Source organism: Streptomyces sp. AM6-12, from assembly GCF_044327085.1.
Classification (GTDB): Bacteria; Actinomycetota; Actinomycetes; order Streptomycetales; family Streptomycetaceae; genus Streptomyces.
This window is the reverse complement of the sequence record NZ_JBIQWN010000003.1, coordinates 172,086-229,756: the sequence shown is the minus strand read 5'-3', so window position 1 is coordinate 229,756 and position 57,671 is coordinate 172,086. Positions and strand designations below refer to the sequence as shown.

46 protein-coding genes and 8 pseudogenes (2 of these 54 cut by a window edge) are annotated in these 57,671 nt (G+C 70.7%); 37 read left to right on the top strand and 17 right to left on the bottom strand.

Translation table 11 applies throughout. The features are described 5' to 3' along the window. The 4 genes and pseudogenes from ACE4Q9_RS34295 to ACE4Q9_RS34280 all read left to right on the top strand — a co-directional run. Window positions 1-68: the 3' portion of a hypothetical protein gene (locus ACE4Q9_RS34295; RefSeq protein WP_397988567.1), read on the top strand. 274 nt of this gene lie to the left of the window's left edge; only the last 68 of its 342 coding nucleotides appear in the window; the start codon falls outside the window, past its left edge; it ends in the stop codon at window positions 66-68. Between the two features lie 10 nt (window positions 69-78). Further along, window positions 79-213 (top strand): annotated as a pseudogene (locus ACE4Q9_RS34290) (transposase); the annotation flags it as partial. 1,058 nt (window positions 214-1,271) lie between these two features. Then, window positions 1,272-2,078 carry an ABC transporter ATP-binding protein gene (locus ACE4Q9_RS34285; RefSeq protein WP_397988565.1) on the top strand — a complete coding sequence of 269 codons (807 nt, stop codon included), beginning with the start codon at window positions 1,272-1,274 and terminating at the stop codon, window positions 2,076-2,078. 750 nt (window positions 2,079-2,828) lie between these two features. Next, window positions 2,829-3,029, top strand: coding sequence for a hypothetical protein (locus tag ACE4Q9_RS34280; RefSeq protein WP_397988564.1), 201 nt, complete (start codon window positions 2,829-2,831; stop codon window positions 3,027-3,029). Window positions 3,030-3,491: 462 nt separating this feature from the next. Here ACE4Q9_RS34280 and ACE4Q9_RS34275 read toward each other — a convergent pair whose 3' ends face one another. Further along, a complete protein-coding gene (locus tag ACE4Q9_RS34275) occupies window positions 3,492-3,641 on the bottom strand; it encodes a hypothetical protein (RefSeq protein ID WP_397988896.1) in 150 nt (49 codons plus the stop codon). On the opposite strand from ACE4Q9_RS34275, the pseudogene ACE4Q9_RS34270 reads away from it, so the two are divergent. Continuing rightward, window positions 3,573-4,601 (top strand): annotated as a pseudogene (locus tag ACE4Q9_RS34270) (IS701 family transposase); the annotation flags it as partial. The gene ACE4Q9_RS34275 and the pseudogene ACE4Q9_RS34270 sit on opposite strands and share 69 nt — an antisense overlap. Window positions 4,602-4,945: 344 nt before the next feature. Beyond that, window positions 4,946-6,112: a protein-L-isoaspartate(D-aspartate) O-methyltransferase gene (locus tag ACE4Q9_RS34265; RefSeq protein ID WP_397988563.1), complete on the top strand. Its 1,167-nt coding sequence runs from the start codon at window positions 4,946-4,948 to the stop codon at window positions 6,110-6,112. Window positions 6,113-6,704: 592 nt separating this feature from the next. Here the strand turns inward: ACE4Q9_RS34265 and ACE4Q9_RS34260 are convergent. Next, a complete protein-coding gene (locus ACE4Q9_RS34260) occupies window positions 6,705-7,508 on the bottom strand; it encodes an SDR family NAD(P)-dependent oxidoreductase (RefSeq protein ID WP_397988561.1) in 804 nt (267 codons plus the stop codon). A 392-nt stretch (window positions 7,509-7,900) separates the two neighbouring features. Here ACE4Q9_RS34260 and ACE4Q9_RS34255 point away from each other — a divergent pair, with 392 nt between their 5' ends. From ACE4Q9_RS34255 to ACE4Q9_RS34245, 3 genes are all read left to right on the top strand, one after another. Beyond that, window positions 7,901-8,467: a hypothetical protein gene (locus ACE4Q9_RS34255; protein ID WP_397988559.1), complete on the top strand. Its 567-nt coding sequence runs from the start codon at window positions 7,901-7,903 to the stop codon at window positions 8,465-8,467. Window positions 8,468-8,821: 354 nt separating this feature from the next. Then, window positions 8,822-9,673 carry a MarR family transcriptional regulator gene (locus ACE4Q9_RS34250; protein ID WP_397988557.1) on the top strand — a complete coding sequence of 284 codons (852 nt, stop codon included), beginning with the start codon at window positions 8,822-8,824 and terminating at the stop codon, window positions 9,671-9,673. A 226-nt stretch (window positions 9,674-9,899) separates the two neighbouring features. Next, window positions 9,900-10,574, top strand: a complete 675-nt coding sequence (locus ACE4Q9_RS34245; protein ID WP_397988556.1) for a hypothetical protein — start codon at window positions 9,900-9,902, stop codon at window positions 10,572-10,574. 62 nt (window positions 10,575-10,636) lie between these two features. Here the strand turns inward: ACE4Q9_RS34245 and ACE4Q9_RS34240 are convergent, their stop codons facing one another. From ACE4Q9_RS34240 to ACE4Q9_RS34225, 4 genes are all read right to left on the bottom strand, one after another. Beyond that, complete coding sequence (locus ACE4Q9_RS34240) at window positions 10,637-10,780, bottom strand: helix-turn-helix domain-containing protein (RefSeq protein WP_397988554.1); 144 nt, start codon at window positions 10,778-10,780, stop codon at window positions 10,637-10,639. A gap of 387 nt (window positions 10,781-11,167) precedes the next feature. Next, window positions 11,168-12,781 carry a glycoside hydrolase family 27 protein gene (locus ACE4Q9_RS34235; protein WP_397988874.1) on the bottom strand — a complete coding sequence of 538 codons (1,614 nt, stop codon included), beginning with the start codon at window positions 12,779-12,781 and terminating at the stop codon, window positions 11,168-11,170. A gap of 329 nt (window positions 12,782-13,110) precedes the next feature. Beyond that, on the bottom strand, window positions 13,111-13,554 hold the full coding sequence (locus ACE4Q9_RS34230) for a hypothetical protein (RefSeq protein WP_397988552.1): 444 nt from the start codon (window positions 13,552-13,554) through the stop codon (window positions 13,111-13,113). Between the two features lie 447 nt (window positions 13,555-14,001). Continuing rightward, window positions 14,002-15,204 carry a helix-turn-helix domain-containing protein gene (locus tag ACE4Q9_RS34225; protein ID WP_397988550.1) on the bottom strand — a complete coding sequence of 401 codons (1,203 nt, stop codon included), beginning with the start codon at window positions 15,202-15,204 and terminating at the stop codon, window positions 14,002-14,004. An 81-nt stretch (window positions 15,205-15,285) separates the two neighbouring features. Here ACE4Q9_RS34225 and ACE4Q9_RS34220 point away from each other — a divergent pair, with 81 nt between their 5' ends. The 5 genes and pseudogenes from ACE4Q9_RS34220 to ACE4Q9_RS34200 all read left to right on the top strand — a co-directional run bounded on the left by ACE4Q9_RS34220 (window position 15,286) and on the right by ACE4Q9_RS34200 (window position 19,909). Then, entirely contained in the window at window positions 15,286-15,954 is a 669-nt protein-coding gene (locus ACE4Q9_RS34220) for an HAD family hydrolase (protein ID WP_397988549.1), read from the top strand. A gap of 212 nt (window positions 15,955-16,166) precedes the next feature. Further along, window positions 16,167-16,701 (top strand): annotated as a pseudogene (locus ACE4Q9_RS34215) (response regulator transcription factor); the annotation flags it as partial. Window positions 16,702-16,825: 124 nt separating this feature from the next. Continuing rightward, window positions 16,826-17,935 carry a tyrosine-type recombinase/integrase gene (locus tag ACE4Q9_RS34210; protein ID WP_397988547.1) on the top strand — a complete coding sequence of 370 codons (1,110 nt, stop codon included), beginning with the start codon at window positions 16,826-16,828 and terminating at the stop codon, window positions 17,933-17,935. After that, the gene (locus ACE4Q9_RS34205; protein ID WP_397988545.1) at window positions 17,932-18,261 is read left to right on the top strand and encodes a helix-turn-helix domain-containing protein; all 330 of its coding nucleotides are present in this window, start codon (window positions 17,932-17,934) and stop codon (window positions 18,259-18,261) included. Before ACE4Q9_RS34210 ends, ACE4Q9_RS34205 begins: the two co-directional genes overlap by 4 nt. Window positions 18,262-18,277: 16 nt before the next feature. Next, on the top strand, window positions 18,278-19,909 hold the full coding sequence (locus ACE4Q9_RS34200) for a hypothetical protein (protein WP_397988544.1): 1,632 nt from the start codon (window positions 18,278-18,280) through the stop codon (window positions 19,907-19,909). Here ACE4Q9_RS34200 and ACE4Q9_RS34195 read toward each other — a convergent pair. Both ACE4Q9_RS34195 and ACE4Q9_RS34190 read right to left on the bottom strand, forming a co-directional pair. After that, the gene (locus tag ACE4Q9_RS34195) at window positions 19,887-20,786 is read right to left on the bottom strand and encodes an aminoglycoside phosphotransferase family protein (protein ID WP_397988872.1); all 900 of its coding nucleotides are present in this window, start codon (window positions 20,784-20,786) and stop codon (window positions 19,887-19,889) included. The genes ACE4Q9_RS34200 and ACE4Q9_RS34195 overlap by 23 nt on opposite strands. A gap of 284 nt (window positions 20,787-21,070) precedes the next feature. Next, complete coding sequence (locus ACE4Q9_RS34190) at window positions 21,071-22,546, bottom strand: DUF4158 domain-containing protein (protein ID WP_397988542.1); 1,476 nt, start codon at window positions 22,544-22,546, stop codon at window positions 21,071-21,073. Window positions 22,547-22,685: 139 nt separating this feature from the next. On the opposite strand from ACE4Q9_RS34190, the pseudogene ACE4Q9_RS34185 reads away from it, so the two are divergent. The 3 genes and pseudogenes from ACE4Q9_RS34185 to ACE4Q9_RS34175 all read left to right on the top strand — a co-directional run. Beyond that, window positions 22,686-22,835, top strand: a pseudogene (locus ACE4Q9_RS34185) (response regulator transcription factor); the annotation flags it as partial. 195 nt (window positions 22,836-23,030) lie between these two features. Further along, entirely contained in the window at window positions 23,031-24,125 is a 1,095-nt protein-coding gene (locus ACE4Q9_RS34180) for a hypothetical protein (RefSeq protein ID WP_397988540.1), read from the top strand. Window positions 24,126-24,213: 88 nt separating this feature from the next. Further along, on the top strand, window positions 24,214-24,705 hold the full coding sequence (locus ACE4Q9_RS34175) for a hypothetical protein (protein WP_397988539.1): 492 nt from the start codon (window positions 24,214-24,216) through the stop codon (window positions 24,703-24,705). Window positions 24,706-24,719: 14 nt separating this feature from the next. On the opposite strand, the gene ACE4Q9_RS34170 is transcribed toward ACE4Q9_RS34175, so the two are convergent. The 3 genes from ACE4Q9_RS34170 to ACE4Q9_RS34160 form a co-directional block, all read right to left on the bottom strand. Further along, window positions 24,720-25,907, bottom strand: coding sequence for a M23 family metallopeptidase (locus ACE4Q9_RS34170; RefSeq protein ID WP_397988538.1), 1,188 nt, complete (start codon window positions 25,905-25,907; stop codon window positions 24,720-24,722). Window positions 25,908-26,207: 300 nt separating this feature from the next. Further along, complete coding sequence (locus tag ACE4Q9_RS34165; protein ID WP_397988536.1) at window positions 26,208-27,134, bottom strand: IS3 family transposase; 927 nt, start codon at window positions 27,132-27,134, stop codon at window positions 26,208-26,210. Beyond that, complete coding sequence (locus ACE4Q9_RS34160; protein ID WP_397988535.1) at window positions 27,058-27,282, bottom strand: transposase; 225 nt, start codon at window positions 27,280-27,282, stop codon at window positions 27,058-27,060. The genes ACE4Q9_RS34165 and ACE4Q9_RS34160 overlap by 77 nt, the downstream gene beginning before the upstream one ends. A gap of 374 nt (window positions 27,283-27,656) precedes the next feature. On the opposite strand from ACE4Q9_RS34160, the gene ACE4Q9_RS34155 reads away from it, so the two are divergent. Both ACE4Q9_RS34155 and ACE4Q9_RS34150 read left to right on the top strand, forming a co-directional pair. Beyond that, window positions 27,657-28,592: a transposase family protein gene (locus ACE4Q9_RS34155; protein WP_397988326.1), complete on the top strand. Its 936-nt coding sequence runs from the start codon at window positions 27,657-27,659 to the stop codon at window positions 28,590-28,592. Between the two features lie 82 nt (window positions 28,593-28,674). Further along, window positions 28,675-28,830, top strand: a pseudogene (locus ACE4Q9_RS34150) (ISAzo13 family transposase); the annotation flags it as partial. 52 nt (window positions 28,831-28,882) lie between these two features. Here the strand turns inward: ACE4Q9_RS34150 and ACE4Q9_RS34145 are convergent. After that, a pseudogene (locus ACE4Q9_RS34145) lies at window positions 28,883-29,315 on the bottom strand (transposase); the annotation flags it as partial. 824 nt (window positions 29,316-30,139) lie between these two features. On the opposite strand from ACE4Q9_RS34145, the gene ACE4Q9_RS34140 reads away from it, so the two are divergent. The 3 genes from ACE4Q9_RS34140 (at window position 30,140) to ACE4Q9_RS34130 (ending at window position 32,748) form a co-directional block, all read left to right on the top strand. Further along, on the top strand, window positions 30,140-30,781 hold the full coding sequence (locus ACE4Q9_RS34140; RefSeq protein WP_397988533.1) for a hypothetical protein: 642 nt from the start codon (window positions 30,140-30,142) through the stop codon (window positions 30,779-30,781). A gap of 115 nt (window positions 30,782-30,896) precedes the next feature. After that, the gene (locus ACE4Q9_RS34135; RefSeq protein ID WP_397988531.1) at window positions 30,897-31,850 is read left to right on the top strand and encodes a potassium channel family protein; all 954 of its coding nucleotides are present in this window, start codon (window positions 30,897-30,899) and stop codon (window positions 31,848-31,850) included. Between the two features lie 382 nt (window positions 31,851-32,232). Beyond that, window positions 32,233-32,748 carry a DUF4232 domain-containing protein gene (locus ACE4Q9_RS34130; protein ID WP_397988529.1) on the top strand — a complete coding sequence of 172 codons (516 nt, stop codon included), beginning with the start codon at window positions 32,233-32,235 and terminating at the stop codon, window positions 32,746-32,748. 309 nt (window positions 32,749-33,057) lie between these two features. Here ACE4Q9_RS34130 and ACE4Q9_RS34125 read toward each other — a convergent pair whose 3' ends face one another. Next, the gene (locus ACE4Q9_RS34125; protein WP_397988527.1) at window positions 33,058-33,597 is read right to left on the bottom strand and encodes an EF-hand domain-containing protein; all 540 of its coding nucleotides are present in this window, start codon (window positions 33,595-33,597) and stop codon (window positions 33,058-33,060) included. Between the two features lie 888 nt (window positions 33,598-34,485). Between ACE4Q9_RS34125 and ACE4Q9_RS34120 the strand changes: the two genes are divergently transcribed. From ACE4Q9_RS34120 to ACE4Q9_RS34080, 9 genes and pseudogenes are all read left to right on the top strand, one after another. Further along, window positions 34,486-35,424, top strand: coding sequence for a phenylacetate--CoA ligase family protein (locus tag ACE4Q9_RS34120; RefSeq protein ID WP_397988525.1), 939 nt, complete (start codon window positions 34,486-34,488; stop codon window positions 35,422-35,424). 110 nt (window positions 35,425-35,534) lie between these two features. Next, window positions 35,535-36,776, top strand: a complete 1,242-nt coding sequence (locus ACE4Q9_RS34115; RefSeq protein WP_397988523.1) for an MFS transporter — start codon at window positions 35,535-35,537, stop codon at window positions 36,774-36,776. Then, complete coding sequence (locus ACE4Q9_RS34110) at window positions 36,773-37,912, top strand: GNAT family N-acetyltransferase (protein WP_397988521.1); 1,140 nt, start codon at window positions 36,773-36,775, stop codon at window positions 37,910-37,912. The genes ACE4Q9_RS34115 and ACE4Q9_RS34110 overlap by 4 nt, the downstream gene beginning before the upstream one ends. Beyond that, entirely contained in the window at window positions 37,909-39,075 is a 1,167-nt protein-coding gene (locus ACE4Q9_RS34105; protein WP_397988519.1) for an acyl-protein synthase, read from the top strand. Before ACE4Q9_RS34110 ends, ACE4Q9_RS34105 begins: the two co-directional genes overlap by 4 nt. Continuing rightward, a complete protein-coding gene (locus ACE4Q9_RS34100) occupies window positions 39,072-41,588 on the top strand; it encodes an acyl-CoA reductase (protein WP_397988517.1) in 2,517 nt (838 codons plus the stop codon). The genes ACE4Q9_RS34105 and ACE4Q9_RS34100 overlap by 4 nt, the downstream gene beginning before the upstream one ends. A gap of 138 nt (window positions 41,589-41,726) precedes the next feature. Next, window positions 41,727-41,821, top strand: a pseudogene (locus tag ACE4Q9_RS34095). A 349-nt stretch (window positions 41,822-42,170) separates the two neighbouring features. After that, window positions 42,171-42,662 carry a winged helix-turn-helix transcriptional regulator gene (locus ACE4Q9_RS34090; protein ID WP_397988515.1) on the top strand — a complete coding sequence of 164 codons (492 nt, stop codon included), beginning with the start codon at window positions 42,171-42,173 and terminating at the stop codon, window positions 42,660-42,662. Between the two features lie 70 nt (window positions 42,663-42,732). After that, complete coding sequence (locus tag ACE4Q9_RS34085; RefSeq protein WP_397988513.1) at window positions 42,733-43,587, top strand: alpha/beta fold hydrolase; 855 nt, start codon at window positions 42,733-42,735, stop codon at window positions 43,585-43,587. A gap of 53 nt (window positions 43,588-43,640) precedes the next feature. Beyond that, a complete protein-coding gene (locus ACE4Q9_RS34080) occupies window positions 43,641-44,033 on the top strand; it encodes a nuclear transport factor 2 family protein (protein WP_397988511.1) in 393 nt (130 codons plus the stop codon). A 285-nt stretch (window positions 44,034-44,318) separates the two neighbouring features. On the opposite strand, the gene ACE4Q9_RS34075 is transcribed toward ACE4Q9_RS34080, so the two are convergent. Both ACE4Q9_RS34075 and ACE4Q9_RS34070 read right to left on the bottom strand, forming a co-directional pair. Then, window positions 44,319-45,314, bottom strand: a complete 996-nt coding sequence (locus ACE4Q9_RS34075; RefSeq protein ID WP_397988509.1) for an alpha/beta fold hydrolase — start codon at window positions 45,312-45,314, stop codon at window positions 44,319-44,321. Then, window positions 45,311-46,177 (bottom strand): helix-turn-helix domain-containing protein, encoded by an 867-nt coding sequence (locus ACE4Q9_RS34070; protein WP_397988870.1) that lies wholly within the window; start codon window positions 46,175-46,177, stop codon window positions 45,311-45,313. The genes ACE4Q9_RS34075 and ACE4Q9_RS34070 overlap by 4 nt, the downstream gene beginning before the upstream one ends. Window positions 46,178-46,318: 141 nt before the next feature. On the opposite strand from ACE4Q9_RS34070, the pseudogene ACE4Q9_RS34065 reads away from it, so the two are divergent. From ACE4Q9_RS34065 to ACE4Q9_RS34040, 6 genes and pseudogenes are all read left to right on the top strand, one after another. After that, window positions 46,319-46,538: pseudogene (locus ACE4Q9_RS34065) on the top strand (serine/threonine protein kinase); the annotation flags it as partial. A 377-nt stretch (window positions 46,539-46,915) separates the two neighbouring features. After that, the gene (locus ACE4Q9_RS34060; protein WP_397988508.1) at window positions 46,916-47,626 is read left to right on the top strand and encodes a response regulator transcription factor; all 711 of its coding nucleotides are present in this window, start codon (window positions 46,916-46,918) and stop codon (window positions 47,624-47,626) included. Between the two features lie 86 nt (window positions 47,627-47,712). Then, a complete protein-coding gene (locus tag ACE4Q9_RS34055) occupies window positions 47,713-49,107 on the top strand; it encodes an ATP-binding protein (protein ID WP_397988869.1) in 1,395 nt (464 codons plus the stop codon). A 5-nt stretch (window positions 49,108-49,112) separates the two neighbouring features. Further along, window positions 49,113-51,101 carry a glycoside hydrolase gene (locus ACE4Q9_RS34050; protein ID WP_397988506.1) on the top strand — a complete coding sequence of 663 codons (1,989 nt, stop codon included), beginning with the start codon at window positions 49,113-49,115 and terminating at the stop codon, window positions 51,099-51,101. A gap of 592 nt (window positions 51,102-51,693) precedes the next feature. Next, complete coding sequence (gene dnaE / locus ACE4Q9_RS34045; protein WP_397988504.1) at window positions 51,694-55,293, top strand: DNA polymerase III subunit alpha; 3,600 nt, start codon at window positions 51,694-51,696, stop codon at window positions 55,291-55,293. Continuing rightward, window positions 55,290-55,649, top strand: a complete 360-nt coding sequence (locus ACE4Q9_RS34040) for a DUF6300 family protein (RefSeq protein ID WP_397988502.1) — start codon at window positions 55,290-55,292, stop codon at window positions 55,647-55,649. The genes dnaE and ACE4Q9_RS34040 overlap by 4 nt, the downstream gene beginning before the upstream one ends. A 681-nt stretch (window positions 55,650-56,330) precedes the next feature. On the opposite strand, the gene ACE4Q9_RS34035 is transcribed toward ACE4Q9_RS34040, so the two are convergent. Together ACE4Q9_RS34035 and ACE4Q9_RS34030 are read right to left on the bottom strand one after the other, a co-directional pair. Then, window positions 56,331-56,903 (bottom strand): GNAT family N-acetyltransferase, encoded by a 573-nt coding sequence (locus tag ACE4Q9_RS34035; protein WP_397988500.1) that lies wholly within the window; start codon window positions 56,901-56,903, stop codon window positions 56,331-56,333. A gap of 400 nt (window positions 56,904-57,303) precedes the next feature. After that, window positions 57,304-57,671, bottom strand: partial view of an SDR family NAD(P)-dependent oxidoreductase gene (locus ACE4Q9_RS34030; protein ID WP_397988498.1) — the end only. It continues 424 nt past the right edge of the window; 368 of the gene's 792 nt are visible here — the last part of the coding sequence; the start codon falls outside the window, past its right edge; its stop codon occupies window positions 57,304-57,306.

Below are 57,671 nucleotides of genomic sequence, written 5' to 3'. Positions count from 1 at the left end.
TCGCCGCCGGTGTGCGGGAGGCCGCCTGGACGAGCGCACCGGCTACCGGGGCCGTCGCGTCGGGGTGACGCGTCCTTGCGGGGACGGAGGAGACTGGACGACCGGAGGGTGCTCAACGGGATCGGGGGGAAGTTCCGTACCGGGACGGCCTGGCGGGATGTGCCCGAGCGTACGGGCCCACGCTGCACACCCGCTTCCGCCGCTGGGCGGCAGACGGCACGTTCGAGCGGATGCTCAAGGCCGCTCATGCGCAGGCGGACGCAGGGGGAGATGTCGGCTGGCTGGTCTCGGTCGACTCCACCATCGTCCGCGCCCACCGGCACGCCGCCGGGCCCGAAAGGGGGGACTTCACAGTCCTGGCCTCGGACGCTCCCGAGGCTGCCTCGTCATGCCGCGATCCTGACCCTCGACCTTGACCAAGGAGACAGGGGCATCCCCCCGCCGCGGCAGTCGGCTCCGTGAGTAGAGCGGTGGGCGTCAGGGCGGCGGCCCGGTTCTGGGGCTGCCGCCCTGACGCCCGGATGCCTCAGTTCACGTTGCCGGCGGACCAGGCGGCTGCCACAGCGTTGTATTCGTCGCTGTCAGAGCCCAACTCGCCAGGGCCAGGACATCGACGCGCGGCCAGGAGAGCTGTGGGGACAGCTGTTCCCGAGAGAATCGCTGTGGCCGGCCGGGCATCCCCCTCAGCGCTGTTCGAAGGCTACGGGCCGCTTCCCACCGACGCCGTCGAGCGGCTCGGCCTCTACCGGCTCCACCATCCGTCCGAGTTGGCCACGGGGCGCCGACTCGGGTGTCTCACCTCGGGTCCAGACGAGACGCCCACCGGGTTTCGGCAGCCTCGTCCTGCAACCAGCGAAGCGCCGGAGTTGGCGCATGGCCTCTCCCGCCGCGCACACCACGGGTCTCGACCTGCCATTCCTCCGACGTTGCCTGCGCGAAGGTGCCGGCGATGCAGCCGACGGTGTCGAGGTGTCGAGCCCGTCGGAAACGCCGGCCGTGGCAGTCCTGGGCCTCGGGCGTGAAGAGGACCGGCGCGCTGACGATGGGGCGCGTCGGCCACGGCAGGACCGCCGACGAGGGGTCCGGCGGCACGGACCTCTGTCCGCAGGAGGCCGCGGCATGGGTGCGGCAGGCCAACACCTACCCTGGGGACGACGAGCGCGATCTCCGGCGGCCGCGGAGAACCAGTGCCGTGACCGGCCCCGTCAACCACGCTGTCCGCATCCGAAGACACCCGGTGCGCTCGCGCGTCGCGGCACTACTCTGCCGACGTGACCACAACCGAGGAACCCCGCGCCGTCGTCGCGCTGACCGATGTCGCCGTCCACCGCCGTACCACCGGGCAGGAGATCGTCCTCGACGGGATCACCTGGACCGTCCGGCCTGGCGAGCACTGGGCGCTGCTGGGCGCCAACGGGGCCGGCAAGACCACCCTGCTGCGGCTCGTCGGAGCGGCCATGTATCCCACCGCCGGCACCGTCGAGGTCCTCGGTGACCTGCTCGGCCGCGTCGACATGCGCGAACTGCGGGCCCGCGTCGGCCTGGTGTCCGCCGCCCAGAAGGTCCCGCTGGACGCCACCGCCCACACCGTCGTCCTCACGGGGGCGACCGGCACCGTGCAGCCGCTGTGGCGGGAGTACGGCAGCGCGGTCCGCGAGCGTGCCCACGACCTGCTCGGTGAGCTGGGGTGCAAGGAGTTCGTCGACCGCCGTTTCGGCGACTGCTCGGGCGGCCAGCGGGCCCGGATCCTCATCTGCCGCGCGCTGATGGCGGATCCGTCGCTGCTCCTGCTCGACGAACCCTTCAACGCCCTCGACCTGCCCTCCCGCGAGGACCTCGTGGACGCGCTGCAACGGCTCGCGGCCGACCGTGCCGGTCTCGCCACCGTCACGGTCACCCACCATCTGGAGGAGCTCCCGCCCAGCACCACCCATGCCTTCCTGCTCAAGGAGGGGCGTGAGCTGGCGTCCGGTCCCATCGACGGCGTGCTCACCCCGGACAACATGACGCGCTGCTTCGGACGTCCCGTGCATGTGGCCCGCCACGACGGCCGGTGGTACGCACGCTCGGGCCGCTGACACCGTGACCGCACGGGGGCGGTCGGCCCGGCCGGGTGCTTTCCCCGGCCGGCAACCAGGGTGCCGTGCAGGCCCAGGTGACGGAGCGCGGACGCGGGCGGCAGGGCCTTGGGCGGGGTAGTCAGCGGGCAGGACGGGGAGCTGCATCCAGGTGCGGAGCATGGCGGTGCAGGTGAGGACCGCCGCCTCGTCGGAGCCGGATAAGCCGACCGTCTCCATGAGTTGCTCGCCAGGATCGGCTGAGGGTGCCGGTCCGGGTCGGGCGCGGGAGCGAGTGGTGGGCCGGCGGGGGGGCGGCCAGGCGAGGGCGCGTCGCCAGCCGCGCGGTACCAGGGCGTGACGTGGCAGCGGGCCGCGGGTCGGGTCCTTGGCCTGGCTGGCTGAGCGGGACGCGCGGCGGCACCCGCCTCAATCGTTAGCCGTGTTGGCCCGGGGAAGTCCGGCGATCGGCACCCCGGCCCGCTTCGAGGTCCGCAGGATGCCGCAAGTGAAGGAGTCGGCCACCATGCCGAGGCCGAGGCTGTGGCCGGTTCAGGCGATGGGGCCCTGGCCCCGGTGCTGATCCGCTTCAAGACCCGGGTCATGGAGCCCGGAACCTTGCTCCGGTGACGCGGTCGTGCCAGTCGATCGCGACAAACGCGGGCGCGTTGGGCTCCGACCAGCGCGGGCCGGTCTCGGTGGCGAGCCTCGCCCGTGCGGTGACCACCGGCCTTATGGCGCCTGGGCCGTGTACTGGGGCAGCATCACTGCATGGTCAACTACGTTCCCTCGCCTGACGAGGTCGCCGCCGCCCAGACCCCCAACGGCGGCTGGTCGAAGAAGCAGCTCGCCGAATGGGGTGTCCCTTGGCCCCCGCCGACGGGCTGGCGCAAACACCTCGAGGCGAAGTGGCGAGGCGAGGACGTCGGGCCGTTGCCCCGAGAGGAGCCGGATCAGGACGCCCTGTTCTGATCCTGGTCGACCAACTCGTCCTCGCACGGCCGTCGTCAGCCTACCAACCATGCCCGGAGCACACGCCGAGGGCGACGAAGGCCTGCTGGTACCGACTGCGCCCGCTGCGCCTGTTCCTCGACTCCGGCGGCGCCGAACTGCCCGCCGGCACCGAGGCGGCCGCTGCTCGCGGCGAGGCCCTGTAGGCATTGGCCGACTTGCGTGCTGCCCGCCACAGCGTCGACGCGCCGGAGGGTTGGACCCATTGACCCGAACGAGTCCAGCATCGGACGGCTACACGTGCAGCCATTTTGCCTTAAGTGGCCGTTCGCGTGTTGACGGCGAGGTCGTCGCCGACGCGGTACAGCCGAGGAGGAGAGCCGGAGTGCCTCCGTGATGGGGATGGAGGAGTCCGCTGGCATGGTGCCCGTGTGGCCGTACGGCCGGGCGGAGACGCACCGGGCGCCTCCGCCCGGCCCCGGCTCAGCGACGGGTGATCACCGTCAACCGGCTCCCGCCGGTGACCGCGCCACCGGCGAGTCCCTCGATCAGGGAGGCGTCACCGTGGCCGGTGAACGCGAGCAGGACGACGGCGAGGACGGACAGCAGGCCGGTGAACTGAGGGCTCTGCACGAGCGGTTCGTGCATCGTTTCGCCAGGTCGGAGCCACGTGAATCGGCGCTGGCGTATATGCGGGGACTCGTCGCACCGCTGGAGCGGAAGAACGGCTGGACGCTGGCGGAGGAGGCGGGTCATGCGGGACCCGACCGGATCCACCGGCTGTTGAACAGGATCGACTGGGATGCGGACGAGGTCCTGGACGACGTGCGTGAGCACGTCGTGGAACATCTCGGGGACCGGGATGCGGTACTGATCGTCGACGACACCGGTTTCCTGAAGAAGGGGAACCGTTCGGCCGGCGTCCGGCGGCAGTACTCCGGAACCGCGGGACGGACGGAGAACTGCCAGGTCGGGGTCTTCCTCGCCTATGCCGCCGACCGCGGCCGCACCCTCATCGACCGGAGCCTTTATCTGCCGACGTCCCGGACGGACGACCGGGAACGGTGCAGGCGGGCCGGCATCGACGACGAGGTCGCCTTCGAGACGAAGGTGGCGATGGCCCGGGCGATGGTCCGCCGGGCGATCCAGGGGAAGATCCCGTTCGGGTGGGTGACCGCGGACGCCGGTTACGGCTATTCCAAGAGCTGGCGGACCGAGCTGGAACGGGCGGACGTCTTCCACGTCATGGCCACCACCCGCCACGACACCGTCGTCACCCGCTGGGCCATGGACCACCCCGTTCATGACCTGTTCCACGGGCTGCCGCGGCAGAAGTGGAAGCGCCGGTCCTGCGGGAACGGGTCTCATGGGCCCCGCGTGTCCGACTGGGCACGGGTGGAGGTCCGGCCCTGGCACCGGGAAGACCGCAGGCACTGGGTGATCGCCCGCCGCAGCGTCCGCAGGCCCGAGGAGATCTCCTACTACATCGCCTACTGCCCCGCCGACACCACACTTGACCAGCTCATTCGTGTGGTCGGCAGCCGCTGGGCGGTCGAGGAAGTACCCGAGCCGCACGGCGACGGCTGCCCCCTCTGCCCCAAGTACGCCAAGCTGCCCGAGCACGCGGACAGGTGGGCCGAGCACCGGGCCCGCGGCCTGTTCCTTCCCGAAGGCGTCGCGCGGCTGCTGTACGCCCCGCGCTGCCCCGGCAGAGCGCCCATGATCTTCCGTCCCTTCGTCGGGGCGGAGGCCACCTACCCACCTGGGTCGGTGGCGAGGAGTATGAACACAGAAGGAGTACACGATGAGGGAATCGATCACCTGGCGGATGGCCGAAGGCGGCGAAGGCGAAGGCGACGACGGCCTCCCCGGCGAGCCGTGGCCCCTGCCGCCGACCCCTCCGTCCCCCGACGGCGGCCCGCGGTTCATCGGCTGAGATGACACTCACCGGAGTGGAGGAGGGACGGTCCGAGCTGGGCCGCTCCCTTCTCGAACGCAAGCACCTGACGGCCGACTGGCTCCCGGCGTTCGCCGCCGTGCCCCGGTCGGACTTCCTGCCGGACGTCATCTGGCCGTTCGACATGGACACCGGCACCACCGTCGCCGTAGACCGGCGCGCCGATCCGGCCCTCTGGTCGTCCTACGTCAACGCGGACGTGCCGATCGTCACCCAGTGGGACGACGGTACAGGCGAGGGGCCCGGCTGCGTGCCGACGTCGTCGGCGTCCATGCCGAGCGTGGTGTTCCGCATGCTGTCGGCTCTGGAGGTCGAGGCCGGGCACCGGGTCTTGGAGATCGGTACCGGGACCGGGTGGAACGCGGCGCTCCTGGCCCACCGGCTCGGAGCGGATGCCGTGGCGAGCATCGAGATCGACAGGGACGTTGCCAACGCAGCCCGTGAGCGCCTGCTGGCCCATCAGCTGTACGGGCCGGTCCTGACTCGGGACGGCGAGGACGGCGACGACATGGGAGCGCCATACGACCGGATCATCGCCACGGCCGGGGTGCGCCGGATTCCGCCGGCCTGGCTCCGCGATGCCCCCGGCGGGAAGATCCTCGCCCCGTGGGGGACGCACTTCGGCAATGGCGACGCCCTCGTGCGGCTCCAGGTGTCCGAGGATGGGTGCATCGCGGACGGCCGCTTTCTGGGGCCGGTCGAGTTCATGAAGCTGCGTGGGCAGCGGACCCAGTTCGCCGGCCACGACGTCTACGTCCCGAACGGGGTGAACGGCGCCGATCGCAGTACCACGACCGTCACCGAGGAACAGCTTCTGGGAGGCGGCCAGTTCGCCGCCCAGCGATTCGCCGTGGGGCTGAGGGTATGCGACTGCTATCAGCAGGTGGCTGATAAGCGGGACGGCGCCCGGCCGGTGTGGTTCTACGGCCTGAAGGACCGGTCCTGGGCCTGCGTCATGTTCCAGGACGGCCGCGCGGAGGCCACGGTGTGGCAGTCCGGGCCTCGACGGCTGTGGGACGAGGTCGCGTCGGCGCTCGCCTGGTGGCGGGCAGCTGGTGAACCAGGCTACGAACGCTTCGGGCTCACTGTCAGCGTGCACCGTCAGCGTGCCTGGCTGGACCAACCGACGGATTACTGGAGGGTCTGAAAACAGAAGCCCCCCGCTCGTACGCCGAGGCGAACGAGCGCGGGTCTTCTGCATTGGAGCTACCCCCGCGGGCGCGGGGACGACTCTTCGTGACCTGCGGTGTTGTCAGGTGACCAAGTCATTTTGCTTCACCTCGTTCGTGGATCACCAGGGTCTTCACCGCGGGTGTGGACGAGCTGTGCAGCAGCCATGTATTGGGACTCTTCCGCGCGTGGGACGACCGTCGGCCGTCCCGATACCCGAGATCGCGTGAAGCCGCCCCCGGGCGCGCGGACGCCAGGAAACTGTCCCCGGGATCGAGGCGAACGGGGAGCGATCCCGCAAGGCGTGGAGACGACATCGCCGCTTGCTATCGACGGCGCCCGGTCTGTTCCAGCGATTCGCACGTCACGGTGCGATCCACTCCTGTTGCATCTGGCGGGCCAGATCGCGGACGCCCAGACCATCGCGGACATACGCGGCCAAGGCCAGGCAGTGGCGCCGCGACCGCCGGCTGCGCAAGCGGGTGGCCGCGGAGTTGATCGGTCTCTGCCCCGAGTGCGGCCGCGCGGCCGTGTCGGGCACGGCAGGGCCCTCCGGATGGGGTTCACGGTCAGCTCGTGCCGCGTCGGGCCGCCGCGCGGATCGCCGCCTCGGCCTCCGCCAGAGCGTCGGTCAGGGACGGTTCGTCGAGTCCCGGTACGCACACCACCCGGTCGCCGTCCAACGCCGCGAGTGAGGCGTCCACGACTTGGCCCACCGGCATGCCGCCTTCGGCGTGCACGGCCTGGTCACCTTCCGGCACCGGCTCCTGCCCGCGGGATCGATGGAACTCGGTGGCGGTCAGCCCCGGACACAGCACCTGGATCCTCAGCGGTGTGGCGGCCAGCTCGGCCGCGAGGGTGCGGGTGAAGGTGACGACGTAGCCCTTGGTGCCGCCGTACACCGCGCGCTCGGGCAGCGGGTGCGGCGGCAGCGAGCCCGCGAAGGCCAGCTGCGAGGCGACGTTGACCACGGTTCCGTCACCGCGCGCCAGCATGCCCGGGACCACGGCCCGGGTGAGAGCGGTGACGGCCAGGACGTTGATGTGCAGGACCTTCGCCAGCAAGTCCGGTTCGAGCTCGGCGAACGGGCCGTACCCGTTGATACCGGCGTTGTTGAGGAGGAACCCGATGTCGTCGCCCGCCGCCCGGCTCACCACCCGGGCCAGGTCGTCGGGCACCGACAGGTCGGCCACCAGGGTCTCCGCCGTGGTGCCCGTCTCCTCGCGCAACCGCCGGGCGAGGTCGTCCAGCCGCTGGGCCCTGCGGGCCACGAGGACCGTGTCCCATCCCTGGACGGCGAGGCGCTCCGCGTAGGCCGCACCGATGCCGGAGGATGCGCCCGTCACCAGGGCCGTACCGCGTCGTGTGCTCACCTGTGTGCCGCCTTTCAGCCCGCTGACCTGCAGTGTGCGCGTACAAACACCGTTGTACCAGCCAGCCACCGCGTCCCGGACAAGGCTCTTGGCTGCTGCCGGATACGGGCGTGGAAGCGAGGTGGGTACTCGTTGTCCACGCTGCACCTCAGCCTCACCGTTCACCCCGCCCACCTGGGAAAACGGCCTGTGAGTCTCCTAGCCTCACAGCGTGGCATCGCTCGGAGAGCGGGCCTGTCCCGCTGATCCGCGACGGCGGGCGCGGGGCTGCCGCACGAGGCGAGAGGGGGCCCGGTGGCGGGGATCGAGCGGGAGCCTGAGACCGCAGCCTCCCGGCGGGCTCGTCGGCGCACGGAAGGCGGAGGGGGCGTGGCTCCGGCAGGCCCGGGTCGTTGAGTATCCGGCCGCACCGCGGGCCTTGCGGTGGGCGCTGGCCGCAACGCGAACGAGGACCGATACCGAAGAAGCCCGCTCACGACCCGGCGTACGGCTACGACCCGGAGACGAACACGGTCCGGGTCGATCAGCACGATCTGGCGCGGCTGCTGTTGATGTTCCGCTCGCTGATGCGTGAGCAGCGGCCCGGCCGGTGGAAGCACATGCACGACTTCGACCTGTCCTTCGAGCGCCTCGCGGACGCGGTCGACGCGAGCTCGGAGATCCGGTACGGCAAGCGCTGGACGGGGCCTGATGTGCGGATGCGCTGCACCACGACCGAGCCGGCCTACGTCTGGGCGAACGGCGCCCCGTACGACGGAGAGGCGACGTTCACCTGGATGGTGCCGGGCTACGGCTCGCACGCCACCAAGGACGAAACCTTCCGCGTCACGCACAAGGCGCTGTGCGGGTTCAGCTGGGGCAAGGACGACAAGCCGCGCCAGGCGGAGGGCCTGCCGGAGTGCCCGGAGTGTCGGCGCGAGGTACAGCTCGGTGCCTACCGGCCCCGCGGCGCCTGGTGACTATCGGCATGAATCCGCGTTGCCATCGGGTGGATACGGCGGTGGCTACGATGTGAAACGGCCCGGCCCCGGCAGCTGCAATGCCGGGCCGGGCCGTTGTCACAGGGGTGGCTACCCGAGCCAGACGATGTTCAGGACCGTCAGGCTGTGCCGGGGCCGGTCTCCTCAACCGCCCCGTCCTCGGGGGCTGAGGAGCGTTTCGGTGCTGCGCTGGCCCTCGGGCAGGATCTGAACCCGCTCTCGCATGCACAACCATGCAGACGCCGACCCATCTGCACTGCTTCCCTTCGGTCGCCGATGAGTTTCGGTGTGCGTGACGGTCCAAGTCGGCACACCTGACGCAGGGAGAATCCGGTGGACAAGACGCGCCTGCATCCGATGGCTCACATCGCACGTCGCATGTTCGGGCTCCTGGAGCCGATCTGCCTGGTCACGTTCCTCGCGGGCGAGTGCAACGAGGAACTGGCCGCGCTCGGCCACCGCACCTACTGGGACGGCTACTTCGCCAGCCGCGCCGCACCACTGGGACGGGTGCCGGCCCAAGTCGTGCACGCAGCCTTCTACAACTTCGCCGACGGGGAAGTGGCACGGCACATCCCCAGCGCCTGGGAGACGATCTCGCCCGAGGCCTCCGTCGCCGCTCGGGAGCGGGGCAGCGCGGCCTCCCTACGGCGCATCCTCGGCGACGAGCTGGCCGAGTCCCCGGGTCTGGCGCGCGCCGCGGACCTGATCACCAAGGCCGCGACGAGCGCCCCTACCGAAGGCCGGGTGATGTACGCCGGCATGCGCGCCCTTGAGGTACCCAGCGACCCCGTCGCCCGGCTGTGGCACTCCGCGACCATGCTGCGTGAGCACCGCGGCGACGGGCACATCGCCGCTCTCGTCGGCGCGCGTATCGGCGGCACGGAGGCCCACGTGCTCTCCGCTCTGGAACAGGGCATCCACCCCCCGGAGTCGTTCGGACGCATCCAACACCTGCCTAAGGAGCGCCTGGCCGCGGTCCTGGACGGTATGCGCGAACGCGGACTCATCGACATCGACGGCCACTTCACCGATGCGGGCCGCGCGACCAAACGGCGCATCGAAACCGTCACTGACGAACTCGCCACCCCGCCCTACGACGCCCTGTCCCCCGCCGAACTCGACGAACTGATCACCGACCTCGAACCCATCACGGCGGCCCTGGTGGCCTCAGGCTCGCAGTGACAGGCAGGATGCCGAGGCCGCTCGGGTCGGCTACGACCGCGCGACTGCGGCAGCGCGTGGCTGGGAGAGGGCGGCCAGATGCCTGACGCCGAGGTCGACGCCGACGCGGCCGTGCTGCCGCTGGCGGTGGGTGGGCTGCTCGGGCAACTCGGTGGTGCCGCCATCGCATTCGGGCCTGGCGGAGACACCACCCGGCAGGTCCGGCCGACCGCTGTGGCGGTGCCTTGTGACCGCGTACGCCGTGCTGTTCGTGCTGTTCGCCGTGACGACCGGAGCGCAGGTGTACTACCTGGGCGGCCTGTACGTGTGCCTGCTGGCGGCCGGGGCCGTGGGACTCGACGGGTGGTTGCACTCCCGGCCGGGCCGGTTGCGCGGCTTGATGGTCGCAACGGCCGTCTCGTCTGCGCTGCTCGCCGTGATCGTGCTGCCGGCACTGCCGCCCTCCGACGTGGCCTGGACGTACGGCATCAACGCGAATTCGGGGGAATCCCTGGGCTGGCCCCAGCTGGTGGGCACCGTGCGGCAGGTATGGACCGGGCTCCCGCCCGAGCAACGCGCGAACGCGGTGATCTTCACGGCGGACTACGGCGAGGCCGGCGCTATCAACGAACTCGGCCGCGGTACGGCGTTGCCCACCGCAGTAAGCGCCCACAACACCGACTGGTGGTGGGGGCCCGGCAACCCTGACGCCACGACCGTGGTGGCCGTCGCCCCCGGCCCCGACCACGCCCCCGAGTACGCCGCCCATCTGCTCCGGTACTTCCGGCACGTCCGGGTGGCTGCCACCCTCTCCAACCCCTACGGCGTGCACAACGTCGAATGGGGCGGCCACGTCTACGTCTGCACAGGCCCCCGCCACCCCTGGGGCGAGACGTGGCCCGAACTGCGCCACTACGCGTAATGCCCCGTTACGCGCCTCCGTCTCCGGGACACCCTCGTCCAGCAGCCCTGTACCTCGCACCGTCACTGCTGGTGCACGGCCACCTTCACCCCGAGCGCATGGTTGAACGCCCACCGCGCCGCACCCGCATGCCGGGCCAACGCCTCCACCTGGACGGGCGTAGGACCCAGAACGAACTGGAACGCCCGGAGAACGTCCTGCCGCACTCACCCACCCCTCAACTCGCATGCAGAGCAATTGCGTTGCATCGTAGAGGGCACCACTGGCAACGCGCCCGACCTGGGCGCTTACCTGAGCCTGCTGGGCGACCGCCAGGGCGGAGGACAGGTCCAGTACGGCCCCGGTCGAGGTGACGGCGGCGGCGTCTTCGTCGTAGCCGTCGTCCTTCACGGGCCGGCCCTTGGCGTCGAGGCGGAGCTTGCGCGGCGCGGAGATCCGCACCGGCTTCGGCAGCAGCGCCTTGGCTTCCTTGCGGCCCTTCCGGGTGAGCAGCCGCAGCTGGTGTCCCGACTCCAGTCGCGTCTCCACCCGGACCAGGCCCGGTGCCGGACGGCCCCGCCCCAGGGGCGGGAACGGGGCCGTGGGCCGCTGGCTCAGCCCAATCGCCACTGCTGGTTGGCGCCGCCGTTGCAGGTGTACAGCTCCACCTGGGTGCCGTTGACGTTGCCAGAGGGCTGGTCACCGCCGGTGACGTCGAGGCACAGGCCGGACTGGACGCCGGTGACGGCGCCGTCGGAGTTCAGTCGCCACTGCTGGTTGGCACCGCCGTTGCAGGTGTACAGATCGACCTTGGTGCCGGAGGTGGTGGCGCCACCGTAGGCATCCAGGCACTGGGTGCCGCCGTACAGCCGCAGTTCGCCCGCGGCGGTGGGCGTGACCTGCTGGTTGGCGCCGCCGTTGCAGTCCCAGATGTCGATCTTGGTGCCGGGCGTGGTCTGCTTGTCGTAGGCGTCCAGGCAGCGGCCGGAGGACGCGCCGATCAGCGGGTGCGTCGTGCCGGTGGTGGTGGCGCTGCCGGTGGACACGCGGTACATGACGGTGCCGTGGCCGGGAACGGTGGCCGATATCGCGCCCGTGGTGGTGGTCTTCACGTGCGACCACAGGTTGTTCAGGGTGTAGCCGCTGCTGGAGGCGGGCATGCCGACCGCGGATGTGGTGGTGGAGATGGTGGCCGCGCCGGAGTTCTCGTTGAACAGCGCCACCGACACGTCGCCGTTCGCGAGCGGTTTGGCCAGCACGTCCAGGCCGCCGGCGGAAGCGATCTCCACGCCCTGTTTGCCGAGGGAATCCTGGTCGACGGCGATGACGTCGCGGTTGCCGAGGATGGAGGCGGTGGCGGCGGTGGAGCTCGGCAGGTCGTTGCCGGCGATCAGCGGCGCGGCCATCTCCGCCCACAGGCTGAATTCGCTGCGGTCTTCGGTGAAGGACATCCCGCCGTTGCCGACCTCCAGCATGTCCGGGTCGTTCCACCCGCCGGGGCCTGCGTACTCGGCGAGCTGGACGTTGGTGTGGAAGTTCGACAGCATGGAACTGTAGCTGTCGCTGATGTCGCCGGTGGTGCGCCACATGTTGCCGACACCCGCGCCCCACTTCCACACGCTGTCCACGCCCCACTCGCACAGGCTGAACAGGATGGACCGACCGCTACGGGCCAGCGCGTCGCGCATGGTGGTGTCTCGCTGCTGCGCGGGACTGCCGTCGCTGTTGCAGTTGTCGTACTTGAGCAGGTCCACGCCCCAGGAGGCGAAGCTGTTCGCGTCGGTCTGCTCGTGGCCGAGGCTGCCGGGGAAGCCCTGGCAGGTCTTGGTGCCGGCGCTCTCGTAGATGCCCAGCTTCAGGCCCTTGCCGTGTATGTAGGCGGCAGTGCCGGCGATGCCGTCGGGGAACTTGGACGGATCGGGCACCAGGTGGCCGCCGGAGTCCCGGCTGCCGGCCATCCAGCAGTCGTCGATGTCGACATACTTGTAGCCGGCCGCAGCCAGACCCGAGGACACCATGTGGTCCGCGACGGACTTCACCTTCTGCTCGGTGACGTCACAGCCGAACTTGTTCCAGCTGTTCCAGCCCATCGGCGGGGTCAGAGCCAGCCCGTTGGACAGTGCCGCCGCCTGCGGCGCGGTGCCGAGGGCCCAAGCGGCCGACGCGGTGAGCAGGGCCAGGACGGTGCCGGACGCGGCGAGGGCGGATCTGCGGGCGACGCCGTGCATGCCGCCCTTCCCGGCCGGGTGCGCGCGGGATTCGCGAGCGGGACGAAAGTGCATGTGCCCTTCCTTCCAGTCGGAGTGTCCGCCTGAGGGGCATCCGGCCGCAGGCGAACCCACGTGGCGTTGCGTCACATCCCCGCCGGCAACAGCGGCAGGCCGAACAAGTATGTGAGGTGACGGTGGAAACTGTTCGTTTCTGTGCGGATGCCTGCACACCGTGGCAGGCCGCGCCACCCCCGTCAAGAGGGGCGACGTGGCATCCGGGGAACCAGCCTCTGCAAGCTCGACGAAGGAAGGGCAGCAGCATCAGCACGGAGTACGCGCAGTTTCGGTCAGGCAGTGTGGCCGTAGCCGAGGTGGGTGCCGGAGTAGCCCTCGCAGAAGGCAGGCATTGCCGGTTCGTCGGCGTCCACGGGGCGGTGGCAAGCCGAGCAGAACAGCGGCTCCTTGCCTGCGGGCGCGATGGTGAGTTCGTGCCGGACGCGTCGGCCGCGGCCGACGTAGCAGATGCGCTGCCGCCGACAGGGCGTGCAGTCCAGCACGTGCTGCTGCCAGGCGTACCAGGTGATCAGCCAGCTGATCCGGGCCAGGTAGCAGTCGGAGCAGCCGTGGTAGCCGGGATACTCCAGGCCGACAGCGTCCGGTCCTGCGGGGCCCGCGCACCATACGCAAGCCGCGCCAGCACACTGTTCCTCGGATAACCCCAGGGGCACTTGGTGGTAGGCGATGAGCCGGTGCAGGCGCTGTGACTCCTCGGGAACCAGGACGGCGGTCATCGACGGAGCTCCAGGGCTAGGGCGCGGAGGGCACGTTGTACGTCGCAGAGAGTCGGGTCGTCCGTGCACTGCTCGCAGCACTTCCAGTGCGACTTGTACGCGGCCAGGGCCCGCTTTAGCGTGCAGGTCCGGCAACCGCGGGGGAACCAGCGGCCGACGACACCGAGGATTGCTTCGTAGCGTTGCCCGAGGTCTACCGCGGTAGCGCCGTCAAGATGCCAATCGCACCAGACGCAGTGGGCGCCGCGTACCTGCGGGGCCGTCAGCTGTGACGGTGCCGGGAGCTCCCAGGAAGTGAGCAGCATGGCGGCGCTCGGGGGGCTGCTCACGGTGTCACTCGACATGGGAAAGGCCTCCACGACCAGCGCGTCTGTCTGACACGACTGACCGTAGGCAGAGCACGCCTATCCCACCCGAGCTGACAGTTCGGGTGCCCCAGACGCTCGGTCAGACGAGACCGATCCGGTGGGCCAGTTGTTCGGCCTGCCGGGCATGCATAGCCCGCGCGCGACGGATCACCGTCAGCGCCAGCTGCCGCGCAAGCGGCGTCCGCGCGAGATCTTCCGGTGCGACCGCCTCCAGCCCCAGCAGCGACAGCAGGACCGCAGCATCGTCGCGACGTTGACTGTGGCAGGCGGCAACCTCCAGCCCGAACGTGAACTCCCGCTCCAGTGACGGCAACGGGCTCGTGTCGATCGCGTCCGCTGTATGCAGAGCCTCCCCAGTGTCACCGGCCTCCATATCGATCGACAGCGCATGCAGGGCCACGTTCGTCGGCCCGAACACCGTCCATCCGACGTTGCTGTTGTCCGGCACCCTGCGGGCCACTGGCGCGGCGTGCTCCTTCAGCCGTTGCCGGGCCTCCCACCACCGCCGGCGGCGCGCCGCGCCCACGACCGCGACGAGCTGGAGCGCGCCGCCCATCGCCGCCCGCTTCACGTCCGGGATCTGGGCTGCGGCTACCTGCTCGGCCGCGCGCAACGCCAGCTCCTCCGCCTCGGCCGGCTGGCCCGCAGCGAGGAGCACATGGCCAAGGTTCCACTGCGCGGCAGCGATCCGCAGCGGGTCGTCAGCGTCCTCGGCAGCGCGCAGCGCGCGGTCAGCAGCGAGGGTGGCAAGGTCAACGCGGCCGGTACGCCGCAGGTACGAGCGGAGCAGGCAGTACAGGTCGGCGGCGGCCCGGAGCACGGCGCGTCGCTCAGCCACGTCCGTGCCGGCTCGGGCCGCGCGCGCGGCGTGCTCTACGTCGGCAACGAGATCGGGCAGTGTCTCGGCAGCCTCAGTGAATCGTGCGCCGCTGGTCTGCCAGCTTGTCCATGCTGCTTCGACCCGGTCCCTGAGTACGGCTGTCGCGATCGGTGCAGCGCTTCGGGCGGGTCCGTAGCCGAGGAGGGCGCGGCCCACTGCGGCCTCAGCTGTGCCCGCTGCCTCCTCCTCGACGGGTGGCCGCTCCGACAACAGCGCGGCGGCCGGCACCCCAAGCTCCTGCGCGAGGGCGTACAGGATCGGCAGGGAGGGCACCTTGAGGCCGCGTTCGATCTGCGACAGGTAGTCCGGGCTGATGCCCACCAGTCCGGCGACGGCGTCCTGCCGTCGGCCGCCGCGGTAGTGCCTGATCCTGTCCCCAATGGGAAGGTCTGATGCAACCATGCGCCGCTCCTCGACCCTCCTGTCTGAGCGTAGGGTGCCCGCTGTGTGGGGACCCAGGATTCGGACGGAGAGGAGCATCTGGTGCCGGAACTGGTGCTGTGGGACATCGACCATACGCTGATGGCGACGGGTGGTCTGGGTCGGGAGCTGTGGGGCGCGGCGTTCGATCAGGTGACAGGCGTGGTCATGCGGGAGCAGGCCGATGTTACGGGCTCCACGGAGCGGGTGATTCTGCGTGAGACAGCGCGCCTGCACGGCGTCGAATGCGACGCGAGCCTGTTCCCCCGGTTCGCTGAGGCGCTCGGGGCGCTGCACGTCCGCCGTGCGGCCGAGTTGCGGGACCGCGGGCATGCTCTCCCCGGCGCCGCCGTGGCACTCGCCGCTATCGCGAACCGCGGTGTGCGTCAGTCCGTTGTCACCGGAAACGTGCGCGTGGCAGCCGAGGTGAAGCTCGCCGTGTTCGGCCTGGACCCCTACCTGGACCTGGACGAGGGGGCGTACGGGGAGGATGGCGAGGAGCGCCCCGAGCTGCTGCGGACTACACTCGCGCGGACGCGAGTGGCGCCGGAGAGGGCAGTGTTCCTCGGCGATACGCCAGCTGATGTTGCTGCCGGCCACGAGGCCGGTGTGTACACGGTGGCAGTCGCGACCGGCAAAACACCTGTTGGAGCGCTGCGAGATGCTGGTGCAGATGCCGTACTCGACGATCTGTCGGATACGACCCGTTTGCTCGCGGCAGTGGATCACTAGTCTGAGGGCATGTCCCCCACCTCCCGGCCCTGCACCGCTGTGCGGTCTGCTGCCGAGATCAACGCGCAGATCCGGCCGTGTGGTCGCATCTGCAGGTGCCTCTTTCGCGGGAGCAGCGAGCGGAGTACGAGCGGCTGTGCGCCGAACTCGCGCGAGTGCAGCACCAGGACGTGACGGCGGCGGCATAGCTGGGTAAGGCAAAGCCCCGCGTCATGACCGTCCGGATCCTGCTCGCCGACGACCAGCCGCTGGTGCGGTCCGGTCTACGTGTGATCATGGCCGATCGCCCCGACCTGGAAGTCGTCGGTGAGGCCGCCACCGGCGCCGAGGCGGTCCAACTGGTCAGGGATGTCAGTCCCGATGTCGTGGTGATGGACATCCGGATGCCGGGCATGGACGGGATCGAGGCCACCCGCCTGATCACGGCCGGGCCGGCAGCCACGCGCGTCCTCGTCCTGACCACCTTCGACGAGGACGACCATGTCTACGGCGCGCTCCGGGCCGGCGCGAGCGGCTTCGTGGTCAAGGACATGGCGCTGGACGAGCTCCTCGCGGCGGTCCGTGGTCGCCGCCGACGACGCACCGATCGCGCCGGGTGTGACACGTCGCCTGATCGCGGACTTCATCGGGCGCCCCGCGGCTGTCCCGGAACGCTCCCCACGGCCGGTCGAGGGCATCACCGAGCGGGAACGGGAAGTGCTGACCCTAGTCGGACGCGGCCGGTCGAACTGTGCGACATCACGTGAGTTCCCCTGAGCCCCGCTGAGTCCTTGTCCCTGTGGCCAGGCTGTCCTGCCTCCTTGGGGTGTTCTTCGAGCCGGTGACGTAACTTCAGGATTCTTGAAGCGTTCTCACTTCGTCCGATCGATCCGTGATCGGGGTGAAGGCGAGGAGGCTCGGGTTGGCGCTGGCGGCCGTACGCGACCTGCGCGAGTTCCGCGATCCGGTCTCGGCGGAGGAACTGGAACAGTTCGAGACCGACGTACTCGCCGGGTTCGTCCTCGCGCGGGCTTCGGCGGGGCTGGCGGACGGCACCATCCGCGGGGACGTCGGGCACTTGGACCAGATGCGGGCCTGGTTCGGCCGGCCGCTGTGGGATATGGAGCCGGCAGACGCCGACGGGTACTTCGGGAAGGTGCTGCGGGGCTCGCCGAGCGGCACCCGGCTGGCCCGCGCACAAGCGCTGACCACGTACTTCCTGTTCCTGGAGCTGCGGCACAAGGTCGAGATCCATCGGATGACCGGGCGGGTCATCGAGTGCCCGATCGACGAGATGAACCGCCCGCGGGGATCCAAGGACGCCGCCGCCCTGCGGATCCCGCCGACCGAGCCGGAAATCAAGACACTGTTTACCGGCTGGGGCGGCGAGCTGGCGACCTGCCGCAAGTTCGCCCCCACCGCGCGGAACTACACCGCATCGAAACTGATGTCGCAGGTCGGACTCAGGGTGAGCGAGGCATGCAAACTCGACCTGGCCGACATCAAGTGGGACCTGGGCCGCTTCGGCAAACTCCACGTGCGCCACGGCAAGGGCGCCCGCGGATCGGGCCCGCGTGAGCGGATGGTGCCGCTGATCAACGGTGCCGACCGCACGCTTCGGTGGTTCATCGAGGACGTCTGGGGCCAGTTCGACGACGACCACACCCGCCCCGGGGCCCCGCTGTTCCCCTCCGAGCGCAAGAACACCGACGGCTCTTCTCGCCGCGTCGGCGACGATGCCTTGCGCAACGGTCTTGCCGCCGCGGCGGAAGCCCATCTGCCCGGCTGGGCCAACACGCTGACGCCGCACGTCCTGCGGCACTTCTGCGCGTCCGAGCTCTACCTCGGCGGGCTTGATCTGCTCGGGATCCAAGAGGTCCTCGGACACTCCTGGATCGCCACCACGATGCGATACATCCACGTCCAGCAGACCCGGGTCGAGGACGCCTGGGTGTCCGGGCAGCAGCGGGCCGCGAAGCGGTTGGAAGGACTGATGGGATGAAGTGGAACCTTCGGCTGACCGCCGCGAACAAGGGAATCTGGAAGGCGTCCGAGCTCCAGCGGAGCCTGGCTGAGCACGGCTTGGTGATCTCGGCTGGGAAGATGTCCGGCCTGTGGTCCGGCCAGCCGGTCTCCCTCAAGCTGGAGGACCTGGACGTGATCTGTGTCGTGCTCGGCTGCGAGATCGGCGATCTGCTGATTCCCGAGCCCGGGAAGGTCAGCCGCCGAGGTCAGCAGATTGGAGTCCAGGAGGCCACGACCGGCTCGATGGTGGCCCCGGCCGTGGTGCCCAAGCGCCGCGACGGCCGTTCCCTGCCGCCGATGTGACCTGGTCGCCATCACCATGGGGGAGATCAGCGAGAACCAGCCGGCGGCCTCCTGCTCAGGCTGTTTCGCCTGGGGGCAGTTGCCCGGCCGGTTCTGCCGCGGCTGCTACACCTACGGCCAGCAACACGCCGTCGGCGAATGCGCCGGTTGCCGACGGCAGGTCCCGGTCGATACCAAGCACGGCTACTGCCGTCTCTGCCGGGCCCAGGCGACCTGGGCGATCAAGGCCAGCGGCAAGGCTTCGGTGATCGAGCCGTACCTACGGCGGGTGACCTGCCAGCAGTTGTTCTTCGCGAACCTCCAGCGGCCCAAGAACGGCGGGCCGCGGGTCGGCAAGGCCGGGCGACGAGTGCTGAAGCCGCCACCGCTTCCCGAACCGCCTCGCGTGATCACGACGTCAACGCAACTGACGCTGTTCACTGCCACTCGGGACTTCCGCCGGTTCGACCGGGAACTCCACGCCGACCTGGCCAATCCCTGGCTGGTCCGGGCCCGGCAGGCCGCTCGGGCAGTGGGAGAGGCTCGCGGCTGGAGCCGCTGGATCACCAGCGACGTGAACCGAGCCCTCGTCATCGTGCTGTCCGGCTTCCGCGAAGGTGAGTCAATCCGATACTCCGAGCTCTTCCCGGCACTACGACTCCGCGGGCTTCCGGTCGTGCGGACCGCTGAAGTCCTCGACCGTCTCGGGCTGTTCGCCGACGACCGGGCTCCCGCCGTCGACCGATGGTTGGAGCGAAAACTCGACGGCATGCCCTCGGGCATCCATCACGCCGTCGAAGCCTGGGTTCGCACTCTCCTCGACGGCGGTCCGCGGTCCGAGCCTCGCTCCCGGCATACGGCATGGGCCTACCTGGGTGAGATCCAGCCGGTGCTGCTGGAGTGGTCCAGACGCTACGACCACCTGCGAGAGGTTACCCGAGAGGACATCATCGCGGCCCGGGACGCTGTTGCCGGGAAACAGCGCGAGAGCCGGATCGTCGCCCTGCGGTCACTGTTCCGGCACGCGAGGAAGAGCGGACAGATCTTCCGCAACCCCACGATCCGCATCCGTGTCCCCCGACAGGCCGGTGGCATCCTCCAAGCCCTCGGCGAGGCGGACATCGACGAGGCCATCGCCACCGCCACCACCCCAGACATCCGACTCATCGTCGCCCTGGCCGCCGTCCACGCGGCACGGCCCAAGATGATCCGCACCATGCAGTTGGAGGACGTTGACCTGGGCAACCGGCGTATCACCGTCGGCGGCCACGTTCGCCCGCTCGACGACCTCACCCGCGGTGCCGTCCTGGACTGGCTCGACCACCGCCGCAGCCGCTGGCCGAACACGGCGAACCCCCACCTGCTGATCACGCAGAAGACCGCCGTTGAACTCGGCCCAGCCGGCAAGCTCTGGACCACCCGGGCCACTCGCAACCTCACCGCCACCCTCGAACGGCTCCGGGTCGACCGCCAGCTCGAAGAGGCCCTCACTCACGGCGCCGACCCCCTCCACCTCGCCCTCGTCTTCGGCATCGACGAGAAGACCGCCATCCGCTACGCGGACTCCGCCCGCAAGCTCCTCGGATCCGAAACCGAAATGGGCCCAGGGCGTTCTCCATGCACCCACACATCCTGGAAGCGTTTGATCAGCCGAGCAGAGCCTCGGTGATCTGGCGGGTGGTCTGCGCAGCAACCCGGGGATTTACAGCGGCGTAGGAGATGTAGGCGTTCAGGCCGGTGGCCAGGGCCCAGCCTCGGCCCCGTGTCCAGGTGGCGTCGTCGACGCCGAGCGTGGCGCGGAAGACGGCCCGGCTCCCGGCAGACATCAGGGTGAAGGCGATGGTCAGGTCGCAGGCCGGGTCGCCGATGCCGAGCTCGCCGAAGTCGATGACCGCGCTGAGGCGGCCGGCGACGGTCAGCAGGTTGCCGGTGTGGAAGTCGCCGTGGAACCAAACCGGCGGGCCATCCCATCCGGGGGCGCTCAGCGCCGCATCCCACAGCTCGGTCATGGCCGCGGCGTCGAACGCACCGTCGACCTCCGCGATAGCAGCTCGCGTCGCGCGGTCCCGGTCGGTCAGCGGCCGACCGGTGAGGTCCTCGCGAGCGTCCTCGACCGGGAAGTCCTCGGGAACGAATGTCTGAAGGGCGATGAGGAATTCCGCCAGTTGGACGGCAGCCCGGGACGAGTCGGCCAATGCCTCGGCGGTCGCCACATCGCCGTCCAGCCAGCGGGACACCGCCCACGGCCACGGATAGCCGAAGTCGGGCTCACCCACCCCCGCCGGTACTGGGATGGCCAACGGCAGGCGCGGGGCAAGCCTGGGGAGCCACTCAGACTCCTTCATGGCCTGTCTTATGGCACCCGCATGGCGGGGCAGCCGGACAGACAGGTCCTCGCCCAGCCGGTAGATCACATGGTCCGAACCGGCCGGGTCGAGCAGCTTGAGAGGCAGCTCGGCCCACTGCGGGAACTGCGTATCGACCAGGCGCCTGGCCAGTGCGGCATCGATCGCGGGGCGGGGGTCCCCGGCTCTCCCGGCTGTCAAGAGCAACTCCTGCGGTGGGCCCGCTCCATGCGGCGGGCAGTCGGAGCCATCACAGTGCCTCGTGCACTCGTCTGTCGATCGGTTTTCTCGACTGGCCGTCCTCTGCTCCGCGCACTCCACACGCCTACAGAAGCCGACCCAGCATGTTCCCCATGAACCCAGGGGGCTATCGCTGAAAATGGCGGCACCGGACCCTCAGGTTCCCGATGAACTGCCTTCAGTTTTCGCGAACCCACGGGGATCACGGCCCCGGACTCCTATCTCTGTCCCCAGGGGCAAAGTAGCTATCTGTGATGCTCAGGCTGTGGGATCGGTGAATCATCCTCCGCGAGGATGCGGTAGACGGTGGCCACCGAGGGGCGCTTGCCCTGGTTCTTGCCCGAGGTGATGACCAGCTTGCGGGCGATCTCGGGGACGGGGACACCGTTGGCCCGCAGGCTGCGGGCGTAGGCGGCCATGTCGTCGTCGACGACTTTGGGGCGTCCGCCGTGTCGACCGCGCTCGCGGGCGGATGCCTGGCCCTCCAGGGACTTCTCCCGGATGTACTCGCGCTCGGACTCGGCCATGCCGGCGAAGAATGCGAACAGGGCAGCGCCGTGCCCGGACGGGTCGTAGACCCCTTGGAGGGGGCCGGTGAGGAGTTCGAGCTGGATGTCGTGGTGGCGCAGGTCCTCGGCGATGGTCAGCAGCTCGGCGGCGCCGCGACCGTTCGCCTTCGCCTCGGCCACCAGGTCGCGCAGCGTCTTCTCACCCACCACCGGATACAGCGCCGTGCGCACGATCTCGTCGGGCTTGCCGACCGCGGCGTCCGCGAGCTTGAAGAAGATTCCCTCCTTGCCGCGGACCTTCTTCAACTCGGCGGTGAGCTGCTTTTCCACCCGCCGCTCGGCACGGGCGTTGATCTTCTGAACCAGGGCGATCAGCAGATCCGCCAGGGCGTCGGTGATCTCCGCCTGCCGCGAGGAGCACAGCGCCGCAAGCAGCGTGATCCGCACGTCCTCGGCGGTATCGCGGAAGTCCGAGGGATACATCTTGATCGCTCGCGCCCGCCACGCGGCCAGCAGCCTCTCCGAGCAGTGCGCGAACAGCCCCTCGGGCAGACCGAGTTTCCGTACGTCGTTCAGCTTGGTGATCTCTGTCAGCAGAGAGTCCAGCCCGACCGCGCCGGGGTCCCGCTTGAGCGAGGCCAGCAGCGCGGTGCCGTCCTCGTTGCCCTCGGTCACCAGTGCCAGCAGCCGGGCCGTGCACACCTGGCCCAGGCGCTCGATGGTCCGTGTGCAGAACGCCTTCTCCGCCCGGGACTGGGCTGCGGCGAGGATGCGGTCGATGCGGCCTGGCGGCTCGATCTTCCTCGCCCGGCACTCCACCAGCAGAGCATCGCGCTGCCGGTTCTCCACCAGTTCGACCGGACACACTTCGTCCGCCAGCCACATGATCAGCTGGTCCTCATCCGCCTGTGTCGCGGGACGGAACTTCAGTGCCTCCCGGATCTGCTTGCGGTGGTTCTTCGCGGAACGGCTGGCTAAGTCGTACTTCGCGAACTCGGCCGCCGGCACCTTCACCAGCCCTGCGACGTACTCCACCGCGGCCTGCGGAATCTCCTCCAGAAGATCGGGGAACCGGCCCTCCAGCTCGAAGAACTTCAGCATCAGGCAGAAGCCGAGCCGCGTCGTCCCCGCCTTGTTCGCCACCAGATCCCAGTCGCCGTCCACCAGCGTCCAGCACGCGATCACGTCTTCCGGCGACCACTCCTGCCGCACACCCGCGCCTTTCCTCGTCAGCCTCGGGCTTCACTCAGGCAGCCCAACGAGGAGGCAAGAACGGGGAAACGGTGTATCTGACTATCCGAAAGTTACCCGGTGGTTACTTTTCCCCTGGGGGCAGAGGTAGGAGTCCGGGGCCAACACCGAGATCGCCGAGGATCTCTTCATCACGGTGGCCACCGCCAAGTCGCACGTATCACGCCTGCTCACCAAACTGGGCGCCCGGGACCGTGTCCAGCTCGTGATTACCGCCTATGAAATGGGGCTCGTCACGCTGCCTCACTGATGGCGTCCCTGACCCCCACGAGGGAGTCGAAAGTGTCCCGTCACTCCCGTCTCGCGCCTCGGCACGGAGTTGGGCAACTGCGGCATCGATAGAGCAGTTCGTCCACTGCATGGTGCCCTTCTTGCCGTATCAGATGACCAGCCGCCTTGAGTCACTACGCGGGAAATGCCTTCGCCATGGAAACCTGGTCCCGGCATGATTCCCACCGTGCATGAAGACGAGGGCCATCGCAGGCGCGCGCGATACACGCTGGCTGATGAGGAACACGGGCATGCCTGGGGTGTCTGCGCCGAGGTGGAAGGGCTGTTCGGGGAGCCCCAGCGGGGGACCTACGAGCTGTTCGGCTGGGTTCCACAGGCAGAAGCGCGCGGCTGGATCGGCAACCGAGTGTGGCTGGTGCCGGACGATGAGACGCTCGATCCCTGGCTGCTGGAGGACGCGGAAAGCGTAGGCCAGCCCCTGGGGACAGACAGTCTCGTACTCACCGGCCTGGACGACTACGAAGGCCCACCCGAGGGACACTGGGGCCGAGTTCGCGTGCACGACGGGCACCGATGGCTGGGCTCCTGCCGGGAATTCGCCCGCGTCCTGCCGCCCGAACAGTCGGCGCCCCCGCTCGTCCTGCGGGGGCTCACCCAGGGTGATCAACTGCGGACAGCACTGCTGAAGGGCACCCGGCGGGCGCTGGACCTCGAGCAGGCCGCCTTGGAGATACAGGACGACCAGGGCGAGCCGCTCACCGAACGCCTGCTCTGGGCCAGAGTCAGCGCCTGGCGCCCATCCTCCTGCGGGACGGATCGGATCGACCTGGAGCTCGACGGAGAGCTCTTCACGCCCGTTCCCCAATACGCCCGGCCCACCTGGGAGCGGTGGTTCACCGGACCGCCGGACACCCAGGGTGCCTGGGGCGGCCTCGACACCCGGCGCCGCGGAGCCTGGCTCGACCTCGTCCGAGAGCGGGCCTGCCGGCGCACCCACCGTGATCTGCCGGCCGGTTACGCCTACGAACTCGACGGCCGACACGTCACCGACGAACCGGGCCTCTACCTGGCGCTCGGCGAGGCGGTGAACGGGGCGGGTGGCTACTTCGGCGGTTGTCTTGCCGCAGTCGATGACTGCCTGCGTGGCACCTTCGGCTACACCGCCCCCGCAACGCTGCTCTGGCGGGACGCTGCGACTGCACGCGAGCACCTGTCCCAGGCGCTGACACCTGACGGCCAGCCCTACGACCTGTTCGGCGTGGTCCTCGAGGCCCTGGCCGAGGGCGGCATGCACGTCACCTTGGCTTGACCTACGGTCCGTCCGCCGGGCATCGACCATGTCGGACGGTTTCCAACAACTTGTGCGCCGAGTCATTGACAGCAATGCCGTACGGTCCGTGAGTGTTGAGGCTTGGAACCCGGTCAACCCACTTCACCACCTGGGCGTTCCCGACGGCACGCCGTACCTTCTCTCACCGATCTTCGCCTACGACGTCCACCTCAACTCGTACTTCCATCGGGTGGACTTCCTGGAGAGCCCGCTCAACAGCCAGAACGCAACCGGGGCCGATCACCTCGCCTACCACCACTGGCGTCGACGTGACGTGAACGGACCCAGGGTCGACGGTGGTACGTGGAGCCAGGAGGTCTCACATCTCCAGCAGTTCTACCTGCACGCTGTTTCGAAGGGCTGGGTCAGCGAGGTTCCCATCCCGCAGCGAGCACCCAGGGAGTGGTCCGGCCACCAGGTGCCAGGCCGGGTCCGCCCGCTTCTGGAGGCACACGGCCACCACATCAACGCTTCTACCGCCCGCCTCCGCACGCCAGCCGACGTCGCGACGTTCCTCGCTCCCGACTCCACCCAGACCAAGGTCAAAACGACGAGTTAAGGATCTGCACGCCCTTAGGTATGCACGGTCCGCCCCCGGTACAGCGAACCTCTGATCCCCCGGAACTCCAGGTCGAGGCCGAGGCCGTCCCGTTCGGCGTGGATGTGCAGATGCGGCTCGCTGCTGTTCCCCGAGTTGCCGACCTCGCCGAGCAGTTGACCGGCCCGTACGACATCACCCGCGGCCACGGTCACGGTGCCCGGCCGCAGATGGGCGAGCTTGACGATCTCGGCACCCGTGTCGATCCACACGTGGTTGCCGTAGGGCGGCTGGTAGCGGATGACGCCGGGCTCCTGGTCCTCGACGAGGCCGGCGGCGGAGACGACCGTACCGTCGCACGGCGCGAACACGGGCTGCCCGTACACCAGATACCTCTCGTTCCCGCCGCGCCCGCCCGCGTTCCGGGAGCCGTCGGGCCCGACCTGGATGAGATCGAGCGCACCACGCTGCTCGGGAAACGCCGCGTGATGGTTCAGGCTCCGCCCGCCGCCCTGACCGACGAGCCAACGGCCGTCCCGCAGCGGGAAGTCGAGGGGCCGGGAGACGGCCACCCCCCAGCGGTGCCGCCGCGCCCGCGCCAGCAGCAGCCCGAACAGGACGCACAGGCCGATGCCCATGCCCAGCTCGGTGACATCACCCGTCGAGGGGAGCCGCGGCAGCCGCCAGGCGGAGGCGAGGGCCACGAGTGCGCCGGCCTGAAGAGGCCGGCGCATCCACCGGGGGAACTCGGCGGGTGCGCGCCAGCCGTGGACGACGAGGTAACCGGCCGCGACGATGAGTAGCCGGCCGCACCAGGCGACCCGGCTGGGAGCCGTCCAGCACGCGTCGATACGCACGGCGAACAGCACCGCGAGCACCACCCAGGCCACCGCCGGCAACACCCACCGGGGAACTCGCAGCCGCGCCGGCCGGTGAACGACCGGCTCGATCAACAGCGCGTCCAGCCGTTGGCCGTCCCGGCTGGCCGCGAACGCGCGCACCTCCCCCTCACTGCCCTGAATCACCAACCCCTCGGGACTGTCCCGCACCCCGGTGACCCTGCCGACCCGCCCGAAGGTGGCTTCCAGAATCTCGTCCATCCGCTTCTGCCCCACGGCGGCGATGACGTGGGGCGCCATCCGCTCCCGCTCCTGGGGCTCGGCGACGAGGAACCGGTGCAGTACCTCCACAACGACCTGCCGCCCGCCGCCCCCGTCCCGCATCAGCCCTGCCCCCCCTTTGCGCATCCGGTGTGGCCATGGTGTACGAGACGGGTATCGCTGGTCAGACGTTGCCTGGGAAGGGAGACGTGTACTCGACCACCGGCCTCCGATCAGCTTTGAGGTGGCGCGACTTGCACCTAGGCCGCCTTCGTCCCGAAGCAACTTGGGTGGGGGTGCTGCCTCAGGCCGGTAACGCTTCCTACCGGCGCTGAAGGTCCGCTGGGGTCCGGGCTCGTCCGCCGCTGCTCGTCGGCGTTGTCACGCAGTTAGACACTCACTCTTGCTGCTTCAAGTCGGGTGTCACCGCGGGAGTCCTGAGAAGTCAGGAACCTCTCGTTCGCCTAGGGATGTGCGTGGTCGTGGGGCAGGCCGCAGGTGAAGTTTCCCCGTAATCTTGGACACTAGTTCGTTATGCGGCGAGGGTGTGCTGATGCCGCTGCCTGGTCTCGGCGGGGGTGAGGTAGCCGAAGACCTTGTGTTGCGTAGGCGGCGGTTGTAGAAGGTCTCGATGAAGATGAAGACCTCGGCGCGGGCGGTTGCCCGGTCGGGCCAGACGCGGGTGCCGATCTCTTCCTTGAGTAGGGCCCAGAAACTCTCCGCGGCCGCGTTGTCGAAGCATGATCCGGTGCGTCCGCAGCTGGCCCGCAGTCCCAACTCCTCTATTCGTAGGCGGAATTGGGTCGAGGTGTATTCGCTGCCGCGGTCGCTGTGGATCACGCAGCCGGGTTCCAGGTTCCCTCGGCCGTGGGCCATGTCGAGGGCATCGACGACGAGCTCGGCGCGGTGGTGGTCGGCCATGGCGTAGCCGACGACCTCGCGGGTGGCCAGGTCCAGCCAGCAGGCGAGGTAGAGCCAGCCCTCGGCGGTGGGCAGGTAAGTGATGTCGCCGACCAGTTTGATCCCAGGGCGCTCGGCGTGAAAGTCGCGGCCGATCAGGTCCGGGGCCGGCTTCGCCTTCTTGTCGGGCCGGGTCAGCGAGCGCCGCTTGCGCCGGGTGACGCCTCGGATGTCGCGCTCGCGCATCACGCGGGCGATGCGCTTGCGGTTCACCCGCCGGCCCAGACGCCGCAGTTCGGCGTGGATGCGCGGGACACCGTAGGTGCGGCGGGAGGCGATGTGCACCACGGTGATCTCGTGCGCGAGCGCGTCGTCAGCGGCCTGCCGGGCATGGCGGGCGGCCTCGCCCTCGCGCCACGCGTAGTAGGAGGAGCGGGCGACGTGCAGCACCCGGCACAGCAGAACAGCCGCGCAGCGACTCGGAGCTGATGCCGAGTTCCCGGGCGATCGCCGTGACCGTCTTGCCCGAGGAGTCGACGAGCGCGATCGCGTCCCGCTTGAACTCTTCGGTGTACCGCTTCGTGTACTTGCTTCCCACCTGGTGCTACTTCCTCTGGAACCTCAGGACCCAGTCTCCAGGTGTCCACGATCAAGGGGAAGGTTCACCGAGCCATCGGACTCATCACTGAGGCCGCGGCACGCTTGCGGTGCACCCCGTGGGAGCTAGACCACGCGATCTGGGAAGACCAGCGTAAGGTCTGACCGCAGCGAACAGTTGCGCGCCTCGCATTAAGGGCTCGCAGAGAATCAAGATGCTGCTTCACGTGATGCGGCTCGTTGTTGTGATATGGGCGTCTCCGATGAGGTCCGTGGTCAACTCGCCGTGAAGTTCGGGCGTTGTTCCCACCCCTAACGAGCTCGTGCATGGTTGGCGTTGGCAGGTCGAGACCTTGATCGCCGATCATGGTCTGCGTGGTGGGGATCCGGACGCGTGCAGCGGTTATTCGCAGTCAGCAGATCACCGGACTGAGTTCAGAGGTGATCGCCGAACTCGTAGCGGAGATCGGCCCGTTGTGGCACGAGCGGCACCAGGCGGCACTGGCGTCGCGTCCGCGTCGGCGAGCAGTCGGTGCCGGCGCCAAACACAAGCTCGTCTTCGTCGACCGGCTCCTGGCCACGTTGATCCACCTCCGCCATGGCGTCACCCACGACGTGCTGGCCTGCTGGTTCGGCGTGAACCGCTCCACCATCACGCGTGCGATCGGTGAAGTACGCCCGCTGCTGGCCCAGCGGGGCTGCACCATCGCGCCCGGCCTGCGTCTCCGCACGCTCGCCGAGGTGGTTGACCACCTCGGCGAAAACCAGAAGACCGGCATCATCGACGGCACCGAGATCCGGGTGCGCCGCCCGGCCGCCGGACGCAAGGACCGGGACAAGTTCATCTCGGGCAAGAACAAGCAGAACGCCGTCAAGTCCATGGTCTTCACGGACGAGGACGGCCGCCTGCTGTACTGCAGCCCGGCTGAGCCCGCGAGCTGCGCGGACATCACCCATGCTCGCAAGTTAGGGCTGGTCAGAGTCCTGTCCGACGGCCCTGCGGTGGAGATCCTCGCGGATGCCGGCTACCAGGGACTGGGCGCCCAGACCGGCGGACGCGTGATCACACCACCCCACCGCAAGTTCAAGAAGAACGCCCCAGACTGGTACGAGGAGATCCATGAACAGCGACGCAAGGCCCACTCCTCGCGCCGCATCCGTGTCGAGCACGGCATCGCTCATCTGAAGAACTGGCGAGCCCTCGCCCGCCACCACGGTCGGCGTGAGCACATGAGCGACATCATTCAAGCAGTCGCCGCGCTGCTCTCTCACCAGCAGGCGGTCACCCTCGTACCCGATGAACGAGTGTAAATACCGCACCAGTTCGTACCCCTCGACGTGCCAACGCCAACCATGCACGAGCTCATTAGACGAGCGGCAGCGGCGTCTGCTGATGGGAGCCGAGGCCCGGATCCTGGGGCACGGCGGTATCCGGACGGTCCCACGGGCGGCCCAGGCCAGCGAGACTACGGTCCGCAAAGGCGTGGACGGGCTGAAGGCCGGCGAGGAGCCTCTGGGCCGGGTACGCAGGCCCGGGGGTGGGCGCAAGATCTTGATCCGGGACTGCGGCGCGTCAGCAGGAACGGCCGGTTGAGCCGGGGGTCCGGGAAACGCTCCAGCACCTCCTCGATGCGGTCCAGCTTGGCGTCGCGCTCGGGGTCGGGCGACTCCTGCCACGCCTTGGTCCGCTGGAAGGTCACGCCGCGGCGGGCGAGCAGGCACCGTAACGCCTCGCGGCCGATCCGGATGACGCGGCCGTGGACTTCCCGCAGGTAAGCGGCGAGTTTGCGGATGGACCAGCGGGTGAAGGGCTGGCACGAGTTGGGTCGGGCGGGTGGTGGCCGTCTGAACGACGAGGTCCTCGTCGTCAGGCTTGAGCAGGCGGGGACGGCCTCCCGCCCACCGAGGGTCCAGACAGGCCAGGCCGATCTCGTTGAACCGGTGGATCACATCCCGGACGGTGTCCTCATCGCCCTGCACCAGCTTCGCGATCACGGGCACCCGGTTACCGCCGGCCGAGGCCAGCAGCATCATCGCGCGCCGACAGCGCACCGAACTGGTGCTGCCCCGGCGCACGATCTGTTGCAGCTTCTGCTCCTCCTGGCCGGTCAACCTGCGCGCACGGACAGGCTCGGCCCCCACACCCCCCAGCAGTCGGATCGGACGTCACCGCCCATCCAGCCGCCGGAGCCCTCGCCCCGGCCAACCTTCCCGGTCAGAGCACTAGCATGCGGACCCGGCGCAGCGCACCAGGCGCGCCACGGGCGGCCGCCTCCTCACCGCCGGTCCCCAGGGGACGAAGCGGTTCTCAAGAAGCTGGCAGAGCCCGCGTTCGTTGGTCTGGCCATGACCGTTTCCCGTGACGACCGGGTTCGATCCCTTCTGATCGACTCTGCCGACCTGGTAGCGACAGTGGAGATGACCGGATGGAGCCCGCAGGCCCGCAGAGGACGCGGCGGACACCATCGACCTGCTGGTGGAATCACTGGGACGCCTCGGCGGAGCCGAAGACGCCGGTGCGGGGCTGCGATCCTACGGGCGTACCGGTGGTAGGCGCGCTGAATGAGCGAGCCGAGGTGCGTATGTGCGCTCGAAGTACGCGATATGTACGGTCCCCCGCTCAGTCCGGTCAACAGTGGAGCGGCCTGCTACGGACCACAAAGCCGCAGGCACGGGCAGCGGGCATCGGGGTAGATGCTGAAAGGTGCCCGGCGGCCGGCGCCGGAAGGCAGTGCCTTGGCGACGTGCACTGTCCGTGGCAACGTCCGGAAGGCCAGGCGGATATGGGGCGTACGCGTGCGGATGCGAGTACCAGGCATCCTCGTCATGAGCGCAGGGGGGAAGCACGGCTGCCGGCGGTGGTCGCGACGCTCGCCGCGATCTCCCTGTACCTGCTGCTGCCGCAGCGGCTGCTGATCGCCCCTCGGTACGTGCTGCCTGCCCTGGAATGCCTGCTGCTCATCCCGCTCATCGCGATCAACCCCAAACGGCTGACCCGGCAGACCAAGGCTTTCCGCGTGCTGTCACTGACGCTCGTCGGGGTCATCGCGGGCAGCAACCTGGTCGCGCTGGCCATCCTGATCCATGAGCTGCTCTACGCCGGGGTGAAGGACGGCCGGTCCCTGCTGGTGGCCGCGCTGCAGGTGTGGCTCACCAACATCATCGTCTTCGGGCTGGCCTACTGGGAGCTGGACCGGGGCGGCCCGGTCAGCCGCACCCAGGTGCCCCGCTCCGCCCTACCCCTGGCGGACTTCCGTTTCTCCCAGGACGAGAACGACGACGCCGTCCAGGAAGTCGCCGACGGTGCCAGCGCCACCTCGGACTGGGTCCCCACGCTGATGGACTACCTGTACGTGTCCACCACCAACTCCACGGCCTTCAGCCCGACCGACACCATGCCGCTGTCGACCCGGGCCAAGGCCATGATGAGCATCCAGAGCGTCTCCGCCCTGCTGACCTCGCTCCTGGTGATCGCGCGCGCCGTCAGCATCCTGCACTGACAGCCCCCACGGTGCCGCTTCCGTGTTGCTCCCCGACGCCTGGTGAGGACACTGAAGACAAGGCGAGGCGAGGGCAGGAGGTCTTGTGTGGCCGCCACGCGGTACGGGGCGGCGGGTGCTCCTGGCCGCGTCCGCCCTGCTGGCGCTGCTCGCCTGCGGTGTCGGCGGGTACGCGCGGCTGGGGTTCTCCCTGCCGGACGCCGTCTATCTGACGGTGATGACGCTGACCACGGAGGGGTTCTCCGGTGCCGACCGGCTCAGCGAGGCCGGCAAGCTCTTCACCGCCGCGCTGGCGGTGGTGGGGGTCGCGGTCTTCGTCGCGGTCCTGGGGCTGATCGGGACGGCACTGGTGGAGGGACGGTTCGGGCCTGCGGGAAGGAAGCGCCGGATGCAGCACCGCGTCGACGCGCTGCGCGACCATTTCATCGTCTGCGCCTACGGGCGGGTCGGCCAGGCCGTGACCCGCGAGTTCGCGGCCGAGGGCGTTCCCTTCGTCGTGATCGAGGGCGACGCCACCCTGGAAGAGCGGCTGCAGCGTGAGCGCGCGCCCTACCTGATCGGCAACGCCGCCTCCGAGCAGGTGTTGCGCCGCGCGGGCATCGACCACGCCCGCGGTCTGGTCTGCGCGGTCGACTCGGACGCCGAGAGCGTCTACATCACCCTGATCGCCCACTCCCTCAATCCCTCGCTCGCCATCGTCTCGCGGGCCTCGGAGGCTGCGTCGGCCGAACGTCTCGCCCACGCCGGCGCGAGCAGCGTGGTCTCTCCCTACATCACCAGCGGCCGGCGTATGGCGTTGCTGGCGGTCCGCCCGCACGTGGTGGACTTCCTGGAGTTCACCCGGGCCGGCAGCTCCGACTTTCGGATCGAGGAGATCCGCTTCGACGTCGGCTCCCGCCTCGTGGGACGGCCCCTGCGCCAGGCGTGCGGGGGAGCGCTGCCCCTGCTGATCCGCCGCGCCGACGGCGCCCTGGAGCCCAACCCCGATCCGGAGACCGCCGTACGGGCCGGGGACACCATGATCGTTTTCGGGGACCCCGGCGCTCTGCGCCCCATCGAGGACGAATAGCCGAAGCCGGTCGCGATCGAGCCCGTTCAGCCGGACGGTGGCGACCCCCGGCCACGATCACATGATCCGGCTCTGGAACATCACCGACCCGACCCGCCCGCAGCCGTGGCAGAAGCCACTGAGCCACCCGGACGTCGTCTACGCGGTCGCTTCCCGCTCCCCGCGGTCGATCGAGGTCAGCTTCGGCACCAGCCGGGCCGGAGCCATCGACGTCACGCTCTCCACCACGGCGTCCGCCGACGGGATCGTGACGCTCACGGTCGCTGTGGCGAAGGCGTTACATCGCCGTGACGCCCACAACGAAGAAGATCGACAGGCTTCGTGGTGTCAGGAGTTCGGGGCGGGGGCCCCACGTACGACCGCTAGACACGGAGAGTCGACCATGACCAAGTCCACCAAGTTCGTGATGGCAGTTGCCGGCGTCGCACTGGCAGGGATCACCGGCACGGGTGTCGCGCAGGCATCCACCACCGCGCACCCGGCCGGCTCCGGCGCGCCGTCCTCGTGCCGCCCCGCCAACCTCAAGACGAAGATCACGCCGGACACCGCCAGCTCCGGGCACCGCCACTACCGCGTCACGCTGACCGCCGCCCCCAAGACCAGCGCCTGCCAGCTCGCCGGCTCCCCCCGCAACGTGAAGTTCTACGACAACGGCTCCCTCAAGGGCATCACCACCAAGCCCTACGGCTCGCAGAACACCAAGGTGACCTTCGGCCCCGGCCACCCCGTCCACTTCGACATCCAGGTCCCCAACACCGCCAAGGGCGCGCCCGCCAACCGGACCGTCTTCACCCTCCGCACCCCCGGCGGCGGAGTCATCCCCGGCAACCAGGAAGCCGACGGCAAGCTCTCCGTCGACTTCGGCACCCAGATCGGCCCCGTGAAGCCCGGCGCCTGACCCACACCACAAGCCAAGACCGACCGCATGCGGCCCGCCACCCCACGGTGGCGGGCCGCACCCGACGGTGCGGGGGCCTCTATGCCCTTCGTCACACGAGGCGTGGGGTTCTGGGTTCGCCGTGCTTCGAGGCCCCGGAGGACTTGGTCGTGGGGGCGAGCCGAGGTGACGTTCCCCGACGCGGGCCGGGTCCCCGACCGGCTGGAGTACGCCCCGGACAGCAGGAGGGTCAAGCAGGGCGCCACGTGAAGGCCGAGTCCCCCGGGCGGCGGCCGCGGAACCGCCCGTTCCCCGAATCCGTCGCTCCGCTCAGGCGGCGAACCTGCCGCATAGCCAGTTGCCCGGTTCCGTGGGGTCGTCGCTCGTCCAGAACTGGTGCCACAGCATCGCGAACTCCCCAAGGTCGAGATGGCCGTCGCCGTTTGCGTCGAGCAGTTCGAAGACGCCGGTCAGGTCGACCGGCCGACCGTTCCAGGTCTCCACGAGTCGCCGGTGCTCCTCCGGGCTGATGCGGCCGTCCCCGTCGGTGTCCACGGCGTCGAAGACCGTGTTCACCGTGGCGGTGACCTCCGCCGCCATCGCGGGCAGCCTGTCGACCACCGTGAGCAGTTCGGGCAGGTCGACCGTCCCGCTTCCCCAGGCGCCCCCGGCCTCGCGCAGTGCCGACCACCACCCCATCAGCAGCGTCTCGACCCGCGCGCGCAGTTCCGTCCCCGGGCCCACCGCGGGCAGCCGGCTCCAGCGGGCGACCAGCGCCCTGAAGTCCTCCTCGCGCAGACAGCCGTCCCCGTCGGCGTCGAACGCGGCAAACATCCCCCTGAGCTTGCGCTCCTGGAACTCGCTGGCCATGAACGGCCTCCCTCGGCACCGAACCGAACCGCGGACCCCGGCGGACACCCCACGCAGCAGCGGCGGACCACCGGTCACTGTAGGCCGCGGGCCACACGCCCCCAAGTGGGCACATGTGTGCGAGCGGCCGGAATCCCGTGACCCGATCCCGCACGCCCCAACCACCGCCCCCGGACGGCCAGTTCAAATGTTCGCAAAGGGTACATGCCGCACCCCGGTCCGCCACCCGGCGTCCCTGCGCCCTCTCCCTGTGCCGTCCGCCGGTCTCCGGCCCGCGCACAAAGGGTCCTTTTGGCACGGCCAACCATCCCTTATGGAATCGGGGCGACATGTGACCACCGTCTCCGCTCCGCCGGGAACCGGAGGAGGCGGGAATTCGTCGCCTCCGGGCCAAGCCCATTGCCGGAAAGGCTCGTTGATGCAAGCCCGTTCCGAATGGTGAGATACGCTGAGTGGCAGCGGTTGATGAAACGGTCCTCCGGCCCGACCTCCGGGGTGGACCGAATCCTCCGTACCCCCGTCGTGCCCATGGGTCGCCGACGGGTACTCCTCTTCGAGCAGGAATTGATGCCCGTTCAATCATTGGCGGAGCTGGTACGCTTCGCGCGCCTCAACTCACCGTTCTACCAACAGCTTTACTCGCACCTTCCCGACCAGGTCACCCAGCTCACGGACCTACCGGTCGTGCCCCAGGCGGAATTCTGGCGGGCCAACTCACCCCGCGAGAACACACTGCTGACAGCCCCGCTGGAGGAAGCGGTCGTCTTTCGCAGCGGCGGAACCACGGGATCCCCGAAGTTCTCCTGCTACACACGCACCGAATGGCGGGAATTCACCTCCGCTTTTGGCGCAGGACTTGTCAACGCCGGTCTTCGGCCGGGCCATCGAGTGGCCGATCTGTTCTACGCCGGGGACCTGTACGCGAGTTTCACCTTCATCCTGGATTCACTGCACCGCTCCCCGGTGGCCAACGTACGGCTTCCCCTGGGCGGCGCGACACCCTGGGAATCCACCGCGGCCACCTTGGAGGAGTTCCGCGTCGAGGTCGTCGCCGGCACCCCGACCACCCTCTGCGCGCTCGCCGAACGCCTCACCGCGGCCGGCCGCACCCTGCCCGACGTCGAGCTCCTCTTCTTCGGCGGGGAGTGCCTCTTCGCTGACCAGCTCCCGCTGCTCGGCAAGGCGTTCCCGAACGCCGAGGCCCGCTCACTGGGCTATGCGAGCGTCGACGCGGGCCTCCTCGGCGAGGCCGTACCCGGCGGCGACCCGCGGGCGCACCGCGCGTTCGTCCCGCACACGGCCGTGGAGATCCTCGACGACGAGGACGTGCCCGTCGAGGACACCGGCGTCGCGGGACGCCTGGTCGTCACGGATCTGCGCCGCCGGCTGATGCCGGTACTGCGCTATCCGGCGGGCGACCGCGCGGAGTGGGTGGACCGGGACGCGGGCGTCTTCCGCATTCTCGGCCGCGCCGAGGAGGGCGTACGGGTCGGCCCCGTCTCCCTCTACACCGAGGACGTGCACGACGTCGTGCGCGGCGTCGACACGGCGGGCGAGATCACCGGGCTCCAGCTCGTGATACGCCGCCAAGACGGCCGCGACGGCCTCGTCCTGCGCCTCGCCACCGGCGAACTTGCCGACCGGCACGGCGCGTTGGGCGCCGCCGTGGCCGCGGCCGTCCTCGCCCAGCGGCCGGCCTACACCGGCGCGGCGGACGCCGGACACGTGAACCCGCTCACCGTGGAGTGGGCACGGCACCAGGATCTCGCCGTCAACTCCCGTTCCGGGAAACTGGTACGGGTCGTCGACGAACGGCCGCACTCATGAGCGCGGCCGCCCCGCGCGGCCGGCGCCTGCCGCTGGTGCTGCGCAACCCCTCCTTCGGCCGGGTGTGGACCGCTCAGCTCCTCACCCAGGCCGCGGGCCGGATGTTCTAGGTGGGCGCGGTCTGGTGGCTCGTCGGCTTCGCCGGGGGCGAGCGGCGCGGTCTGGAATCGGGCCTCTTCCTGATGGTGAGCACCCTCCCCGCGGTCGCCCTCGCCCCCGTGGTCGCCCGTGTCGTCGCGCGCCACGCGCACCGCACGGTGCTGGCCGTCGCCGCGGCCGTGGCGGGCTCCGTCGCCGTACCGGTGGCACTCTGGGCGTACGCCGGTGAGCTGCCCATGGCCGCGGTGTACGCGGTGGGCCTGGCCCTGGCCGCCTGCCAGGCGGTGTTCGACCCATGCTTGACGACATCGGTGCCCGAACTGGTCGAGGACACCGACATCGAGGCCGCCACCGGCTTCGAACTGTCCACCCAGTCGCTGGCCGGACTCGGTGGCGGACTGCTCGGGCCGCTCCTGGTCGACGCGGGCGGCCTCCCGGCGGTCGTGGCCGTCTGCGGCACCGCCTATCTGCTCGCCGCCCTGCTGGTCGCCTCGGCCCGTTTCCGCCAGGCGACCGGCGCGTCCGACGCGCCGCAGGAACCACAGGGCCAACAGGACGCGCCGGACGGCCCCATGGCCGGAGAGGGAGAACACGGCAGGCCATCCGCACGCCGGACGCTACGCCAGATCCTGGCCGGGCTCCCGTTCATCCGCCGTGTGCTGCTCTGCTTCGCCGCCGCGAACCTGTTCACCACCGCCGTCTACGTCGTCATGCCGCTGTACACCCGGGGCGTGCTGCACTCCACCGGGTCGACCGTCGCCACCCTGGAGGCCGCGCTCGGCGCGGGCACCCTCGTCGGTTCCTTCACCGGGGCGCGCGTACCCGGGCGTCCGGTCGCCGTCGGCAGCGCCTGCCTGGCCGTGATGGCCGTGGCGCTCGGGCTGCCGGGCCTGTGGGCCGGGCACGCGACGGCGATCGGCGCGCTGGCCGTCGCCGGGTGGTGCGTCGGCGTGATCGGCGTCCGCTTCGTGGCCCTGTTCCAGCGCCTGGTGCCCGCGGCCGACAAACCCGGCTTCTTCGCGGTCATGCAGGCCCTCCTCGGAGCCACCTTCCCGCTGTCCTCCCTCGTCTTCGGCACGCTCGGCGACCACCTGGGCGCGCGAGCGCTCTGCCTCATCCAGGGCGCCGGACTGGTCCCGGTCGCGCTCGCGCTGTGGTGGCTCGGCGGACGCGCGCGGCCCGACGCGCCGCGCACCTCCGCCGGCGTCGCGGCGACGGCCGCGCACCTCACCCCGGCGGGGGAGACGTCATGACCGTCCTCCTCGCCCCGGCGGCGGTCCAGGACATCGCCGAACTGCGGCAGTTGTACTTCGACGTGTACGGGCACGGCTACCCGGTGCCGCTCGGCAGCGACCCGGCCGTGATGCGCCGGATGATCACCGACGGCTCCGCCCACTGGCTCACCGCCCGTACGCCCCGTGGGGACCTCGTCGGCTCCGCCGTCGTGCAGACGGACGCGGGCAGCCGCGTCGGCAAGCTCCTCGGGCTCGCCGTGCACCCCGGGCACCGCGGCGGCGGACTGGCCTCCCGGCTGACCGGCGCGGTGTGCGAGGCCGCCCTGGCCACCGGTGTGCCCGACTCGCTCTACGCCACCGTCCGCGTCGTCACCGAGGGCCCGCAGCACGTCGTCGTACGCAACGGCTTCCGGCCCCTCGGCCTGCTGCCCAACGCCGTCGAGGTCGACGGCTGCGAGAGCCTCGCGCTCTTCGCCCGCTACGCCGACGGCGTGCTGGAACGGCGGGCCCCCGTGGACCGCGTGCCCGAGCGCCTCACGGGACTGCTGGCCGCCGCGTCCGCGGGCATCGGCATCGACTGCGCCGGCACGGCACGTCCCGTCGCCCTCGACAGCGTGCCCCGCCGGGCCCGCGGGGCCGAGCCGATCGAGCTGATCTCCGCCCCGGCCTTCGTCCGCCGCCGCTTCCTCGAACGGTTCCCCCGCGCCGCCGACCGCTTCTTCCCCCTGCACACCCCCAACGCGCTGCTGGTCGCGGCCGACGGCGGCTTCGAGGCGTACGCCGACCTCGACCCGGTGGCGGGCAGCTGCGCGCTCGTGGCGGTCCACCCGCGCCCCGCGGCGCTGACCGGCGCCCTGGAGGCGCTGATGACCACGGTCACCCGGGCCGGTGCCGACTACGCCGAGACCCTGCTGCCGCTGGCCGACACCGAGGCCCTGGACATCTTCCTGGCCTCCGGGTTCGTACCGAGCGCGGTCTACCCGGCGATGCGGCGCGTCGGCGACCGGCTGCACGACTACGTGGTGCTCTCCCGCACCAGCCGGCAGATCGACTTCCGTACGACGGCCGTGAGCCCGCTGCTCCAGCCCTACCTCGGCGCCTATCTGAGCGCCTGGGCCTCCACCTATCTGCCCCTTCACGAGGTGTCCCGATGAACCCCCATCTCGCTCCCGTCGAGGTCCCCGACCCGGCGGCGCTCGGCCAGGTGCAGCGCCTGTGCGACCTGGCGGACCCGTACGCGACCGGCGCCGACGCCGACACGCTGTTCGCCGCCGCCATGGCCGAGACCAACGCCTGGCACGCCGCACGCTCCCCGTTCTTCGCCGCCCTGCTCCAGGAGCAGCCCGGGATCCCGGCGCCGACCGTCGGCGACGGAGTGCGTACCCCGCTGGTGCCGGCCGCGTTCTTCAAGCGCCACGAGGTGCTCTCCGTCCCCCGCGACGAGGTGTTCCTGCACCTGACCTCCTCGGGCACCACCGGGCAGAAGTCCCAGATGTTCTTCGACCGGTGGACGATCCGCTCGGCCCAGCGCATGGTGGCCCGGATCTTCGACCACTACGGCTGGATCACCCCCGACCGGCCGGTCAACTACCTGCTCTACAGCTACGAGCCCGCGCCGTCGCTGAAACTGGGCACGTCGTTCACCGACAACTACCTGTGCGACTTCGCGCCCGCCCGGCACACCACCCACGCGCTGCGGCACACCGGCTCCGGCCACGAGTTCGACGTGCACGGCTGTATCGCCGCGCTTCAGCGCTACGCCGACGAGGACGCGCCGGTCCGCATCCTCGGCTTCCCGGCGTTCCTGTACTTCACCCTGGAGCGGATGAAGGCCATGGGCATGGCCCCGCTGCGGCTGCCCGAAGGGTCGCTGGTGGTGCTCGGCGGCGGCTGGAAGGGCCACACCGACCGGCAGATCGGCAAGGACGAGTTCCGCGCCGCGGTCACCGAACGCCTCGGCATCCCGGCCGAGTCCGTCCGCGACACCTTCGGCTCCGTCGAGCACTGCGTGCCGTACGTCGAGTGCGCGCACCACCGGCTGCACGTTCCCGTGTGGTCGCGCGCCGCGGTCCGCGACCCGGGGACGCTGCGCCCGCTGCGGTACGGCGAACCCGGCTTCCTGCACCTGGTCAGCCCGTACATCACCTCCGTACCGGCGCAGAGCGTCGTCATGGGCGACCTCGCCTCGCTGCACCCCGGCGAGGAGTGCCCCTGCCCGCTGTCCACCGACTGGTTCACCGTGCTCGGCCGCGCCGGGGTGAGCCGCAACCGCAGTTGCGCGGTCGCCGCCGCCGAAATGATGAAGGGAATGTCGTGACCGCTTCCGCACCCGTACTCCACCTCTGGCAGGGCGAGTTCGTCGACGACGCCGAGGCAGGACGGCGGATGGCCAATCTGCCGGAGACGGCCGCCCGCGTCCTGGAGCGCCCGCTCCCCACCGATGTCGTGCTCGGCGCCTGCGCGGCGGTCGGCGCGGACCTGGCCGACCCCGGCTCCGCCCTCCACGCCCGGCTGGCGGCCCAGCTGCCCGCCGCGGAAGCCGGATCCACCCTGGCCGAACTCGCCGGCGCGCTCACCCGCCAGGCACTGGAACGCAAGCTGCGCCGGGAACTGGGCGGTCTGCGTCCGGAGCGCCTGACCCGGCCGGACGGCCGCGAAACGGTGTTCGAGTCCTGGGCGCCGGTGGGACTCCTGGTGCACATCGCACCCGGCAACGCGGCCGCGGTCGCCCCGCTGAGCGTCGTGGAGGGTCTGCTCGCCGGGAACGTCAACGTCCTGAAGACGAGCGGCTCGGACACGGCGCTCGCCCTCGACCTGCTCGCCGCGCTCGCGGCGGCCGACCCGAGCGGACTGATCGCCGAGCGAGTGATCGCCCTGCGCTTCCCCTCCTCGCGCCGCGACTGGCTGGAGACCCTGTGCGGGCAGGCCGACGCCATCGCGGTCTGGGGCGGTGAGGAGGCAGAGGGCGCGGTGCGTGAACTGGCGCCACCCGGCTGCCGCGTCGTCGCCTGGGGGCACCGGATCTCCTTCGCCTACCTGACCCGGGCGGCGGCGGACGAGGACGGCCTGCTGGACGCGCTGGCCGAGGACGTCTGCCGGTTCGAGCAGCAGGCCTGCTCCAGCCCACAGGTGGTCTATCTCGACACCGAGGACACCGAGGAGGTCTTCGCGTTCGCCGGCCGGTTCGCCGAGCGGCTCGCGAAGATTTCCGGCGCGCGCCCCGCGCCCCGCCCCGGCCCGGCCGAGCTGGCGGAGATCACCACCGTGCAGCAACTCGCCCGGCTCGAAGAGCACTTGGGTCTCACCCGGGTGTTCACTGGTGAGGACGGCTCCTGGCGGGTGCTGGCGGACACCCGCTCCGCGCTCGCGGCCTCTCCGCTGCACCGCAGCGTCTGGGTCAAGCCGCTGCCCCGGCACCGGATCACCGGGACGCTGCGGCCCATGCGCCGCTACCTCCAGACCGCGGCCGTCGGCGGCGGCCGGGCGGACGTGGCCGCGCTGTCCCGCGCCCTGTTCGCCGCCGGTGTCACCCGGGTCACTCCGGTCGGCTCCATGCTGGACGGCTACGAGGGCGAGCCGCACGACGGCGTGTACGCGCTCCAGCGCTACAGCCGCCGGGTGAGCGTGCGGGCGGCGGACGCGGAGTTCGGGCCGGTGGCGTGCCTGGACGACCTGGTGTCCGCCCCGGTCCTGCCCCCGGTCCCGGACGCGCCGCTGCTCGGCAAGGAGGGCGTGCAGCGCGCGCTGGCCGAACTGGACGCGCGCCACGCCCACCTGTACTTCCGCAGTGGCGGTTCCACGGGCGCGCCCGCGCTGTCGGTGTTCACCGTCGACGACTACGACAACCAGATGCGGGCCGCGGCCGACGGGCTGCTCGCCGCCGGCTTCGACCCGGCGCGGGACCGCGCGGCCAACCTGTTCTACTGCGGCGGGATGTACGGGAGTTTCATCAGCTTCTTCTCCATCCTGGAGCGGCTGAACGCGACCCAGCTGCCGATGGCCGCCGGACCCGACCACGCCACGGTCGCCGAGGCACTGGTCGCCCACCGGGCGGACACCGTGTTCGGCATGCCGTCCTACCTGTGGCAGCTGTTCCACGCCGAGGCCGACCGGCTGCGCGCGTACGGCGGCATCCGCACGGTGTTCTACGGCGGTGAGCACTTCACCGGTGAGCAACGGCGCGTCCTCATGGAGGAGTTCGGCGTCGAGGTGATCCGGTCCGCCGCGTACGGCAGCACCGACCTCGGGCCGCTGGGCTACCAGTGCGCCTCGTCCGACGGCTCGGTCCACCACGTGCTGACCGACCTGCACACCCTTGAGATCCTCGACCCGGAGGGCGACCGGCCGGTGGTACCCGGCGAGCCCGGACGGCTGGTGTTCACGACCCGGGCACGCGCGGGCCAGCGGCTGGAACGCTACGAGATCGGCGACCTGGGGCGCGCCGTCGAGGGCCCGTGCGCCTGCGGCAGCCATGTACCCCGGCTGGAACTGCTCGGCCGCTACGGCGACGTCGTGCGCGTCGGCACGTACTTCCTCAACTACCGGCGCGTCGTCGCCGCGGCGCAGGAGCGGCTCGCCTACCACGGCGAGGTGCAGCTCGTGGTCCGCTCCGGCGCCGACCGGGAGGAGCTGACGATCCGCCTGGACGAGCAGTACGCCGACGACCCCCGGGCCGCGCACCGCGCTCTGGCGGCGGAGGTGCCGGAGCTGGCCTCCGCCGAGACGGAGGGCCTGCTGGCCCTCACCGTGGAGACGGTGCCGAGGGAGGCGTTCGAGCGCACCGCGACCAGCGGGAAGCTGCGCACGGTCATCGACCTGCGCGCGGCATAGCGGAGGGCGAGGGCGGCGCGACCGTACACCGCTGACGCGCCGCCCGCGCGGCGGCGCGTCCGTGTCAGCGGCGTGTCAGCGGTTCCTGCCAGTCTTCTTCCTGTGAACGGCACCGGGAACCACCGGGGCCGGGAGCAGGGAGAGGTGCCCGGAGTGGTTGATCGGGGACCGCCGAGTCCGTCTCGAGGTCGGGCCCTTCGGGGCCCACGCAGGTTCGAATCCTGCCCTCTCCGCCGCCAGGGCCCGCGTGCGGGCGGAAGCACGGGCATGCGGGACCGGGACGCGAGGCGGCCGGCAGCCGCGAACCGGAGAACCCTGTGCTCAGCCGCCTCGCCGGTCATCTGATCACCGCCGTCGAACGGCTGACGATCACCGCTTCCGAAGACGCCGACCTCCTCCTCCCCCGGTCGGGATCATCGCGGCCGACCACACCTCACTCGCGGGCCCGCGGTGGCGCCACCCCCCAGGTCATCGGTTCTACAGGGGGAACAGCCATGCCGGGCCCGGAGGCCGCCGCGACGTCGCAGGACAGACCGGTATCGTTTTGCTACTGGTGTTGTTTCCCGACGGCGAGGAGAAGCTGTGGCCGAACTGACCCGACCGGTGGTCTTCCAGCATGGGCAAGCGTTCCTGGCGGCGATCTCGGAGCGTTGGAACTACCAGATCCTGCGCGAGGTCTTCTTCGGCGTCCACCGGTTCGGCGAACTCAAGCGCGGGCTGGGCATCTCGGCCACCATGCTCACGGCACGCCTGAACGACCTCGTCGGACTCGGCCTGCTGGAAAAGCACGCGTACCGGGAGGACAAGCCCTGGTACGAATACCGGCTCACCGACGGCGCACGGGAATTGGTGGTGCCGGCCATCGTGGCAGTCACCCGCTGGGCGGAGGTCCACACCGACGGAGAGACGGTGGCCGCGCGGCCGCTGCTGCACGCGTCCTGCGGACACGAGACGGAGCCTTATCTCGCGTGCAGCCACTGCCACCAGCCCATCGGTGCGGCCGACCTGCGACCGCTCCGGGCGCGAGCGGAGAAGGACAGAGCACAGAATCACCGGCAGCCCGAGGAGAAGTAGTTTCGATTTACTACTAGTAGGCGTATGCTACTGGTAGGAATCCACTCGGTGCCTGGTGTGAGGAGTGACCATGTCACGGACGGACCGGCTCGACGGCGCCACCGAGAAACTGATACCGACGTCGCTCGGCCTGATGAACGTGCGGGTGGGCGGCCGGGATACCGGCCCGGCCATGGTGTTCTGGCCGAGCCTGATGATGGACGGCGCGATGTGGCGCTTCCAGTACGAGCACTTCGCTCCCACCCACCGCGTGGTGCTCGTCGACAGCCCCGGACACGGCAGGTCCGACGCCCTGCGGCGCATCATCGACCTCAAGGAGTGCGCCGACGCGCTGGTCGAGATCTTGGACGCGCTCGGCATCGACAGGTGCGTGCTGGTGGGCAACAGCTGGGGCGGCATGCTGGCCGGGGTGTTCCCGGCGTACCACCCCGAACGCACGGCCGCCGCCGTCGGCATCAACTGCACCGCCTCGTTGCCCACGGCGTTCGAGAGCGTCTGGGCGACCGCGCTGGCCGCCTGCCTCTCGGTGCACGCGCGGATGCCGCGCCTGGCCGCGAAGGTGGCGCGCTCGGCGTTCGCCGGCCCGACCGCCGAGGCCGGGAATCCGGAGTTCCTGCGCTACATCGACGTCGTGCTGCGCAACGACCCTAAGTCGGTGGCGTGGGCGTTGCGCAGCATCCTGATCGGGCGCAGGGACGAGCACCGGCTGCTCGCGACCATTGCGAGCGACATCCCCGTCCTGGTCATCGCCGGCGAGGAGGACAGCCAGTTCCCCGTGCACGTGGTGCGGAGGATGGCCGACGCGATCGAGGGCAGCACCTTCCGCGTCCTGCCGCGCACCGGCCACCTGGCCGCTCGGGAGAACCCTCGCGAGGTCAACGCGGAGATCGACGCCTTCCTCGCCACCCGTCCCGTCGCCGCCTGAGCCCGAAGCGACGTGATGCCATGTCAGAGGATCACCCGCAGCGTGGAGGAACCATGACCTGTAACGCCGCCCCCGCCCCGGTGCCGGGGTGGGTGGGACAGCTCATGCGCGAGATCGACACCCTCGACTTCGGCGCGGGGTTCGCCCTGATGACCGACGACACCGAGGTGTTCTTCGGCACCGCCCACCTGGTCGGCGCGGAGGCCGCCAAGGCGTTCTTCGTCGAGATCGACGAGCCGCTGCACATCAGTCACACCGTGCTGGAGTGCTGGCAGGCGCCGGATGGGGTGCTTTTCCTGCGTGGTGAGGCCGTCATGGCGAAGAAGACCGCCCCGGACACGGTCGTACGGGCTCCGTTCATGCACCTGTACCGGCTCGACGACCGCGGCCGGATCCGCAGCCTCCACATCACCGCCGGCCCCCTGCGCACCGACGCGGTGATGTGAGACCGGGCGGTGCAGAGACACCGGTCATGGCCGGACCCGGATGATCGGCGGACGTCGGCCGGCCCGTCCGCCTCAGTCCGGCTCCATGTAAGGCAGTCCATGCTCGATACTGGCGTCGCACAACGGCTCCCTGTCGGCGAACCAGCCTCTCGACATCATCGCGAGTGCTCCGGGACCCTTCGTGTCAGGGCCGCGAGACTCACCTACCCCCAGGGCGATGCCGGGAGCGAACCGGTGGCTTCGCGCTCAGAGAGAGATGACGTCGACGACCGGCGCCGGGTCCTATCAGTGCGCGGGCGACGACCGCTGCGGGAGGCGGCGGACGAAGTCCAGCAGCATGGTGCAGAACGCTGCGGGCTGTTCCAGCGGCGCCAGATGTCCGGCATCGGGGATGACAGCGGTCCGACCCGCATCGAGGACGCTGGCCAGCCCCTCCGCGCCCTCGTGGAAGTCGGGCATGTCGTGGTCGCCGACGCTGACCAAAGCGGGCATGCCCCTGAGCGTGCGCAGTGCTGCCGGGCCCGTGCCAAGGGGATCCGCCGCCTGCGGCGGATCGCCGTAAGCGAGTTGTTCGGTCAGCCGACGGCGGAGCATGCGGGCGGCGTGGGTGCGTACCTCCTCGGTGGCCCCGGCCGAGGTCCACGCCTCGACGCCGGCTTTCACCGCGGCGGCCAGGTCGCCGACGGCCAGCGCCGTCCGTTCGGCCTCCCAGGCGGCGTCCAGACGTGAGGAGGCGGGCTGGTCATGGGGCCGGTAGCCGACTAGCACCAGCCCCTCCACCCGCTCGGGTGCCGTGACTGCGGTCTGGAGTGCCACCAAAGCGCCCAGCGAGTTCCCGGCGAGCACGAAGCGGTCGACCCCGAGGCGGTCGAGCGTGTCGAGCACGTCCGACCAGGGGGCCACCTCGTGGTGGTCGGGCACGATCGCGTCGCTGTGGCCGGGCAGGTCCAGGGCGATGGCCCGCATGCCTGCCTCGGCGAGCATCGGAAGGTGGGCGTCCCACATGGTGCGGTCGGTGGGCCGGGCGTGCAGCAGGACGACGGGCCGTCCCTGGCCTGCCTCGGTGAAGGGGAGCAGCATGGCTTGGGGTGCCTTCTTCAGTGAGTGGGTGGGGCGGGGCCGGCCGGTTGTGGACGAGCAGTGCCACTGGGGACGGCCGGACACCGTCTGCGGGCTCGCCCACACGCCGAGCCCGGTCAGGCATCTGGCGCCGAAGCCGGGACGGATGACTTCCTCGCCGGCAATCTTGAAAGTGCCGGCGGTGCCGTGGGCGGCAGTCATGATCGGACGTCTTCTTCTTCCGCGGTGGTGTCGTGAACGGTGGTAACCGGGCTCTGCTCGGCCAGTCGGCGGAGCAGGACCAGGGCATCGGCGCTGGCGCTGCCCGGTTCCGCGCTGTAGACGGACAGGTGCTGACCCGGCGCGCTGGTGACGGCCAGCGCCTCGAAGTGCAGCCGCACCTCACCCACGCGGGAGTGCCGGAAGCGCTTGTCCTCCTGCGTGCGGGGACGGACCTCGTAACGTGCCCACAGTTCGGTGAAGGCCGGGCTGCGCACGCTGAGTTCGCCGACGATCCGCTCGATGCGCTCGTCCTCGGGGAACTGCGAGGAGGATGCCCGCAAGTTGCCCACAGCGGTGCGCGCCGCCTTGTTCCAGTCGACGTAGAACTCCCGCGCGAACGGATCGAGGAAGATCATGCGCAGCAGGTTGTCGTACCGGGCGAACCCGCGGTACAGCTCGGACGCCATCGCATTGGCGGCCAGGACGTCCTGCGCCGCGCCGACCACGAAGGCCGGCACGTCGCGCATGTCGTTCATCAGCCGCACCAGTCCCGGGGCGACGGCAGCTGCCGCGGCCGCCGTGGCGAAGAAGGGCAGGCCGAGCCGGAACAGGTGCCCCGTCGCGGCACCGTCCAGCCGCAGTGCCGCAGCGATCGTCCGGAGCACCTGCTCAGACGGGTTCCGCTCACGCCCCTGCTCCAGGCGGATGTAGTAGTCCGTGCTCACCCCGGCCAGCAGCGCCACCTCCTCCCGCCGCAGTCCCGGCACCCGCCGGTCCCCGCCGTCGAGCAGCCCAACGTCTCGCGGCGTGACCATCGCTCGGCGAGCACGCAGGTACTCGCCGAGCTCGTTGTCGCTTTCCATGCCGGCCACGCTAGACCCACCCCATGGATCGGGGCGTGGGTGCGGTGCACCCACCCCTGGGGGTTGCGACTACCCGGCAAACCGTCGGCGTACAGCTCACCTCTGCGCGAGACGCGCCGCTCAGAGGTCCTACTCTGATCAGCGGGCGGCATGGGAGTCGTCTGTCCGGGAGTTTCCACCTCGGGACGGCAGGTCGCGGTCAAGCTCGCGCACGGCCCCATGCCCAGGAGAGGAGTTCCGGACACGCTTCCGGCAGGAGGGCGCGGCAGCACGCCGAGTGAGCGGTGCCTTCACCACGCCGGTCGTGGACGCCGATCCGGATGCCGACCGGCCATGGATGGCGACGCTCGTCGAGCCCGGCCGGGTGCCTCCCCTGGAGCACCTTCGGAGGAGACAGCAGGAGCCGTGGGCCGCCACCGTCCTTGCCGGTCCTGCCGTTCCCGTAACGGGACGGGCCAGGCCGCGAACGGCTCAGCCGCGTCACCGGCGGTGGCGAGTCCTGTGGTGAGGACGCGGCAGGCCGAAGTGGAAGCCGTCCAAGCCTTCGTCGCCGTGGTCAGTGCGGCGCGGTGACACAGCCGCGAGGGCGAGCATGCCGGCGTCGACCGGTCCGGCCGGGGTCATGGGCAAGACCGCGGAGGGGGGGTCGGGGCGTCGGCCGTCGTGGCTGGTGGCCGGGCGGGCGGGCGGCCGTGGGCGCCTGGGCGCGAGGGCGCGCGTGTTTGGCAAGCTGGCCGGATGAACAGTGCGAGTGAGCGGGTGCGTGCGGCAAGGGTCCTGGTCGTCGACGACGAGCCCGAGGTGCGGTACGCCGTCGAGGACGGTCTCGCGGTGGAGGGCTACGCCGTACGCGGGGCGGAGGACGGCCCCGGCGCGCTGGCTGCCGTGGCCGAGTGGGACCCGGACGCGGTGGTGCTCGACGTGATGCTGCCGGGCCTCGACGGGCTCGCGGTCTGCCGGCGGCTGCGGAGCCTGGGCGACCGCACTCCGGTCCTGGTCCTCACTGCGCTCGGCTCGGTGCGCGAACGGGTCGACGGCCTCGACGCGGGCGCCGACGACTACCTGGTCAAGCCCTTCGCCCTGGACGAGCTGGTGGCACGCGTGCGGGCCCTGCTGCGCCGCTCCCATGCCGCCGGGCCCGCGGCCGGGGCGGAGCTGTCCTTCGCCGATCTCGTCGTCGATCCGGTCACCCGGTCCGGGCGGCGTGGCGCACGGACCGTCGAGTTCAGCCGTACCGAGTTCTCCTTGCTGGAGCTGCTGCTGCGCCACCCCGGACAGGTGCTGCCGAGGAGCGTGATCCTGGAGCGCGTGTGGGGCCGCGACTTCGGGCCGGAGTCCAACTCGCTGGCCGTGTACGTCGGTTATCTGCGGCGCAAGCTGGAGGCCGGGGGCGAGCCGCGGCTGGTGCACACCGTGCACGGCGTCGGCTACCGGCTGGACCTGCCGTGAGGGGCCCGCGGTGGCGCCGGGGCGGAGGGGCGGGCCGGCGGCCGTGGCGCCGGAGTGGAGGGGCGGGCGGGTGGCCGCGGCGCCGGCTGCGCACGCGGCTGACCCTCGCGGCCTCGGCCGCCGTCGCGGTCGTCGTGGTGGGGGTCTGCGCCGCCGCGTTCCTGGTGATCCGGCATCAGCTGCTGCACCAGCTGGATCTGCACCTGACCCAGTCCGCGCGGCTGGCCGCCCAGCAGTACCGGCGGGAGCCGCCGGGTGTCGTCCAGGGTGAGTGCCGGTATCTCGCCGCCCCGGCCTGTGCCCAGTTGGTGCCGGCCCGTGCCGGGGACGATCCGGCGGGGCCGTATCTGCTGCCGGTGACCGGCGCCACCCGCCAGGTGGCGGCCGGTACGCGCGGCCCGTACTACAGCGAACTCCGCCTCGCCGGTCACCGCGCCCGGATGCTGACCACCCCGCTGGGGTCGGGCCGGGCCCTCCAGGTCGCGGTGCGCGCCGACACCGTCGGCCAGGGGGTGCGGCAGGCCGCCGGGCTGCTCGGCGCCGTCGGCGCGGCCGGTGTGGTGCTGGCCGGGGGGCTCGGCTTCTGGGTCTCCCGGACGGGCCTCGCCCCCGTGGTCCGGCTGACCGCGACCGCGGAGCGCATCGCCGCCACCCGCGACGCCCGCCACCGCATCGAGCTGCCTCCGGAGCGGGCGGACGGCGACGAGCTGACCCGGCTCGCCGCCGCCTTCAACACCATGCTCGGGGAGCTGGAGAAGTCGGTGACCGCCCAGCGCCGGCTGGTCGCCGACGCCTCCCACGAACTGCGCACCCCGCTCACCGCGCTGCGCGCCAACGCCGATCTGCTGGTCCGCTCCGACCGGCTGACCGGGGCGCAGCGCGAGCGGGCGGCCGGCGCGGTCGGCCGTCAGCTGCGCGAGGTCACCGTCCTCGTCAACGACCTGATCGAACTGGCCCGCGAGGAGGAGCCGGACCCGCTGGTGGAGGACGTCCGGCTGGCGTCGGTCGTCGCCCACGCGGTCGACGCGGCCCGCGACCACTGGCCGGACGTACCCTTCCGGCTGCGGATCGCTCAGGACGCGGAGAGCGGGACGGTGGCGGGCGTACCGGCGCGGCTGTCCCGGTTGCTGTCGAGCCTGCTCGACAACGCGGCCAAGTTCAGTCCGCTCGGCCGTCCCGTCGAGGTCACCCTGGTCCGTGCGGAGCGGGGCGCGGTCCTGGAGATCCGCGATCACGGGCCCGGTATCGCCGCCGAGGACCTGCCGTACGTCTTCGACCGCTTCTACCGGGCCCGTACGGCCCGTGCCCTGCCCGGTTCCGGGCTGGGTCTGGCCATGGCCCGCCAGATCGCCCGCGCGCACCACGCCGACCTCAGCGCAGGGAACGCGCCCGGCGGGGGCGCGCTGTTCCGGCTGCGGATGCCGGGCTTCGCCGCGTCGGGCGGCCTCTCACAAGTCTCTTATCCCGGACCACCACCGTGACGGTCATGAAGGCGAGGAAGATCAGGAAGACCAGGAAGAAGGTCGTCGCGCTGAGCGGCGCCCTCGCGGTGCTCGGCGTGGTCGGCACGGCCACCGCGTTCGGTGACGGCGGCGGTGACCGGCAGCGCGTCGAGGTGCACGGGGGCCGGGTGACCGTCCCCGTCGCGGGCGGACACGCGATGGTGGACACGGCGTCCCTGGCCGTGCGCGCACAGGCCGACGACGGCCGCGGCTGGCAGCTCTCGGCGCCCGCCGCGGGCGGCCTGGGCCCCGCCGGGAAGGTGTCGGTGCGCGGCGGCGAGGCCACGTGGCGCTATCCGTCGGCGGGCTTCACCGTGACGGCGGCCGCCCGCGGCGGGCGCCTGGCGGTGTCGGTGCGCTCCGACCGGGAGACCACGTTGAACTGGCCGGTGACCGGCGGCGACGCGGCCGTCCGGGAGATGCAGCTACCACGCGGCGAGGGCCTGTCGGTGCCGGTCGCCGACCGGTGGTGGAACTCGCCGAAGGCCGGGCTGGCCGGCAGCGAGGTGGGCGTCTCCGACGGGCTGACCATGCCGTTCTGGGGCACCAGCCTCGCGGGCGGGCACGGTTCGAGTTATATCGCCGAGTCCGACATCGGCAGCACGCTGGAGTTCGTCTCCACCGGCGGCCGTCTGCGCGCCGAGGCGCGGCACGCGTTCTCGGCGCGGGAGGGCACCCGGAACTACAAGATCACTTTCGCGCTCACCGACGGCTCCCCGGTGGCCGCCGCCCGCGACTACCGTGCCTGGCTGCTCGGCCACGGCGGCATCACCACCCTGCGCGCGAAGATCGCGGCGAACCCCGCGGTGGGCAAGCTGGTGGGCGCCTTCCACGCCTACACCTGGGGGCAGGCCCGCACCGCCGAGGGCGTACGGCGGCTGCGGGAGCTCGGCATCGACCGGATGTGGCTCGGCTACGACGCCGACGGCTCCCCCATGGACGCGGGGGCCGTCGCGCTCGCCGAACGCTCCGGGTACCTCGTGGGGCCGTACGACTCCTGGGCCAATGCCCAGGATCCGGAGTCGGCCGACACACCGGTGTCGAAGTGGCCGTCCCCGGTGTGGCCGGACGCCTGTGTGCGGGGCGCGGACGGCAAGCCGGTCACCGGTTTCGGCGGGCGCGGCTGCTACGTCAGCTCCGAGGCGCTCAGGCGGGCCGAGCCGTCGGAGCACTATCTCGCCGACCGGGTGCGGGAGATGACCGCAGGCGGCGCCGACAGCTACTTCCTCGACGTCGACGCGGCCGGTGAGCTGTTCACCGACCGGTCCCCCGCGCACCCGATGACCCAGGCGCAGGACCGGCGGAACCGGCTGGAGCGCATGGCCTGGCTGTCCGGTGACCGGAAGCTGGTTCTCGGTTCGGAGAGCGCCGGCTCCTGGGCGAACAAGGTGGTGGCCTTCAGCCACGGTTCGGGCACGCCCGTCACGGACGGGCTGTGGGCGCTGGAGCGGGACCGGGCGAACTGGGGCGGCTACGCCCCGGCCGGCGCGCCCGCGATCTATTTCAAGCCCGTCCACCTGCCGGACGACCTCGCCAAGGCGATGTACGACCCGAGGTACCGGGTGCCGCTGTACCAGACGGTGCTGCACGACTCGGTGATCAGCACCGAGCGCTGGGAACTGTCCTGGTCGAAGCTGCCGGACCAGAGCCGCACCCGCGCGCTGCTGGCGATGCTGTACAACGTGCCGCTCAACCTGGTGCTCGACCAGTCCGAACTGGACGCGCACGGCAAGCAGATCGCGGCGTTGCAGAAGTACTTCGAGCCGTTGCACAAGGCCGCGGCCACCCTGCCGATGACCGGCTTCCGCCGGGTGACGCCGGACAGCCTGGTGCAGCGGACGATCTTCGGCGACGGCGCGCTGACCGTGACCGCGAACTTCTCCACCGCGACGTACCAGGGCCTGCCCGGCGGGTGTGTCGACGCGGTGATCAAGGGCGGCAAGGCCCGGCGCATGTGCCCGCCGGCGCTGTGACCGCCGGGGGCCACCGGGCCGGTGACCGCCGGGGGCCACCGGGCCAGTAAGCGCCGGGGCCGTTGGGCCGGTGACCGTGCGGGGGCCGCCGTGCCGTCGGCCATGCGGGTCTGGTGGGCCGGTGGGAGCTGTCGGGCCGGTGACCGCCAGGGGCCGCCGGGCCGGTGACCGTCCGGGGCCACCGGGCCAGTGACCGTCCGGGTCCGGTGGGCCGGTGGGGTGCGGGGGCCGGCGGGCGGCCAGGTGGTGGGGGCCGTACCAGGGGTGAGGGCGCAGTGGGCCAGGGGCGCCCGCCGGCCGCTCCCGAGTCGGCCGTTGCGGGGACGCCTGCCGGGGGGAAGGCGACCGCTGACATCCGGCCATGCTCGATGCCGGAGGGGGCCACAGGGGTGTGGGCAGGGGGCGCCGCCCGGCGTCGTCCTCGTCCGGTCGGCGGGACTCGCAAGGGGGTTATTTGCGCGATAGTCCCTGGTCAGCGGGGTGCGTCGGGGCAGTGTCCGGTTCGATGGCGTGGGAGGCCGGCGGCGGTCGGGGGGAGGGATAGGCTGCCCGCTTCCCCCTGGCCCCTGGCCCCTCGCGGAGGTGCGCAGCCGTGTCCGAATCCTTTGTTCACCTGCACAATCACACCGAGTACTCCATGCTCGACGGTGCTCAGAAGCTCAGGCCGATGTTCACCGAGGTCGCCCGGCAGGGCATGCCCGCGGTCGCGATGAGCGACCACGGAAACATGTTCGGCGCCTACGAGTTCCAGCAGGTGGCCAAGGGGTTCGAGGGCGTCAAGCCGATCATCGGGATCGAGGCGTACGTCGCCCCGTCGTCGCGGCGCAACCGGAAGCAGGAGTTCTGGGGGCCGGGCGGGCAGCGTGCCATGTCGGACGACGGCGAGGGCTCGAAGGACGTCTCGGGCGGTGGCCGGTTCACTCATATGACGATGTGGGCGACGGGCGCGCGGGGCCTGCGGAATCTGTTCCGCCTCTCGACGGAGGCCAGTTACACGGGCCAGTTCCCGGCGGGCAAGCCGCGGATGGACACGGAGCTGATCAGCGAGCACGCGGAGGGCGTCATCGCGACGACCGGGTGCCCCTCCGGCGCGGTCCAGACCCGGCTGCGGCTGAACCAGTACGACGAGGCCCGCGAGGTCGCCGCCGGCTACCAGGACATCTTCGGCAAGGAGAACTACTTCCTGGAGCTGATGGACCACGGGCTGCCCATCGAGCAGCAGGTGAGGGACGGACTGCTCCGTCTGGCCAGGGAGTTGGGCATCCCGCTCCTGGCGACGAACGACGCGCACTACGTCCACGAGGACCAGGCCGACGCGCACGACAACCTGCTGTGCATCGGCGTCGGCAAGAACAAGGCGGACGAGAAGCGGTTCCGGTTCCAGGGCAGCGGCTACTACCTGAAGACCGCGCGGGAGATGCGGGCCCTGTTCTCCGAACTGCCGGAGGCCTGTGACAACACGCTGCTGATCGCCGAGCGGACCGGTTCCTACGACGAGGTCTTCGACTACGTCGACGAGATGCCGCAGTTCCCGGACGTGCCGGAGGGGGAGACGCAGGAGTCCTGGCTGCGCAAGGAGGTCCTCAAGGGGCTGGCCATGCGCTACGGCGACCCGGTCCCGGCCGGGGTGCTGGAGCGCTTCGAGACCGAGATGTCGGTCATCGGCCCGATGGGGTTCTCCTCCTACTTCCTCGTCGTCGCCGACATCTGCAAGTACGCCCGCGACAACGGCGTCCCCGTCGGGCCGGGACGTGGTTCGGCCACCGGCTCGATCGTCGCCTACGCGACGCGGATCACCGAGCTGTGCCCGCTGGAGCACGGCCTGCTGTTCGAGCGGTTCCTCAACCCCGAACGCATCAACCCGCCGGACGTCGACCTCGACTTCGACGACCGCCGGCGCGACAAGATGGTGCGCTACGTCACCGAGAAGTACGGCGACGCGTACACCGCCATGGTGAACACGTTCGGCAAGATCAAGGCCAAGAACGCGATCAAGGACTCCTCCCGGATCCTCGGTTACCCCTTCTCCCACGGCGAGCGCATCACGAAGGCGCTGCCGCCGGACATCATGGGCAAGTCGATCCCGCTCGACGGCATCTTCGACGCGGAGCACCCGCGCTACGGCGAAGCCGGCGAGATCCGGCAGATGTACGAGAACGAGCCCGACGTGCGGAAGGTCATCGACACCGCGCGGGGTGTGGAGGGCCTGACGCGGGGCACCGGCGTCCACGCGGCCGCGGTCATCCTGTCCAAGACCCGGCTGACCGACCGCATCCCGCTGCACATGCGGGCCTCCGACGGCGTGAAGATCACCGGCTTCGACTACCCGTCGTGCGAAGACATGGGTCTCGTCAAGATGGACTTCCTGGGCCTGCGGAACCTGGGCGTCATCGACCACGCGCTCCAGAACATCCGGGAGAACCGCGGCGTCAAGCTCGCCACCGTCGACCCCCTGGACGGCGACCCGGACACCGTCGTCATCCCCCTGGACGACAAGAAGACCTTCGAACTCCTGGGCCGGGGCGACACCTTCGGCGTGTTCCAGCTCGACGGCGGCGGGATGCGCGCGCTCCTGAAGCTGATGGAGCCGACCCGGTTCGAGGACATCGCGGCGGCCCTGGCGCTGTACCGGCCCGGCCCGATGGCCGCCAACGCCCACACCAACTACGCGCTGCGGCAGAACGGCAAGCAGGAACCCGACCCCATCCACCCGGAGTTGAAAGAGGTCCTCGACCCGATCCTGGGCAGCACCCACCATCTGCTCATCTTCCAGGAGCAGATCATGGCCATCGCCCGGACCCTCGCCGGGTACACCCTCGGCGGCGCCGACATGCTGCGCCGTGCGATGGGCAAGAAGAAGCCCGAGGTGCTGGCCGCGGAGTGGAAGAACTTCCATGCCGGCATGACGGGCAACGGCTACTCGGAAGAGGCCACCAAGGCGATCTGGGACGTCATGCTCCCGTTCTCCGGCTACGCCTTCAACAAGTCCCACACCGCCGGTTACGGGCTCGTCTCCTACTGGACCGCGTACCTGAAGGCCAACTACCCGGCCGAGTACATGGCCGCGCTGCTGACCTCCGTCGGCGACGACAAGGACAAGGCCGGCGTGTATCTGGCCGATGCCCGCAAGCTCGGCGTCACCGTACTGCCGCCCGACGTCAACGAGTCCCTGGCCGAGTTCGCGGCCGTCGGCGACGACGTGCGGTTCGGGCTGCTCTCGGTGCGCAACGTCGGCGAGAACGTGATCGAGTCGATCATCGCGGCACGCACGTCGAAGGGGAAGTTCGGCTCGTTCCAGGACTTCCTCGACAAGGTCGACCTGCCCGCGCTCAACAAGCGGGCCATCGACTCGCTCGTCAAGGCCGGCGCGTTCGACTCGCTCGGGCACACCCGCAAGGGTCTGGCGGCCGTGCACGAGACGGCGGTCGACGCGGTCGTACCGCTGAAGAAGGCCGCCGCGTACGGGCAGGACGACCTGTTCGCCGGACTGGGCGGCGCCGGCGGCGGCAGCGACTCCGGGTTCGGTCTCGACATGAGGATCGGGCAGGACGAGTGGCCGCGCAAGCAACTCCTGTCCACCGAGCGAGAGATGCTGGGCCTGTACGTCTCCGCGCATCCGCTGGACGGCACCGAGAACATCCTCGCCGCCCACCGCGACACCACGATCGTCGACCTGTTGTCCTCCGGCCGTACCGAGGGCGTCGTGCGCCTGGCGGGCCTGATCACCGGTGTCCAGCCGAAGATGACCAAGCAGGGCAACAACTGGGCCATCGTCGGGCTGGCCGACCGGGACGGCACGATCGAGGTCCTCTTCTTCCCCGCCGCGTACCAGCTCGTCGCGGGTGCCCTGGTCGGGGACAGCGTGGTCTCCGTCCAGGGCCGTATCAACGAGCGGGACGGCGCGATCAGCGTCTTCGGACAGGAGCTGCACGTACTCGATGTCACCTCGGCGGAACGCGGCGGCGCGGCTCCCGTGGCGCTCGCCTTGCCCTACCACCGGGTCAACGAGCCCGCGATCAGCGAACTCCGGCGGATCGTGACGGCGCATCCGGGCGAGAACCCGGTGCACCTCTCGGTGCGCGGACTGCGGAAGACGACCGTGTACCGCTTGCGGGCCACCGTGAACGCCGCCACGATCGCCTCCGACATCAAGGGCACGTTCGGCCCCGACGCATGGCAGGGAGTCGCGTGACCGCTCCGGGTGCCGGCGACGAGGTGATCCACGTCCGGGTCGGCGCCACTCCCCCGTGCGCCCGGTGCGAGAGCCCGGCCCTGCTGCTGGTCCGGTTCCCGCACTCCTGGGCCGGGGCCGACGGACAGAGGCTCAGGGGCCTGCGGGAGAGCACGCTGTGCGCGGTCTGCGACCGGGGGAGGACAGAAACCGAAGCCCTGCTGCGGCTCCTCACGACCTGCGGCGAACTCGACGCCGTCTGCTCCGGGTTCGCCGGGGGGCTGGTCGCCGCGTGGGTCGAGTCGTTACGACGGGAGCGCGTCGACTTGGAGCTACTCGCCGACGAGCACGGGCGGTGGCGACGAGGCGACCTGTGACAGCGGAGCGGTCCTCGTCCCGTGGTGCGCAGCGGGACGCGGCCGGCGATCGCGGTCGGTGCCGTCGCCGCGGCGGCGGTCGCGGCCGTTCCGCTGGTCGGCCGGGCGGCCGGGGTTCCCCGCGGCATCCTCGACCAACTGGGGGTCTTTCCCCTGCTGCTGGCCGGCAGCGTGCTCGCCATCGCGGTCGGCTCGTCGGCCACGTTCGTCCTCCTCGTGGGCGGCCCCGGCCCGCTGCCGGGTTACGGCCTGACCGCTGACCTTCGCGGCGGCCAGGATCGGCACGGACAGCGCCGCGGTGCACAGCGTGGGCATCTCCCGCGACGAGGAAGGACAGTTCGCGTGTCCACGCAGCGCGCGGCGGGCACGTGGCTGGCGCTGGTCGTGGTGGGGTCCATCGCGGCGGCGTTGATGGACCTTCTGCCGCTGGTGCCGGCCGTGGCCGTCACCGACGCGATGCAGGCGGTCTTCCGCCGCCTACGGAGTCCTGGCCGCCGTCGCCGCTCCGGTGGCCTCGGCCGGAAGGCTCGCCGAGCTGTGGGCCGCTCTCGCTCTCGCCGATCTCGTCCAGGCGGTGGGCAAGGCGTATTCGTTCCACCGGCACAGCGCGTTCACCGGGGACCGCGCGCACGCGCCGGCAGCACTGTGCAGTGGAGGCCACGCACAGGTACTGACGGAGCGTCAGTCCCGGTTCTGGGCGGCTGCTCGCCATTCGCGGGCGAGGATGGCGTAGACGTACTCGCTGCCCCAGCGTTCGCCGTCGAGGTCGTTGTCGACGAGGTGCGCCTCGCGTCGCATGCCCAGGCGCTCGCACACGCCGGCCGAGCCGGTGTTGAGCACGTCCAGGCGGGCGAACAGCCGGTGTACGGCCAGCTTTTCGAAGGCCAGGGCGGTGACGGCGCGGGCCGCCTCGGTGGCGTAGCCCCGGCCTCCGTGGGCCGGGTGGAGGGTCCAGCCGATCTCGGCCTGGCGGGCCCGTGCGCTCGCCAGTTTCAGGACGACGTCGCCGACCGGGACGGCGTCCCCGGCCCGGCAGACCGCGAGCACGAGGGCGTCGCCGTCCTCGGCCCACGCCGTGCCGGCCGCCCACCGGGCCAGGCTCCGCTCGCACTGCTCGCGGGTGAGCGGCGGCCGGTAGAGGTAGCGGGCGACTTCGGGCAGACGCTGGTAGGCGTACAGCGCGTCGAGGTCGTCCGGTGTGAACGGGCGCAGGACCAGTCGTTCGGTCGCGACCGGCAGCTGAATCGTCGTCATCGGTCCCTGTCTCCTCCCCCGCGGGCCGCCGCCAGCGTAACCGGCCGGGCAAGCGCGGCGGCCGGCGGGCGGACGGCCATGACCGTTTTGCCCGCGTGTTGCGCGAGGGTACGAGAAACGCGCCGGAGGCCGGGCGGCCGGTTGTTGCCCGTGAGCCGGGGCGAAGGGGAAATCGGCCGGCCCCGAGCGGCTCCCGAGCGTTCCTCCCAGCGGGGTGCGCGGCGTTCTAGCCTCCCCGGATACGCCGTTGTCGCAGTGAGGAAGGACCGGATGCCGCAAGTGCAGCGCGCGCAGACCGCCGAGGTGGGTAACCCGCCTGCCCCGCCCGCCCCCCGCTCCGGCCTTCACCGCGCCCGCGCGCACGCCCGAACACGGCGGCCGGTCGACGGGCGAGGTGCCGTCACGCCTTGAGGGCGCGTCCCGTGGTGGCCAACACGAAGCGGCGCGGGGCGAGTTGCGCCGCGACGGCCGACAGACGGTTGCCGAGGCCGGCGACGACGCTCGGCGGGGTCCGGGGCCGCTCCAGCGCCCGGCGGGCCGCCGTGACCACCGCGGCGGGGGTGGCGACATGTCCGACCACCGCGTCGCGGGTGCCCACGACGTCGAAGAACTCGGTCTCGACCGGGCCCGGAGAGACCGCCAGTACCCGCAGGCCCGTACCGCGGGTCTCGTAGGCGATCGCCTCGGTGAGGCTCAGGACGAAGGCCTTGGTCGCGCCGTAGACGGCCATGGCCGGGGTGGGCTGGTAGGCGGCCGTGCTCGCCACCG

Bases quoted from the DNA above. Each gene is read 5' to 3' on its own strand.
- ACE4Q9_RS34280 (WP_397988564.1), top strand. From the start codon at position 2,829: ATGGTCAACTACGTTCCCTCGCCTGACGAGGTCGCCGCCGCCCAGACC.
- ACE4Q9_RS34265 (WP_397988563.1), top strand. From the start codon at position 4,946: ATGACACTCACCGGAGTGGAGGAGGGACGGTCCGAGCTGGGCCGCTCC.
- ACE4Q9_RS34235 (WP_397988874.1), bottom strand. From the start codon at position 12,781: ATGCACGGCGTCGCCCGCAGATCCGCCCTCGCCGCGTCCGGCACCGTC.
- ACE4Q9_RS34230 (WP_397988552.1), bottom strand. From the start codon at position 13,554: ATGACCGCCGTCCTGGTTCCCGAGGAGTCACAGCGCCTGCACCGGCTC.
- ACE4Q9_RS34225 (WP_397988550.1), bottom strand. From the start codon at position 15,204: ATGGTTGCATCAGACCTTCCCATTGGGGACAGGATCAGGCACTACCGC.
- ACE4Q9_RS34205 (WP_397988545.1), top strand. From the start codon at position 17,932: ATGAAGTGGAACCTTCGGCTGACCGCCGCGAACAAGGGAATCTGGAAG.
- ACE4Q9_RS34200 (WP_397988544.1), top strand. From the start codon at position 18,278: ATGGGGGAGATCAGCGAGAACCAGCCGGCGGCCTCCTGCTCAGGCTGT.
- ACE4Q9_RS34180 (WP_397988540.1), top strand. From the start codon at position 23,031: ATGATTCCCACCGTGCATGAAGACGAGGGCCATCGCAGGCGCGCGCGA.
- ACE4Q9_RS34170 (WP_397988538.1), bottom strand. From the start codon at position 25,907: ATGCGGGACGGGGGCGGCGGGCGGCAGGTCGTTGTGGAGGTACTGCAC.
- ACE4Q9_RS34130 (WP_397988529.1), top strand. From the start codon at position 32,233: ATGACCAAGTCCACCAAGTTCGTGATGGCAGTTGCCGGCGTCGCACTG.
- ACE4Q9_RS34125 (WP_397988527.1), bottom strand. From the start codon at position 33,597: ATGGCCAGCGAGTTCCAGGAGCGCAAGCTCAGGGGGATGTTTGCCGCG.
- ACE4Q9_RS34110 (WP_397988521.1), top strand. From the start codon at position 36,773: ATGACCGTCCTCCTCGCCCCGGCGGCGGTCCAGGACATCGCCGAACTG.
- ACE4Q9_RS34105 (WP_397988519.1), top strand. From the start codon at position 37,909: ATGAACCCCCATCTCGCTCCCGTCGAGGTCCCCGACCCGGCGGCGCTC.
- ACE4Q9_RS34085 (WP_397988513.1), top strand. From the start codon at position 42,733: ATGTCACGGACGGACCGGCTCGACGGCGCCACCGAGAAACTGATACCG.
- ACE4Q9_RS34080 (WP_397988511.1), top strand. From the start codon at position 43,641: ATGACCTGTAACGCCGCCCCCGCCCCGGTGCCGGGGTGGGTGGGACAG.
- ACE4Q9_RS34075 (WP_397988509.1), bottom strand. From the start codon at position 45,314: ATGACTGCCGCCCACGGCACCGCCGGCACTTTCAAGATTGCCGGCGAG.
- ACE4Q9_RS34070 (WP_397988870.1), bottom strand. From the start codon at position 46,177: ATGGAAAGCGACAACGAGCTCGGCGAGTACCTGCGTGCTCGCCGAGCG.
- ACE4Q9_RS34060 (WP_397988508.1), top strand. From the start codon at position 46,916: ATGAACAGTGCGAGTGAGCGGGTGCGTGCGGCAAGGGTCCTGGTCGTC.
- ACE4Q9_RS34050 (WP_397988506.1), top strand. From the start codon at position 49,113: ATGAAGGCGAGGAAGATCAGGAAGACCAGGAAGAAGGTCGTCGCGCTG.
- ACE4Q9_RS34035 (WP_397988500.1), bottom strand. From the start codon at position 56,903: ATGACGACGATTCAGCTGCCGGTCGCGACCGAACGACTGGTCCTGCGC.